This is a genomic window from Lactiplantibacillus daowaiensis, assembly GCF_005405085.1.
GTDB lineage: Bacteria > Bacillota > Bacilli > Lactobacillales > Lactobacillaceae > Lactiplantibacillus > Lactiplantibacillus daowaiensis.
The window spans coordinates 1-42,665 of the sequence record NZ_BJDJ01000024.1 but is presented as its reverse complement, the minus strand read 5'-3'; the positions used below and the strand labels follow the sequence as shown (position 1 = coordinate 42,665).

Annotated in this window: 48 protein-coding genes and 2 pseudogenes; 4 read left to right on the top strand and 46 right to left on the bottom strand. The window is 43.8% G+C overall.

Annotated features, from left to right (window positions below; all coding sequences use genetic code 11):
- Nucleotides 1-360: 360 nt before the first annotated feature.
- The 3 genes from FFM75_RS12555 to FFM75_RS12545 form a co-directional block, all read right to left on the bottom strand.
- Nucleotides 361-744, bottom strand: coding sequence for a hypothetical protein (locus FFM75_RS12555; RefSeq protein WP_137629508.1), 384 nt, complete (start codon nt 742-744; stop codon nt 361-363).
- Complete coding sequence (locus FFM75_RS12550) at nt 745-1,146, bottom strand: CvfD/Ygs/GSP13 family RNA-binding post-transcriptional regulator (protein WP_137629507.1); 402 nt, start codon at nt 1,144-1,146, stop codon at nt 745-747.
- A 125-nt stretch (nt 1,147-1,271) separates the two neighbouring features.
- A complete protein-coding gene (locus FFM75_RS12545) occupies nt 1,272-1,856 on the bottom strand; it encodes a peptidylprolyl isomerase (protein ID WP_137629506.1) in 585 nt (194 codons plus the stop codon).
- A 176-nt stretch (nt 1,857-2,032) separates the two neighbouring features.
- Between FFM75_RS12545 and FFM75_RS12540 the strand changes: the two genes are divergently transcribed.
- Entirely contained in the window at nt 2,033-2,692 is a 660-nt protein-coding gene (locus FFM75_RS12540) for a VTT domain-containing protein (protein WP_137629505.1), read from the top strand.
- A gap of 46 nt (nt 2,693-2,738) precedes the next feature.
- Here FFM75_RS12540 and FFM75_RS12535 read toward each other — a convergent pair whose 3' ends face one another.
- The 21 genes from FFM75_RS12535 to ccpA form a co-directional block, all read right to left on the bottom strand.
- Nucleotides 2,739-3,377 carry a TIGR01906 family membrane protein gene (locus FFM75_RS12535; protein WP_137629504.1) on the bottom strand — a complete coding sequence of 213 codons (639 nt, stop codon included), beginning with the start codon at nt 3,375-3,377 and terminating at the stop codon, nt 2,739-2,741.
- Complete coding sequence (locus FFM75_RS12530; RefSeq protein WP_137629503.1) at nt 3,361-4,152, bottom strand: TIGR01457 family HAD-type hydrolase; 792 nt, start codon at nt 4,150-4,152, stop codon at nt 3,361-3,363. Before FFM75_RS12530 ends, FFM75_RS12535 begins: the two co-directional genes overlap by 17 nt.
- 15 nt (nt 4,153-4,167) lie before the next feature.
- Complete coding sequence (locus FFM75_RS12525; protein WP_137629502.1) at nt 4,168-4,803, bottom strand: YutD family protein; 636 nt, start codon at nt 4,801-4,803, stop codon at nt 4,168-4,170.
- A 15-nt stretch (nt 4,804-4,818) separates the two neighbouring features.
- On the bottom strand, nt 4,819-6,207 hold the full coding sequence (locus FFM75_RS12520; RefSeq protein ID WP_137629501.1) for a bifunctional metallophosphatase/5'-nucleotidase: 1,389 nt from the start codon (nt 6,205-6,207) through the stop codon (nt 4,819-4,821).
- 68 nt (nt 6,208-6,275) lie between these two features.
- Nucleotides 6,276-6,884: a metallophosphoesterase gene (locus tag FFM75_RS12515; protein ID WP_137629500.1), complete on the bottom strand. Its 609-nt coding sequence runs from the start codon at nt 6,882-6,884 to the stop codon at nt 6,276-6,278.
- A gap of 121 nt (nt 6,885-7,005) precedes the next feature.
- Complete coding sequence (locus FFM75_RS12510) at nt 7,006-8,385, bottom strand: amino acid permease (RefSeq protein ID WP_137629510.1); 1,380 nt, start codon at nt 8,383-8,385, stop codon at nt 7,006-7,008.
- Between the two features lie 295 nt (nt 8,386-8,680).
- On the bottom strand, nt 8,681-9,880 hold the full coding sequence (locus FFM75_RS12505) for an acetate/propionate family kinase (RefSeq protein WP_137629499.1): 1,200 nt from the start codon (nt 9,878-9,880) through the stop codon (nt 8,681-8,683).
- A 12-nt stretch (nt 9,881-9,892) separates the two neighbouring features.
- Nucleotides 9,893-10,903, bottom strand: a complete 1,011-nt coding sequence (locus FFM75_RS12500) for a class I SAM-dependent methyltransferase (RefSeq protein WP_137629509.1) — start codon at nt 10,901-10,903, stop codon at nt 9,893-9,895.
- 56 nt (nt 10,904-10,959) lie between these two features.
- The gene (locus FFM75_RS12495; RefSeq protein WP_137629498.1) at nt 10,960-11,220 is read right to left on the bottom strand and encodes a hypothetical protein; all 261 of its coding nucleotides are present in this window, start codon (nt 11,218-11,220) and stop codon (nt 10,960-10,962) included.
- Complete coding sequence (locus tag FFM75_RS12490) at nt 11,217-11,636, bottom strand: type II secretion system protein (protein ID WP_171001507.1); 420 nt, start codon at nt 11,634-11,636, stop codon at nt 11,217-11,219. The genes FFM75_RS12495 and FFM75_RS12490 overlap by 4 nt, the downstream gene beginning before the upstream one ends.
- Nucleotides 11,626-11,817, bottom strand: a complete 192-nt coding sequence (locus tag FFM75_RS12485; protein WP_137629496.1) for a histidine kinase — start codon at nt 11,815-11,817, stop codon at nt 11,626-11,628. Before FFM75_RS12485 ends, FFM75_RS12490 begins: the two co-directional genes overlap by 11 nt.
- 13 nt (nt 11,818-11,830) lie before the next feature.
- A complete protein-coding gene (locus FFM75_RS12480) occupies nt 11,831-12,313 on the bottom strand; it encodes a type II secretion system protein (RefSeq protein ID WP_171001506.1) in 483 nt (160 codons plus the stop codon).
- Complete coding sequence (comGC, locus tag FFM75_RS12475) at nt 12,294-12,653, bottom strand: competence type IV pilus major pilin ComGC (protein ID WP_137629494.1); 360 nt, start codon at nt 12,651-12,653, stop codon at nt 12,294-12,296. The genes FFM75_RS12480 and comGC overlap by 20 nt, the downstream gene beginning before the upstream one ends.
- The gene (locus FFM75_RS12470) at nt 12,650-13,699 is read right to left on the bottom strand and encodes a type II secretion system F family protein (protein WP_223876679.1); all 1,050 of its coding nucleotides are present in this window, start codon (nt 13,697-13,699) and stop codon (nt 12,650-12,652) included. Before FFM75_RS12470 ends, comGC begins: the two co-directional genes overlap by 4 nt.
- Nucleotides 13,641-14,612, bottom strand: coding sequence for a competence type IV pilus ATPase ComGA (gene comGA, locus FFM75_RS12465; protein ID WP_137629493.1), 972 nt, complete (start codon nt 14,610-14,612; stop codon nt 13,641-13,643). Before comGA ends, FFM75_RS12470 begins: the two co-directional genes overlap by 59 nt.
- Before the next feature lie 122 nt (nt 14,613-14,734).
- Nucleotides 14,735-15,655: a ribokinase gene (rbsK, locus tag FFM75_RS12460; protein ID WP_137629492.1), complete on the bottom strand. Its 921-nt coding sequence runs from the start codon at nt 15,653-15,655 to the stop codon at nt 14,735-14,737.
- Nucleotides 15,656-15,819: 164 nt separating this feature from the next.
- Entirely contained in the window at nt 15,820-16,548 is a 729-nt protein-coding gene (locus tag FFM75_RS12455) for a YebC/PmpR family DNA-binding transcriptional regulator (RefSeq protein WP_137629491.1), read from the bottom strand.
- A gap of 211 nt (nt 16,549-16,759) precedes the next feature.
- A complete protein-coding gene (locus FFM75_RS12450; RefSeq protein WP_137629490.1) occupies nt 16,760-17,212 on the bottom strand; it encodes a hypothetical protein in 453 nt (150 codons plus the stop codon).
- Between the two features lie 16 nt (nt 17,213-17,228).
- The gene (locus tag FFM75_RS12445) at nt 17,229-17,549 is read right to left on the bottom strand and encodes a DsrE family protein (protein ID WP_137629489.1); all 321 of its coding nucleotides are present in this window, start codon (nt 17,547-17,549) and stop codon (nt 17,229-17,231) included.
- Nucleotides 17,542-18,414, bottom strand: coding sequence for a TIM barrel protein (locus FFM75_RS12440; RefSeq protein WP_137629488.1), 873 nt, complete (start codon nt 18,412-18,414; stop codon nt 17,542-17,544). Before FFM75_RS12440 ends, FFM75_RS12445 begins: the two co-directional genes overlap by 8 nt.
- Before the next feature lie 217 nt (nt 18,415-18,631).
- Nucleotides 18,632-19,642, bottom strand: coding sequence for a catabolite control protein A (ccpA, locus tag FFM75_RS12435; protein WP_137629487.1), 1,011 nt, complete (start codon nt 19,640-19,642; stop codon nt 18,632-18,634).
- A gap of 262 nt (nt 19,643-19,904) precedes the next feature.
- Here ccpA and FFM75_RS12430 point away from each other — a divergent pair, with 262 nt between their 5' ends.
- Nucleotides 19,905-21,011, top strand: a complete 1,107-nt coding sequence (locus FFM75_RS12430; RefSeq protein ID WP_137629486.1) for a M24 family metallopeptidase — start codon at nt 19,905-19,907, stop codon at nt 21,009-21,011.
- A 60-nt stretch (nt 21,012-21,071) separates the two neighbouring features.
- On the opposite strand, the gene FFM75_RS12425 is transcribed toward FFM75_RS12430, so the two are convergent.
- The 4 genes and pseudogenes from FFM75_RS12425 to FFM75_RS12410 all read right to left on the bottom strand — a co-directional run bounded on the left by FFM75_RS12425 (nt 21,072) and on the right by FFM75_RS12410 (nt 24,051).
- The gene (locus FFM75_RS12425; RefSeq protein WP_171001505.1) at nt 21,072-22,493 is read right to left on the bottom strand and encodes a serine hydrolase; all 1,422 of its coding nucleotides are present in this window, start codon (nt 22,491-22,493) and stop codon (nt 21,072-21,074) included.
- Between the two features lie 189 nt (nt 22,494-22,682).
- Nucleotides 22,683-22,991 (bottom strand): annotated as a pseudogene (locus tag FFM75_RS12420) (aldo/keto reductase).
- A gap of 103 nt (nt 22,992-23,094) precedes the next feature.
- Nucleotides 23,095-23,625 carry a YtxH domain-containing protein gene (locus FFM75_RS12415; protein ID WP_137629484.1) on the bottom strand — a complete coding sequence of 177 codons (531 nt, stop codon included), beginning with the start codon at nt 23,623-23,625 and terminating at the stop codon, nt 23,095-23,097.
- 3 nt (nt 23,626-23,628) lie between these two features.
- The gene (locus tag FFM75_RS12410; RefSeq protein WP_137629483.1) at nt 23,629-24,051 is read right to left on the bottom strand and encodes a DUF948 domain-containing protein; all 423 of its coding nucleotides are present in this window, start codon (nt 24,049-24,051) and stop codon (nt 23,629-23,631) included.
- A 180-nt stretch (nt 24,052-24,231) separates the two neighbouring features.
- On the opposite strand from FFM75_RS12410, the gene FFM75_RS12405 reads away from it, so the two are divergent.
- Nucleotides 24,232-25,119 carry a mechanosensitive ion channel family protein gene (locus FFM75_RS12405; protein ID WP_137629482.1) on the top strand — a complete coding sequence of 296 codons (888 nt, stop codon included), beginning with the start codon at nt 24,232-24,234 and terminating at the stop codon, nt 25,117-25,119.
- A 55-nt stretch (nt 25,120-25,174) separates the two neighbouring features.
- Here FFM75_RS12405 and FFM75_RS12400 read toward each other — a convergent pair whose 3' ends face one another.
- The 6 genes from FFM75_RS12400 to racE form a co-directional block, all read right to left on the bottom strand.
- Entirely contained in the window at nt 25,175-26,326 is a 1,152-nt protein-coding gene (locus FFM75_RS12400) for an N-acetyldiaminopimelate deacetylase (RefSeq protein ID WP_137629481.1), read from the bottom strand.
- Nucleotides 26,327-26,342: 16 nt separating this feature from the next.
- Entirely contained in the window at nt 26,343-27,053 is a 711-nt protein-coding gene (gene dapD, locus FFM75_RS12395; protein WP_137629480.1) for a 2,3,4,5-tetrahydropyridine-2,6-dicarboxylate N-acetyltransferase, read from the bottom strand.
- Between the two features lie 31 nt (nt 27,054-27,084).
- Nucleotides 27,085-27,564: a cyclic-di-AMP-binding protein CbpB gene (gene cbpB / locus FFM75_RS12390; protein ID WP_137629479.1), complete on the bottom strand. Its 480-nt coding sequence runs from the start codon at nt 27,562-27,564 to the stop codon at nt 27,085-27,087.
- Between the two features lie 95 nt (nt 27,565-27,659).
- Nucleotides 27,660-28,178 (bottom strand): metallophosphoesterase, encoded by a 519-nt coding sequence (locus FFM75_RS12385; RefSeq protein WP_137629478.1) that lies wholly within the window; start codon nt 28,176-28,178, stop codon nt 27,660-27,662.
- Complete coding sequence (locus tag FFM75_RS12380) at nt 28,178-28,783, bottom strand: XTP/dITP diphosphatase (RefSeq protein WP_137629477.1); 606 nt, start codon at nt 28,781-28,783, stop codon at nt 28,178-28,180. Before FFM75_RS12380 ends, FFM75_RS12385 begins: the two co-directional genes overlap by 1 nt.
- A complete protein-coding gene (racE, locus tag FFM75_RS12375) occupies nt 28,780-29,598 on the bottom strand; it encodes a glutamate racemase (protein ID WP_137629476.1) in 819 nt (272 codons plus the stop codon). The genes FFM75_RS12380 and racE overlap by 4 nt, the downstream gene beginning before the upstream one ends.
- Before the next feature lie 199 nt (nt 29,599-29,797).
- On the opposite strand from racE, the gene FFM75_RS12370 reads away from it, so the two are divergent.
- Nucleotides 29,798-30,316: a YslB family protein gene (locus FFM75_RS12370; RefSeq protein WP_137629475.1), complete on the top strand. Its 519-nt coding sequence runs from the start codon at nt 29,798-29,800 to the stop codon at nt 30,314-30,316.
- A gap of 37 nt (nt 30,317-30,353) precedes the next feature.
- On the opposite strand, the gene trxA is transcribed toward FFM75_RS12370, so the two are convergent.
- The 12 genes and pseudogenes from trxA to FFM75_RS12310 all read right to left on the bottom strand — a co-directional run.
- Nucleotides 30,354-30,671 carry a thioredoxin gene (trxA, locus tag FFM75_RS12365; RefSeq protein WP_137629474.1) on the bottom strand — a complete coding sequence of 106 codons (318 nt, stop codon included), beginning with the start codon at nt 30,669-30,671 and terminating at the stop codon, nt 30,354-30,356.
- Between the two features lie 132 nt (nt 30,672-30,803).
- A complete protein-coding gene (locus tag FFM75_RS12360; RefSeq protein WP_137629473.1) occupies nt 30,804-33,167 on the bottom strand; it encodes an endonuclease MutS2 in 2,364 nt (787 codons plus the stop codon).
- A 51-nt stretch (nt 33,168-33,218) separates the two neighbouring features.
- On the bottom strand, nt 33,219-33,470 hold the full coding sequence (zapA, locus tag FFM75_RS12355) for a cell division protein ZapA (RefSeq protein ID WP_137629472.1): 252 nt from the start codon (nt 33,468-33,470) through the stop codon (nt 33,219-33,221).
- A 263-nt stretch (nt 33,471-33,733) separates the two neighbouring features.
- Complete coding sequence (locus FFM75_RS12350) at nt 33,734-34,660, bottom strand: serine hydrolase (protein ID WP_137629471.1); 927 nt, start codon at nt 34,658-34,660, stop codon at nt 33,734-33,736.
- A gap of 200 nt (nt 34,661-34,860) precedes the next feature.
- Nucleotides 34,861-35,154: a DUF1292 domain-containing protein gene (locus tag FFM75_RS12345; RefSeq protein ID WP_137629470.1), complete on the bottom strand. Its 294-nt coding sequence runs from the start codon at nt 35,152-35,154 to the stop codon at nt 34,861-34,863.
- 12 nt (nt 35,155-35,166) lie between these two features.
- Nucleotides 35,167-35,601 carry a Holliday junction resolvase RuvX gene (ruvX, locus tag FFM75_RS12340; protein WP_137629469.1) on the bottom strand — a complete coding sequence of 145 codons (435 nt, stop codon included), beginning with the start codon at nt 35,599-35,601 and terminating at the stop codon, nt 35,167-35,169.
- Nucleotides 35,598-35,867: an IreB family regulatory phosphoprotein gene (locus FFM75_RS12335; protein ID WP_130845706.1), complete on the bottom strand. Its 270-nt coding sequence runs from the start codon at nt 35,865-35,867 to the stop codon at nt 35,598-35,600. The genes ruvX and FFM75_RS12335 overlap by 4 nt, the downstream gene beginning before the upstream one ends.
- A 115-nt stretch (nt 35,868-35,982) precedes the next feature.
- Nucleotides 35,983-38,625 carry an alanine--tRNA ligase gene (alaS, locus tag FFM75_RS12330; protein WP_137629468.1) on the bottom strand — a complete coding sequence of 881 codons (2,643 nt, stop codon included), beginning with the start codon at nt 38,623-38,625 and terminating at the stop codon, nt 35,983-35,985.
- Between the two features lie 292 nt (nt 38,626-38,917).
- On the bottom strand, nt 38,918-40,261 hold the full coding sequence (locus FFM75_RS12325) for a DEAD/DEAH box helicase (RefSeq protein ID WP_137629467.1): 1,344 nt from the start codon (nt 40,259-40,261) through the stop codon (nt 38,918-38,920).
- Between the two features lie 2 nt (nt 40,262-40,263).
- Complete coding sequence (locus FFM75_RS12320; protein WP_137629466.1) at nt 40,264-41,220, bottom strand: DHH family phosphoesterase; 957 nt, start codon at nt 41,218-41,220, stop codon at nt 40,264-40,266.
- 100 nt (nt 41,221-41,320) lie between these two features.
- A complete protein-coding gene (gene dinB / locus FFM75_RS12315) occupies nt 41,321-42,454 on the bottom strand; it encodes a DNA polymerase IV (protein ID WP_137629465.1) in 1,134 nt (377 codons plus the stop codon).
- 109 nt (nt 42,455-42,563) lie between these two features.
- A pseudogene (locus tag FFM75_RS12310) lies at nt 42,564-42,665 on the bottom strand (IS30 family transposase); the annotation flags it as partial.

Below are 42,665 nucleotides of genomic sequence, written 5' to 3'. Positions count from 1 at the left end.
ATTAAATTAGTAGACCCTACACATTTGATTCGTCGAAACTTTGTTCAGTTTTCAAAGGTCTAAATCGTTGGTTGATTGCCTCAACACAACTTAATCATCTTATCAAGTAATCAACATCTTGTCAACAACTTTTTAAAATATCTTTTTCATCAAGTCGTGCGTCGTATTTGCTCAACGCAACGTTTATTAGAATAACAAATCAATTTCAAGCTGTCAACTCTTTTTTCGAAGAAGTTGAATATTTATACAGCTGACTTCGTCATCCTAATATGTTGGTTAGTCACTGTGGTTAAGCTGTTTAGCAGCACCTCTCGCAGCGACAAGTAATATCTTACCAAGGATTAGTATGCAGGTCAAGGGTTATTTCGATAAATTTTCAAACATTGGTGTTGTATTAACATGGACCCGTTCAAAAAGCTGATGTAACTGGCTTGCTGGCACAAATGCCAACCCTGCCTTTTGACATAGTTCGCGTACACTATCATCAACCGCCATGTGATTGAATACAAATAACGACACCTTTTCTTGATCAACTTCTGCAATCACTGAGTCAAATAGTCGCAACTGTTCAACATCTAACCCCACTTGTCGTCGTAACTTATCTAATACTGTTGCTAATGGCGTGTGCCCAGCTAGTACAGGAAAACTATCAAAGTTATACTGCCCACTGTCTGCTGGCTTTACTAAAAAGCTGGCGCCAGTATCGTCGACGACCATAATAGTTCCGGCAACTTGTTTCTTCATCTAATGGCCCCCTTCTTGCAATCGACTAAGCGAATCATTGATCCAACCATCCATGTGATTGGCAATCGGATCAAATCCAGCATGAACATGCCGATTAGTCCAAAAGTGTTTATGCCGAAATGTTTTATAGATTTCTAAATCATTGGTTGTATGATGTGGTGCATGTTCGACACACCGTAATGACAAGCTAATCTTACCGGTATATTCGTCAATATCTAATACAACCACATCAACAGCTTGGCCAACTTGCAAATAGTCAGCAATACTCTTGACATAACCTTCATGGCACTCCGAAATATGAATCAAGCCTTGGTGATCAGCATCTAAAGTCACAAAGGCACCATAAGGTTGAATACCCGTGACCCGTCCATGGACTTGCATCCCAATACGATAATTACTCATGGTAACGTCCCTTCTTAAAAATAATAGTATTCGATAATTCTTTAATCCTAAATATTATAACCTGGATTGATAAGATTTCAAAACGTAAAAAAGCAGCTGCCGACTTGGCAACTGCTTGCGTAAAACTAATCTTCAATACTAATTGTTTCAATTACGACGTCTTTAACTGGTTTGTCTTGCATGCCGGTCTTGACTTTAGCAATCGTATCCACAATATCCATCCCATCACTAACAGCACCAAAAACAGTATGGCGGAAATCTAACCACGGCGTCCCACCTTCACCATATGCCGTAACAATTTCTTCAGGATAGCCAGCTTGGCGCATTTGGTCAGCCATGCCATCTTGTAAATGTTGGTTTTGAACAATAAAGAATTGACTACCATTCGTATTTGGACCAGCGTTAGCCATTGACAACGCCCCACGGATGTTGAAGACTTCTTTAGAGAATTCATCTTCGAATTGATTACCCCAAAGACTTTCGCCACCCATGCCAGTGCCGGTTGGATCGCCACCTTGAATCATAAAATCAGGAATAATTCGATGGAAGATAATACCATCGTAATAGCCCTTCTTTGCCAAACCGACAAAGTTTTCAACACTCTTTGGTGCTTGTTCTGGGAACAATTGAACGTTAATATCACCATAGTTTGTTTTAATCGTTGCTTTAGGTCCCTTTACTTGGGATAAATCTACTTGTGGGTAAGCCACGCGATCACCTTTTTCTTCATAGAATATCTCGATAATACAAGAGAATTTGGCAAAATACTAGTAAAATCCACCTATTCTTAAGGTTTCAGTTGCGATTTAGTGTGTATCATAGTATTCATAAGCATTATCTGGTATGCTGTATCAGTCAAAAAGTTAATATATAGTTGGAGGTTATTATGAGTTTTTTAGTTGATTTCGTGCTTCACATTGATCAACACTTAGTTACGATCGTTAATAGCTTTGGCATCTGGACGTACTTTATCTTGTTTGCCATTATCTTCGTGGAAACCGGGGCCGTAATTCTCCCCTTCTTACCTGGGGATTCACTACTCTTTGCGGCGTGTGCCTTAGCAGCCAATCCGAGTTACGGCTTACACATCTGGTCATTTGTCATTTTATTTCTAGTGGCAGCCCTTGCCGGTGACTCATTAAACTTCCTAATTGGTCACTCCTTAGGAGAAGCCTTAACTCGAACATCCTGGTTCGGGCGACTGATTAATCAAAAACAACTTGCTAAATCTGAAAAGTTCTTCGAAAAACATGGTGGTATTACGGTCACAATCGCCCGCTTTATGCCGATTATTCGGACTTTTGTGCCATTTGTGGCTGCTAGCAGTCGCATGGAATACCGACAATTCATTCGCTACAATGTCATCGGCTGTATTTTATGGGTCGTCCTTTGCTGCGGTGGCGGTTATTACTTTGGTAACATTCCATTCGTCAAAGAACACTTCTCAATGGTCGTTATTGGCATCATCTTAGTATCATTGATTCCAGCCGTCTTCTCAGCAGTTAAAGCGCGCTTCAGTCATCCGGCCGAAGAAGAAGAAAATTAACGCCATGTAAAAAAGCTCGCCATCGTTAATGATGACGAGCTTTTTTCTATAATGATTTCAATGCGCGCTTACCGATCATCAAGTAAGTCGCAAAAATCCATTCTAAAACTAGAATCGCTAACACAAAACATTGCAAGAAAAAGGTATCTGGTAACACGATAATAATCCGATCATACAGCGGGTCAAACAACCAATCGTCATTACGGAATAGTAGCTCATGGAAATAAATGAAAAATTGATCAAAATTAACCGCCATTACAGCCGCAATGATTGGGGGCACCCACAGCGCCGTTTGCATCGGCAATACAAAACGCCATAACTGCTGTTGCCGTTTTAGTCGTCGCCAAAAGTAGTACGTGGTGATACTCGTTAGGATAAAAACCGCATAATCTAGCATAAATAATCCCTTAACGTCGGCAAAATGAATCAATGCACTCGTCGAATCCGTGAAATCAGTCATTTTAAGTTTGCCGACCCAGGGGAAGTTCAAGTAAGCAAGCAATTGCAAGTAATTGGTCATTAAACGGCCGGTAGCGAGGTTTACTAAGGACCCGAGGTGTTGCAAGTGGGCATTCACCCAATACAGCCAGACTGCGTTAATCGTCACGATAATCGTGCCACTAAGCGCCCACAAGTATAGTCCTAGCCACAATAACCAGTCGCGTCCCTTATTTAGCCACGCCATCGTCTAAGTCCCATTCATCTAATGAATTGACTTCATTTGTTGGTTTAACCGCTTGTTTGGCCACTAATTCTGGCGTTGAAACCCCGGTATACACTAACAGTGAATCCATTTCAAAGTTAATTGCCGCTGAGATATCAGTCATATAGTTATCGCCAACCATGACACAGTCTTGTTTGTCTAAACCAATACGGTCGATAGCCTTTTGCATAATGATTGTCTCTGGTTTCCCAACGTACGTGGCTTTTTGTTGTGTGGCCCGTTCAACCATCGCAATAACCGAGCCAGCCCCTGGCACTAAGCCTCGTTCATTAGGTAAATTGGTATCAGCATTGGTTCCGATAAATTTGGCACCACGCTTAATGGCTAATGTTGCCAATTCAAACTTGTGGTAAGTGGCATCATAATCTAAGCCGACAATCACAAATCGAGGGGTCTTTTCATTAAAAGTAAAGCCCTTTTCAAGCATTGCGCCCTTTAACCCTAGTTCACCAATCACATACATCGTCTTTTCACCGTCACCGGCTAAGTCATTAACATAATCAGCGGTGGCTAGTGCGGCCGTATACACATTAGCAGGACTAACATGAATGTCATGGTTAGTCGCCAAATTTTCAGCCACATCTTCTGGTGACTTCGTCGTGTTGTTGGTCACTAGTAAAAAGTCGGTATTGCTGGCTTGAAGCCGTTCAATAAAGCGTTTAGCTGCCGGAATGCGTTCGCTCCCCTTGTAAACTGTCCCATCTAAATCAATTAAATAACCCTTATACTTACTCAAGTGTCAAATTCCTCTCTACTTCTGTCGAATTGTAAAATGCCGTTTACCGTTATTTTGCTTAGTCGTTCGTGCCTGATTACCACTACTTGCTTTAACGTTAGCCGGCTTTTGCTGCTTTTCGGTAAATGGTGCGGCTTTGTGCTTGGTCGTAAATGCCTTATGGTTAGACTTACGCCGCTGTTTGCTCCGGCTACTACTCCGATTACTACGGCCCCGTGATTGCTTATCACGTTTATTGTTCGTACTGCGGCGGTCATCTTTACGACTATGACTCGTCCGCTTAGGTTTGATGACGCGTTCATTTTTTAAAATAAAGTACGCGCAGCCAAAGTTACAATATTCGTATAAATAATCTTGGACGGCACCAATTGTTTGGGCACGTTGGGCGTCCTTAACATCATCACGATAAAAGCCTTTCAACCGAAGTTGTTCAAAGCCCCAATCACCAACGATGTAATCGTACTTATTCAATATCGGGCTAAAACGTTCAACAAACTTGTCCAAGTCAAAGCCATCGCGATATTCAAAGGCGATTTCAAAGGGGTGTTTGTTGACTTCAATATGGTTGCGGTCGAGGCGGACACCCTGATACAGGTTTTGTCGCCGTTCGGCTTGTTGTTCAGCCAATTCATTAATATGATCGCGGTTCAAACTGCCCCCTCCTTTCTAATTATCCAGCGGCCACTGGGTAGCTAAGTAGTCACCCACGACCGTCCGTAAAAATGCTTTAAATAAGATTTCCGTCTGTCCACCAATCGTTAACGTTGGGAAGAACGGAATAAATAAATGATGATCTAGTAACGCAATCTGATAGTGCTGCTGATAGTCCACTGGTTGGCCTAACACATCCAATGTATGGGTATGATGATGCCATTTCAAGCCTTGATACTGAATATAACCAAAGACTTGGCCACGAAAACCCATCCCGTGAATTTGATACTTGTTTAAAAATGGTCGGGCCAGTTCCATCTCATAGACTAAACGCCATAGCTCTTGACCGCTAAGCGTCACCCGAATCACATGCATCGCATGGGGCAACATCGTATGCAGGTCATTTAAGTTCACCGGGCCAGCGGGCAAATCCCGCATAAACAGGCCACCATTTAGCATGCCTAAGTCAGTTCCCGCATAACTAGTGATTGCTTGTAATCCGAGAGCCGTTAATTCACTACGATGATGCCAATGAGGTTTTAATTGACGTGGTGATTTGGCAATCACTTGTTGTGACAATAAGTGTTCACCATCCGCCTGCCATTGTGCAATCTCAGTTGCATCGGTCGGCATAACTGGTAACGAAGCCGTTGCGACCGTTTGCGCTTGACTCGCAATCACATGATGTTCAGCATTAATCGTCAAACTAATCTTCCCAACATACTCACCAAATTTTCCGGCCGCCGCAACTAACACGCCGTGGTCATTTTCACCATTGACTAGTAAATGATGCGTATGACTCCCAATAATGACATCAATCGCTGGATAATGCTTGGCTAACCAACGATCAACGTTAATTCCTAAGTGTGACATAATCACCAAGACATCGTATTGACCAGCATACTGTTGTAACAGTTGTGGTAATCGTGCTTTAACTGTCGCTGGGGTCCAACCATTTAACGGATAGGTCAAGATAAATGGTGCTGTAAAAGCGAATAATAAAATCCGAGTGCCAGTTGACGTCGTGATAATTTTAGCTGGCAATGCCCAGTCTGGTTGGTCCCCTGACTGCGTATCGACTAGATTATCTAACACAACATCAAAATTGGCCGCTTGATAGAGGCGGTCGAGTTCTTGATGCGTTAAGCCTAAGCCTTCATTGTTACCAATCGTCGCGGCATCATAACCAATTTGATTCAATAATTGCACATTAGCTTGCCCGCGAGTTGCCTCCGATAACGGATGAGCGCGGTCGACGGCATCGCCTAAATCCAGTGTCAACACTGAATGTCCAGCGGCCTGTTGCGTCGCTTGTTGTGTCAGTAAATACCGCCGAATACGTGGCCAATGTTCAAAATGCGAATGTAGATCATTCGTATGTAAAATCGTCACCTGTTCACTCATGCTGGTCGCCCCTCAATAATTATCTCCGTTAATCCTAAAGCATTCCATGAGACCGGTCAAGCACCGCTCTACTGACGCTTAGCAAAATCAATCGCTTTGCCTGCAACCATTTGCTCGATTTCAGCTAATGAGAACGGTGCCCCGAATGGCACTTGATGATCCAAATAGTCCGTCTCAGGGGTATCCACCCCAACATTGATATTTTCTTTAATATTAACCGCATAATGATGGATATGCCCATGTAAGTTAATAATTTGCTTCACAATCCCCATCATCATCGGATAATGCGTCATATAATACTGACGATGGTCATACTTGATCAAAACACCTACGTCGTGAAACTCAAACTTAGGCTGTCCATTTAATTGTGGATCATGTGCAGCCAAATATTTAAAGAAAGCCCGTGAGTCATGATTCCCTTTGATAAAGATAATTTTACCATGTAACTGCGTCAAAATCGCTAACACCCGTTCATAAGACACTTTGGCTGGTCGCGTAAAATACAGGGCCACATCACCCAAATGATAAACGGTATCTTGATCAGTCACCCGTGCATTCCAATGGTCAATAATCGTTTGATTCATGGTTGCCACGTCTGGAAATGGGCGCGGCGCAAAGTCATTCATCCCGAGTAAGTCTGCATGATAAAAATGGGTATCGGAAGTAAAATATTGCATAATCGTCCCTCGTTTTAAGAAATTTAACGTCACGATTAATTGTACCGCTTAACCTGACAAATAACAGCACCGCGGCTCTAACGAAAAAAGTCGACTACCAAGTTGGTAGTCGACTTACTGATTAACGTGCCCGATGCATCCGGTCATCAATCACTTTAATACTATATAAGATGATCAACCAAATAACCGAAGCAATCAAGGCAATCAAGGTTTCTGTCTTAAAGCATAAGACGATGGCGATAAAGCCTAAGAAAAGCAAGATCAAATAATCTGACAATGGGAAAAACGGCATCCGGAAACGTTTCGATGTATCCTTACCAATCTTACGCCGATAAGCCAAATGTGTGAGGACGATGGCGCCCCAAATAAAGATGAAACACGTTGTCGACACACTAGCAATTAGCGAAAAGACTTTCCCTGGCATCACGAAGTTTAACAACACCGCTAAACCAATAATCACTGCTGAAAAGTTCAACGCATTGCGTGGTACTTGACTTGGTGACAATTTGCCCATTGATTTGGCAAACTTGCCTGACTTACCATATGTCAAAGAAAATAACATACGCCCAGTACTGAAAAGTGCACTGTTACAAGACGATGCGGCCGCGGTCAACACCACGAAATTGATAATGGCTGCAGCGGAGGTAATCCCCAAGTTCGTAAAGACTTGGACAAACGGACTGTGGGCTGCTGAGAAGTACCGCCATGGATACATACACATTAAGAAGAACAATGAACCCACGTAAAACAAAATGATTCGAACGGGAATATTGTCAATCGCTTTAGGAATAACGGTCTTAGGATCTTCGGTTTCTGAGGCCGTCATCCCAACCATCTCAATCCCGATAAAACTAAACAATACCATCTGAAATGACAACACTAACCCTTTAATACCATGGGGCATAAAGCCACCATAACTCACTAAATTTGATAGACTGGCATGGCCGACCGGTGTTTTCACACTGAATACGACCATTCCAATCCCAACAGCAATCAAGGCAATAATTGCCGCAATTTTAATAATCGCAAACCAGAACTCAGTTTCCCCAAAAGCTGAGACGTTAACTGAATTTAACGCTAACAGTAAAATCAAGATAATGAAGCCTGGCACCCATTGTGGCAACTTGGGGAACCAGAACTGCATATATTCACCCGCAGCGGTAATTTCAGCCATCGCAATAGTGACCCAACAAACCCAATACGTCCAACCGGCAACAAAACCGGTCCGGTCACCTAAGTATTGGCGAATAAAATCAATATACGAATGCGTATTTAAGTCCGACAAGAGTAACTCGCCTAACGCTCGCATTAATAAGAAACACATCAATCCAGTAACGAGATACGCAATTAAGATTGATGGTCCTGCTAAGTGGATGGATTGACCGGCCCCTAAGAATAAGCCGGTCCCAATTGTGCCGCCAATCGCAATTAATTGCACATGACGACTTTTCAAGCCCCGTGATAGTTGTTCACCATCGGGCTGTTGACTTTCTTTCATAATATCAGCACTCCCCTTGCAAGTATTATACCGGTGACTTTCACGGCATTCAAAAGGATGCACTGACGGTTTTAGCAAAACTGGTCTATGCCAATAATAGCAAATCAACGTTAAGTTCAAGTAACGTAAGCGTTTTAAAGTGGGGGTTAGCAAGCCTTATTAGATTATTAACGTTTGGTTAATTAACGATTCAATTAACGTGAATCACATGAAGCTAAGACACATTAAGATGAATAGATTTCATGTGAACAACAAAAAAGCGCGCCTAGCAATCACTGCTAAGCCCGCTAAAACGTGGTTACGCCTGGTCAGGATGACCAACCCGCGCAACATCACGTGCAATCATTAATTCTTCATCTGTTGGAATCAAGACGAACCGAGTCGCTGCTTCAGCGGTACTCAGGTCCCGTTCAACCCCACTTACTTGGTTTTTATGTGGATCGATTGCGACCCCAAAGTAACCTAGTCGATCGGCAATCCGTTGACGCATCTTGGCATCTCGTTCGCCAATACCAGCCGTAATGACAATCGCATCGACACCTTGCATCTCAGCAACATAAGCACCGACATACTTCACAATACGATTAACAAAGATATCAATCGCCAATTGGGCTTGTGGATCAGTATCACAGCGCTCCTCAAGTTCTTTCATATCGGCGGAGCCACTAATTCCTAACAAGCCCGACTGCGTATTTAGAATCTTCAACATCTCATCTGGATCTTGAATCTTTAGCTTCTTCATTAAATAGGCAATCAATGATGGATCAACGTCACCAGAACGCGTCGCCATTGTAATCCCAGCTAACGGGGTAAAGCCCATCGAAGTATCCAAACTTTGACCGTTTTGGATTGCGGTGATCGAACTTCCAGCACCTAAATGTAGTGTGATTAACTTCATATCCGCTAGTGGCCGTCCAAGCAACTTGGCAGCACGGCCCGCGACATAACGGTGACTCGTCCCATGAGCCCCAAATTTACGGGCACCGTACTTTTCATAATAGTCATATGGCAATGAATATAAGTAGTTGGTCTTCGGCATACTCGTATGGAACGACGTATCAAAAACCGCCACCGCTGGCACATTGGGTAAAATCTTTTTAAAAGCGCGAATACCCACTGCATTCGCTGGATTATGCAACGGCGCATATTCAGCTAAGGCTTCGATTTGTTTTAAAACATCATCTGTAATCAAAACAGAATCTTTAAACAACTCACCACCAGCCACCACGCGATGGCCGACACCGGTGATTTCATCGTAGCTTTCAATAATATGCAACTTAATTAATTCATCTAAAATAATGTTGACGGCGGTTAAATGATCCGGTACTGCTTCACGTTCACGGTACTTATGATCTAACCCATAACGGATGTGCACCGGTGATTCGTCAAAGCCAATTCGTTCAACCGCACCACTTGCAATCACCGCTTCTTGTGGCATTTCAAATAGCTTGAACTTCAAAGTCGAACTCCCAGCATTAATTGCAATTGTCTTCCCCAATAGACTCACTCCTTAACGGGTAATATTTTGGCCGACCCAAGTATCAATCTGAGCCGTGAACGCTTCAAACGCCCGTGTATCTTCAAAGGATGGAAATTCACCCAACAAAACTTTGCCCGCTTGTTTCGCATGGTCGCCACGCTTTTGCAAGACGACAACTGATTTTTGTGACTTTTCGTCTAAGAACAAGTTGGCTGGTAAGTTAAGTAACCCTTGTAAATAGGCCGCAGAACTCATCCATTGCAAAAGGCCCTGGGCTTCTTGCGATTGGAAAATGTTAGTTGGCACTAAGAAGACACCCCAACCACCAGGTGCTAGTTGATCCATCGCCCGTTCCATCATTAAATGGTGGGTATAAGAATGCCCGTTGGTGGCTTTAGTCTTGAAAGCTTGAACTCGTTCGTCTAATGGGTAATACCCTACAGGTAAATCACCAATGGCAATTGTTGTCTTTGGCATGACCAATGGATCAATTGCGTCTTGATGGAATAGTTCGACTTTAGATTGTTGCATCTCCATGCTCATTGCCGCAATTGCGAGCTGGTTATCATCATTATCGACACCATAACCTTGAATGGCCGTTTGCCGTGTCGGTTGCAATTGATTAATAACTGTCGTCAATAAGTTCCCAGTACCGACCGCAATGTCTAAAATCGACAATTGGTCATCCGGGCCAACAAGCTTGGCTATCAAATAAGCCGTTAATAAACCGATTGAATCAGGCGTCATTTGATGGTTAGGATCAACCCGATCACTGTGGATCGCTTTTAATAACGCTAATTGAATGGCACGCCGAATCGTTTCAGCGTCTAATTGACTAAGATCGACTGTCGCATATAATGCTTGCAGCTTGGCCGCACTAGTCGCGTCTGGTTTACCAGCTTCGATCTGTACGGACTGACTGAGTAAGTTATCGCCGGTTTCAATTAATGCATCGACATATGAAACAGACAATTGTTGCATTAAGATTGTCACTGATTGGTCTAAAACTTTAAATAAAGTTTCAGTTGCTGATTGTGCCAGAATGCTCACCTCTTCAAAAAACTTTAGTACCTGTCAATCTTAACGATTTTCAGAAACTAATTCAAGCGGGAGCCCTGACGATGCGCGGAAACGCTATCTTTACCTCGTGATGAGTTGCTTGATTTCTTTGAATCTTGCCGATGAGACTTTGTGCTTTTTTGCACAGGCATGGCCGCTGGATGTTGATAGTCATAAATCAAAGCGTGATAAACTTGCTGGCGTTGAACGTAATTCAAATAACGATAAGTTTCAAAGGCACTGAAAATTAGGATGAAACTTAGGACCGATAATAAAATCGTGCCACGTCGTTTTTTCATTTGGTAACCGCCTTTTTTGGTAAGAGTAACCTTGACTTAAACCACTGATCTTTTAACGTCTTTACTGATAAATTCAAGTCTTTATCCAGATGATATTCAGCAATGTTATTCATTAACACAATATAACCACCTTGAAGACCAAATAATCTTAAATCGTGCTTTTTACTCACATTAAGGTAGAAGACCTTTCCTTTAGCATAAATATTAGTTACTGACTTTGTCGGTTCAACAACGAATTGATGCTCTGGATTCTCCAGTTCATGCAACATCAAATACCACTCAACTTCTGGAATAGGTTGCTTAGACCGTTTCAAAATACTCGTTTCACCTTGCAGGATCACGCTACCAACGATCAATAACACACTCAATGCCAAAACGACTTCAATCAACGTAAAACCAGGTCGCCTATGCCGCATGTTTACCGACCATTTTAGCTTTGAAAGTATGTTGTTTAAGTTGTTGCTGTTCATAGTGCTGCCTTGCAACTTGGATTTGTCGAATCGCCGCCCTCTCGTGGGTTTGCATAAAGACTTCAAAGCTCCCCCAGAAAACGACCGTCCCGACTAACAAAGTTAACGCGATCGTCGTTTCAGCCATAATAAAACCCGGCTTACTTTTTTGTAACAGTCGTATGATAAGCACCCCATCCCATTAATGTTGTGATTGTAATCGTCTCCTTTTTCAAAGTAGAAACGAAAATAGTCTTACTTGGACGCGGATGACCAGTCGGACTAATCGCGATCCTACCTCTAGTTGCAGTGGTCCTTTTATAATCAATTGTTTTCGGTACTGGTAAGGTTATTCTGATGTCTTCAGACTTATGCCATGGCTTTGCTCTAATAAAAGAGACCTTAGCTGGTTGGTTCCCAGTTGCCTGATCAAACATCACCCACCACGCTTCGTGCTTTGAACTGGCCTGATAAATACTCTGGTGCCATAGCACATTAAATTGTTCCCAAAACATTTTCTCATTGGTAATTTGTTGCTGTCTTGATGGAAATTGATACATACTGATTAATAACATACTACCCAGCAGTACCAAAACAACACTACTTTCTAGCAACGTAAAACCTTTACGCACGTTTTGAGCCAACGACCGCTTTCTCCGGAATCTTAATATCTTGTTTCTTAGCCTTCTCAATTTGTTTCTTGTTCAAATAGCCATCATGTTCCAATTTTTCAAAGGTAATTTGTTCTTTCCAATCACTATTTTTAATGTCATTGTCATTAGCATACATTTCTGCTTGGTTTTCAACTACTTGTGTTAAGGCTTCTTTTTGGCGCTTTCCAGCACTCTCACGCTGATTATTTAAATTAGGCACAATAATTAACATCAACAACGCAATGATCGCCAACACAATCACCATTTCAATCAGCGTAAATCCTTTACGCGGTGCGGCAGTGCGCTTTAACAGTCGTTTCATTTTTATCATTTTACTAATTCCCCCATTGAATGATACATCGGTAACAAAATACTCAGATACGTGCCGACAATCACAATTGCAATAATCATGAACATCAGCGGTTGAATCCAACTAATCAGGCGATTCAAATCGCGGACTAGTCGGTCATACTGCAAAGTAGCAAAATAAATCAATTCTTTACTGAGCTGAGACGTCGGACTCTGCTTACCGACTAAGACTGCCAACTCATTTGGTAATAAACGATCATCACGAATAATTTCAGGCAATGCTTGACCATTCATCAAAGCTTGTTCAACGGCAACCCCTTGTTGTTGAATTAACGACTGCACGTGAAAATGACGACTCACCTCACAAATCGCACGCAAGCCGAGCCCACCTGACAACAGCATGCCGGCATTTAATGCCAAGTAATAGCCACAATAAGTGCGTATTAACGCCCCAACAATCGGCCAACGAACTAAATATTGGTACCGTTCGCGAACTGGTAATCGTTTCAATTGCCCGCCAACTAGCAACCCACCTAGCCCGATAATGGTCGCTAAGCTACCTAAGATCAGTTGCCAAGACATCGATTGCGCAGGGGCCGTCAAAGCTTGGTCAAAGTTAGGTAAAATCGCTGTTTTGACCATTACTAAGGTGCCAACTAGTAAGACCAGTAAAACCATTGGATACTGTAACAACCGACGTATCTGTTGTTGCTGCGTCGCTTTGGTTCGCATGAGCTGACCAGCTTGAATTAACGTCGTCGTTAGTTCACCATGTTCTTCAGCAATTAACAATTGATAGTACAAATCAATCGCCACATAATCTTGTAAAGCCGCCGCTAAACTGGCCCCATTGGCTAAGCTTGTAATCACCGGGGCCAATAATTTAAATTGGCGGCCCTGAACATCGACCACAAACCGCATCGCCGCTTGCAATGAAAAACCGTTATTAATTAGATCCGCTAAAGTTTCAAATAAAAACGCCTGTTGTTTAATCGTGAGTCGCTGGGTCTCATTGGAGACTAGCGGCCACGCGCGCACTAAGGCGGCCCAATAAGCTTTGGGATTCAATTAATTCACTCCATTCTGTCGTCATTAACTGCCCCGTTGGGGTAACCAACTCAGCGGGATCAGTCACGATATCAAATAATGTCGCTTGGCTAGCATCTGTCAACGTCACCAGCCGCTGATAACTGACAGCCGCCAACGCTTGTTGCAACGTCAACGCATCCACGCCTAATTGTTGTAGGCGGGGGCTAACGCCATACACGCCACGGGCATGGATGGTGCTGAGAACTAGATGACCGCTTAGCGCCGCTTGAACGGCAATTTGGGCGGTCTCGGCATCACGAATCTCACCAATAATGAAGATTTCAGGATGATGTCGTAACCCAACTTTTAGTAAATCTGCGTAGGTCATCTGAGCCGTTGGATTAACTTGCAGTTGCAAAAACCGTGGTTCATAAATTTCAACTGGATCTTCAATCGTCATGACCACTTTTTGTCCACCAAATTGCCGTACTAAGTCATACATCGTCGTCGTTTTACCTGATCCCATTGGCCCCGAGAACAAGACTAGTCCACTACCTTGTAAGGCTTGGGCCAATCTAGTCCGCTGTTGTGGGATCAAGTATTGCAATTTAGTCGGATTATCTTGATACAGCAACCGTAACACGAGTGATTCACGTCCTAAAAAGTCGCCCACACTAGAGATACGCACGTTTAACGTTTCAGCTTGCATGTTCAACGTCATCGCCCCTAGTTGCGGTCGGCGATGATCACTAATCGCCATATTACTGCGATACTTAATGTGATTGATCAGCTGCTGACCAATCGTCGTCGAAACAGTTTGTATCGTCGTCAATTGTCCGGCACTTTGCATCATGATTTGATAGTCAGTCGTTGCTGGCAACCAATAAATATCACTTGCCTGCGCCTCAATGGCTGCCTGAATAATCGTTTGTAACTGTTGTTCAACTGTCACGAGTTCCTATTCCCCCCTTTCAACCAGCAGCTCCGCAGCCAACTAAAATTTGGACTAAAAAAGCACCACCTTTAAAAAAATAAATTAAAGGTGGTGCACACATATTCTAAATTAAATTGCGTCTAGGCGCGCTCAGCCGCGATAATTTCAGCCTTAGTTGGAATCGATGGTTGGGCCCCTAATTGTTGTACTGCTAATGATGACGCCCGATTAGCTAGCCGCACTGCTTCAGCTAAATTGCTAAAGTCTGGGTGCAACACAGAACTCAACGCCCCAATAAAGGTGTCACCAGCCGCAGTCGTATCAACCGCGTTTACTTTATAAGCTGGCACAAAGCCATGGTCAGTTTCGCGCATCCAAAAAGCACCCTTACTACCAACCGTAATGATGATGGTGCTAATGCCTTGTGCTTGTAATTTTTCAGCCGCCTTAATCATGGAATGTTCATCTGTAATATGAACACCCGTTAAAGTTTCCGTTTCCGTTTCGTTTGGCACGATTAAATCAGTTAATGCTAATAAATCCGCTGGCACTGCCGCAGTTGCAGGCGCTGGGTTTAAAATCGTCCGTTTGCCAGCAGCATGTGCCAGTTCAAAGCCGTGGGTCGTCGCTGCAATTGGGGTTTCAAATTGCGCAATCAAAAAATCGCTCGCCGCAATCGCGCTTTGTGCTGCGTCAACATCGGCAGCTGTGACTTGTTGATTCGTACCACCATCAATTAAGATCCGGTTTTCACTACTACTATCTAGCAAAATAAATGCTGACCCGGTCGCCGCTTGATCACTATGGGCAACAAACTGGTCATCAACTTGGCTGTCAGTTAATTGCTTTACCATGAAGTCGCCTTCTTGGTCTTGACCAACTTTGCCAATAAATGCCGTCTGGGCACCAGCCCGAGCTGCTGCGATGGCTTGATTGGCACCCTTACCACCACCAGCAATACTTTTACCGGTTAGCGGCAAGGTTTCGCCCGGTTTTGGAAACCGTTTGAACCGCAAAATCGTATCAACATTTAAACTTCCTAATACGGTTACTTTATTCATTCATTATCCGTCCCTTCGCACGATTACTGCCCTAATTTTAGCAAACCCCCGCATCAGACACCAGCTAGAACACGATTTATTAGTAATAATTAACTTAGATAATAAAAAAACGATTACCATCACACCCCAAATGGGCGTCACAGTAATCGTTCATAACCGCTTTATTAGTCTGGGAAGTTAGCAGCTTCGTATACTTCAGATACGTCGTCGTTATCTTCTAATTCTTCAAGCATGTGTTGTAACTTTTCAACCTTGTCAGCTGGAACATCGGTCAAGTTTTCAGGAATCATGGTTAATTCAGCAGTTGCCAAAGTATACCCTTTTTCTTGTAACGCATCCCGAACTTCAGCTAATTGCTTAGGATCAGTATAGATTTCGAATGCTTCGTCGCTAGCTTGTAAATCATCGCCACCAGCATCCAAAACATCCATTAACATCGTATCTTCGTCCGTATCTAAATCTTCACGAGCAATCACGATGTAACCCTTCCGTTCAAACATGTAACTAACCGCACCAGTTGCAGCTAAAGCGCCGCCATGATGCGTGAAGGCTGAACGAACTGCAGCAGCAGTCCGGTTCTTGTTGTCAGTCAATGCGTGAACCAGAACGGCGATACCACCAGGGCCGTAGCCTTCGTAGGTAACTTCTTCGTAGTTTTCCGCACCGGAGCCACTACCTTTATCAACCGCCCGTTTAATATTGTCTTTAGGCATGTTGGCAGCTTTGGCCTTATCCATGATTAAGCGCAAGTTCGCGTTAGAATCTGGATCAGGACCCCCAGCTTTTACAGCCATATAAAGTTCACGAGAGATTTTTTGGAAAATCTTCCCACGTTTAGCATCTTGGGCGTTTTTACGTCCTTGAATGTTATGCCATTTTGAATGTCCTGACATTGTGACTCCTCTTTTCTTTTATTTATTCGATTTATGATTAAACATACGGTTAGTATCTTACCAAATAAACCAGCTAAATTCAAGGTTTGGAACCGGAAACACGATTTAAGCCGCGTCATTTCACCTGGATAGTGTATACAGTACCCGATAATTACGCCATAGGCTTCTTTATGCTGAACGCTATCTTCAAAGACTGTCGATTACAACCTACCTATAATTGAATGACGTGATCTAATACTGACCGGGCTTGAATCTTAGCCTGTAATTGTTGTGGCACGGTTTTGGCTGTATAGCCACCGTTTGCCAAGTAATCGGTCGTTTCCGTTTTTCCCCACAACTCGGCTAATTCATCATGGGCTACAATGACCCAATCACGATCTGGTTGTTTGCTATCCATGGGGAAAGCCATATACAAGTGCTTACCGGCATACTTTTTAGAGACGGTAATTCTTGCTTTTAACTGTACTTTGATCATTTGATTGCCTTCAAAATCAGTCAACAAAAAATCAGCGCCAGCCGAATCATATGCCAATGGGACCATCACTAAACCAAAGTCGATCAAGGCCGCTTGTAACTTAACTTGATTATAGATTTCAGTTTTTTTGTTATCATTTTCGCAAACTAATTCACGTGAGCGCTGTTGAAACTTAATTTGAGCTGTCATTTGACGATCCCTTCATTTACGGTTTCAAATAATTAAACCCTTGTGCTTCTAATTCGACAATCCGCACAACGCCAGCTGGGACGACTTTAACACCAGCCACTAAGTCCGTTGCAACCAGTTGATGACTCATCAAAGCATTGTGACACGCATCGATTTCGACTTGCGGGTTATCAGTGATAAATGTGGCCCAGTCAGCCGAAGTCAAGGTCGTCACTGCTGGACCATTGACAACGATAATCACCTTACTAGTTGGCAATGCCGCCAATAAGTTACGGACGTTGCCCATCGCCATGGCGACTTTGGCAACCTCGTCAATGTGGACCACAACTTTAGGCATCAGCACTACCTCGACTTTCAATTAACTTTGTTTCTAAGCTCCGCAAGTAATGATAGCTTTGCAACATATTGGCACAAGTACTATCAGACTCATCTGGCACTTCATAAATCATACTGGCTGCCGGATTTAACTCGCCTAATACCCGTTGCCAATCAATTAGACCTTCACCTAATGGCAAACTATCATGTTTTTGGCCCAATGAGTCCACCAAATGATAATGTTGAATCAACGGCTTTAGCCGTTTCAACGCTAGCATCGTCAAGTTCATATCACCATGTAAGCCAATGAAGACATGACTTAAATCACAGACTAATGGTAAATGATGTTGGATGATTTGTTCGTCTAATTGTGGGTCGCCATACATAAAACTTGGGGTAATCCCATTTTCAATCATGACATGGCCATTCCCTTGACGCACGATTTCATCTAACCGGGCAAAGACAGTGGCTCGCGCTTCAGCTAACGATGGATATTCCTTTATCAAGCTCGCACTCTCACCGCCGCCATAGCCGCCATGAATCAAAACACGTACATCTAGATCCGTTGCCAGTTGTAACAAGCGATTCGTGGAATCTTGTAGAAAGTCATAAGCTTCGCGTTCACGATTGGGGTCTAATAATTGATCGAGATGCGTGCCATGATAACTCATCGGATGGTGAATCACGATATCGGTCGTGACATTTTCATCAACAAAATTAATCGCACTTTTTAAATGTTTAAACGCATCGGGTTTAAAATCTGCCGCACTTGTAAAAAATTCAAAAGTTGTCGGCCGATACTGCAGCCGATTCATTAATTGACTAGGTTCGGCGGCAGCCTTCAAGCCTAGTTGCACAATGCCGGGGCGTTTTGGTAATGCTGGCATAGAATCATCCTTTCGTGGGTTCTTGGGCGGCGCGTTGGTTTTCTGAAACGTGTTCGGCAAGCCTGGGACTTCCGCTTAGCTACGCTAGCCAACCAGTCGGCAACCCACCGACTAATTGACTAGCTAGGCTAATGCTCAGTCCCACCCCGGCTTACCTCACACTCTACAAAAAAGGCCCAGAACCGAAGTTCTAAGCCTAGTATAACGCTAATTATATTTATTCTGCAGATTTAGTCGACGCCCGCCGAACAATCCCATATGGTAATGTCACGGTCTTTTCGTCTAACTCTTTATCATTCATTAACTTAGTTAACATACGCATCGCTACGGCACCAATATCATATAATGGTTGCGTAATCGAAGTGATTGCGGGCCGCGTAATTTGGGTCACAATCGTATCATTACTAGTAATGACTTCTAAGTCGTCTGGAATACTGATTCCAGATTCAACACTGGCATTGATAATCCCAGCTGCCATTTCGTCGTCACCAACGAATACTGCCGTCGCACCACTATCAGCAATCACCGGTTGTAACTTCGTCCCGGCATCGTATGAATAACCAGCTTCATAAACCAAGCTATCATCATAAGGTAACTTCGCTTTGTTTAAAGCGCGTTTGTAGCCGGCCAACCGGTATTCGGCATTGATTGATTGTGACAATGGTCCTAAGGCAATCGCAATCTTTTCATGGCCGCGTTTGATTAAGGCTGTCACTGCTTCTTCAACTGCTGCAGCATAATCAATGTTGACACTAGGTGTATCACCTTGTGGGTCAACCGTCCCAGCTAAGACAACTGGTGCCTTTGCCCGCTTAAATTCAGCCCGTAATTTATCATCAATATGGTTCCCCATGAAGATGATCCCATCAACTTGCTTAGCCATCAACGTATTTAAAACGTTGACTTCTTGTTCGCCAGCATCGTCGGAATTGGTCAAAATGATGTTATATTTGTACATCATCGCAATATCATCAATCCCACGTGCTAATGAAGCAAAGTAGATGTTCGTCACATCGGGAATAATGACCCCAACAGTCGTTGAGCGCTTACTTGCTAAGCCTCGCGCGACAGCATTTGGTCGATAGTCTAACCGTTCGATAACTGCCAAGACCTTTTTGCGAGTCGCTGGCTTAACGTTAGGATTCCCATTAACGACCCGTGAGACTGTGGCCATTGAAACCGCCGCTTCACGCGCCACGTCATAAATCGTTACTGTTTGTTTTTCCATATGAAATAGCCCTTTCTTACTTGGTATCATTTGTTTTCATTCGTTTTCATGCAACATCAACCAATATAGCAAAATAACGGCTGCGTTGCAACCAATGATGGATATTGAAATCGCTTTCATGAAAATAATACCGTATTTGTTTCAAAAATTCAAGATTTTACACAGCGATAATCGCCTTTTTCAGTGAATTATTCCCAGCTTTTCGCCCCTAACAGCGCTATACTGATAATATATCTAAATATTTTATAAGGAGTGTTTTGCAATGGATTACACCAAACTGCAACAAGTCCGTCAATGGACGGTCGATAATCACGTTGACGTGACTTACGTTAGCGACTTCCACACGATTTCTTACTTAACCGGGTTCGGGAGTGACCCCATCGAACGCACCTTAGCGCTCTTCGTCTTTGCGGACGCGGAACCATTCCTATTCGCTCCCGCGTTGGAAGTTGAAGCCATTAAAGGGACCGGCTGGCCTTATCCGGTTTATGGTTACTTAGACCATGAAGATCCTTATGCGTTGATTGCCCAACACATTAATGACCAATTAACCGATCCTAAGGTTTGGGCCCTTGAAGAAGGTAACTTAACTTTAGATCGTTTCCAAGCGGTTCAAAAACAATTTCCAGCGGCGCACTTTGACAAAAACTTGTCGCCAATGATCCAACAATTACGCTTAGTGAAAACACCTGATGAATTAGAAAAACTAAACGTTGCTGGTAAATGGGCTGACTTCGCCTTTGAACAAGGATTTGCCGCCGTTAAAGCTGGCCGGACTGAACAACAAGTCGCCGCTGAACTCCAGTACGCCCTCATGCAAAAAGGTGTGATGGAAATGAGCTTTGGCACCTTGATTCAAGCTGGTGCCCATGCAGCTGAACCACATGGTGCCACTAACCAAACACAAATCAAACCTAACGAATTGGTCTTGTTTGATTTAGGGGTCATGTGGAAAGGCTATGCTTCTGATGCCTCACGGACGATTGCTTATGGACAACCAACTGACAAACAAAAAGAAATTTATGATGTTTGTCTTGAAGCGCAATTAACAGCCCAAGCCGCTGTTAAGCCCGGGATGGCCGCTGAAGACGTCGATAAGTTAGCCCGCGACGTCATCACTAAGGCCGGTTATGGCGAATACTTCATTCACCGTTTAGGTCATGGCTTAGGTCAAACCGACCACGAATTCCCATCAATCATGGAAGGTAATCACATGCCATTAGTTGAAGGCATGTGCTTCTCCATTGAACCTGGGATTTATATTCCAGGCGTCGCTGGGGTTCGAATTGAAGATTGTGGGGTCGTTACTAAAGCTGGCTTCAAGCCATTCACGCATACGTCAAAAGACTTAAAGATTTTAGATCTCTAAATTTAACTAAAAATAACGCTGTGAGCAATCAATTGATTGCCCGCAGCGTTTTAATTTTAGTTAATATACAATTTTTTGGACTTGCTTCGCAATTTTAGCAATTCGTGGGAACCCAGAAAAGCCGCTTTGGCCGTGACCTTTTGTCATAACAACTAACACATAACGGTGACCATTTGGCATAGTGACAATGGCCGCATCACTATTATGATCATACAAGAACCCCACTTTATCTTGAACGGTCGTGCCAGCCAATGCTTGCGCTGTCCCAGTTGGAATACCACGCCGATAAAGTTGACGTCCCATCAAACTCAAGATATACGCCCGATCTCGTTTATTCGTGAAGGCTTTTTTACCATTCTGCAAATCTAACAAGACTTGCTTCAAACTATTAGCCGTCGTGGACGCATTCCGATTTGCACGGAACACCCCACCATAATACCCTTGTGAAGCCAACCAGCGATTGATATTAGTAGCCCCATAACGATGCAAGATGCTTTCTGGATAATCATTGGCACTATTGACGATCATGCGTTGCATCCCCGCCCGATTAGCCGCCGTCCAGCTAAACCGCTTTTGTTGTTTCAAATGCATCAAATAAGCTGCAATATATAACTTATACGTACTAGCCGACGTTGTCACTTGATTGCCGCGCGCATGGACCGCTAATTTACCATCCGCATACACGGCCGCATTATTGGCTTTAGCCGCTTTACTCCCCGCCTTTGGGGCTAAATTATAAAAGGATACCATGCAAGTACTATCTTTTGTCACGCCAGTTAAATAAGACCGTAACCGTTTTTTGATGGCTTGTTGCTTTTTAGCCACGGCAACATAAGTGCCGCCCTTTAGGTATTTATGCCAGACCCAACCTTTAGTGCCATTGGTACTCTTGACATAAAAATACAGATATTTCGTGCCATGGCGATAATAATAGCGTTGTTTTGTAGCTCGATACGTTTGCTTTTTACTTAGCGACCGGCCATTGCTCAACTGCATCGCCGCACGGGTGCCACTTAATTGATAAACTTTACCAGTTTTGGCTGTGACATAATTTTTGGCCTTTTTCGTCACGGGCGCACCCGTTTGGTAATTGTGCCCGGGCTTAGCGGCTGCTTGATCAAGCCAACCTTCAACCCCATCTTTCGCATTTTTCACTTGGTAATAGCGGGTCGTCGTGCCAGTTGGCATCGTGATATCAGTTTGGCCCGTTACGATCCAAGTTGTTTTAGCATACGCCTTTAATGCCTGACTGGGGGTGATCGTCACTTGTTGTTCAGTCCCCGCTAAGGTCACCAACTGCCCCGTTGTGCCAGTGTAGTATGGCTGTGCTTTGATGGGAACTGTGGCCGTTCGTGTCGTTGGCACTGCTGTTGAGGTGCTTGCATTTGTAACAGTAGCCGCAGTCACCGACAGCGTCCCAATCATGCTAACACCAGCTAAACCAACGATACTCCCCAGTAACACCCGTTGTCTCGTTCGCATATAAATACCCCTTTTCATTAACTAACGCCTCCAAATGGCGGGCTCCTGACCGCCTTACGTTAATTAAAGTTTAGCTGAGTCCCTTAACAAAGTAAACGTTTACTTTCCTAGCCATAAGCGTTTTTTAATACACGTGATTCGATAAAAAAAGACTAGGCTAGCTGGCCTAATCTTCTTGAACTGCTTCAATTATGGCAAATCATTACCGGCTGCAAAATAAACGTCGTACCATTCTTGTTTCGTCAAAACGACATCTACTCCCGCAATACTTTCATTCAAGTGTACTGGATTCATCTAGCCTAGAATAACTTGCATTTGTGCTGGATGACGTAAGATCCAAGCTGTTGCAATGGCATTTTTAGTGACACCATACTTATCAGCCAAAGCTTGCAGCTGATCATCACGTTTGACAAACGGTGTTAAGCCCGCTTTATCGTAATAGCGCAAGGTGTAACTTGAAATCCCAGTTTTCTTAGCAACCGTTCCGATTGAGTACATCATAAATTCATCCCCGATTAAGTTTTCCAAATTTTCATCACTAAAAAACGACTACCCATTGCCTATCACAATGACTAGTCGTTGCTTGTTATTACACTAACACTTACGCTTCTGGTTGATCATCTTCAGCACTATCAGCGGTACTGGTTGCATCGCTAGCTGCACTGGTTTCATCATTATCAGCTTCAGCGGCACTGTCAACGTCAGCATCAGTTTCGCTGTCCGCACTCGTGTCAGTCCCAAAAGCTTCCGCACTATCGATCACGATATCATCATTAACATTATCGTCATCAGCTTCAACTTTAGCTAATTCGGAACGTAAGCTATCGGTTGCTTCATCCAAGCTTGACCCAAAGCTTGCGCCACCTTCATCTTTAGCCGCTTGATATTGATCGGCAAAGTCAGCCACTTTATCTTTGGCAAATTCGAATTGCTTGCCAGCTTCTTCTTTGAAATCTTCAGCCGCATCGTTAGCGTAAAAGGCATAATCAATCGCCCGATCTTTAAAATCGGCTAAGCCTTGTTGTGCTTTTGCTTTTAATTCAGCTTTCTTGTCATCGTCCATCTTCATGGAAACCCGCGCAATTGCGACCCCACCTAAAGCTAATCCAAATAAAAATGCTTTTTTTGACATACGCTAGTCCTCCTCGTCTTCGTTAGTCTTCTTGTTCCGGCGATCCCGGTAGACATCAAACGCAGCTTTACCAACCTTAGTGGCACTGGCAAACCGGTTCTTCTTTTCGTTGTTCTTACCAACCTTGGCAGTTAATTCCCGCGTGGCGGCATTTAAATCCGAAACACTTTGACCTAAATCACCCATCGCTTGGAACGCTGGATCAATTGAGGCAACCTTACCATTGACATCCTTAAGTAGTTCATTGGCATTCGCCATAATTTTTTCAGTTTCGTGTGATAAGGCATCCACGTCATTCGTGATGGAACTTAAACTTCGGTTAACTTCCCCCATCGTTTTCGTCATCCGGACTAAGAAAATCCCGATGAAACAAACTAATAGTAAAAATGCGATGGCGGCAATGATCCCCGCAATATGTGCAATCATCTTAAAATTCCTCCTTCAACTGCCTATAACATTAGAACAAGCATAGCATTGTCTAAAAAATACTGCAATGAAAAAAGTGCTTACATCCCACTGAGATGCCTATTAGGGTCCGTTCAGCTATTGGTTATCGGTAATTCTTCTGCTAAACTAGAATTCAGTAACTAAAACGAGGGTGAAATTATGGCTTTTCCATTTATTTTAGGTGTCACCACACCTAAACAAGTTTCCGTTTGGATGAAACTAGCCGCTAAAATTGATTGGCAACAGATGCTCATTAATTTCGGTGGTAAAATTCTTGAAATTATCTTTTTTTGTCTATTATTTTGGGTGATTGATCGTTTAGGCAAACGGCTATTAAAACACGTCTTCTTGACCAATGCTGATACGAGTGTGACTGCCTCCAATCGTATTTCAACGATTTTCACACTATCATTAAATATCTTCCATTATACCGTGATGTTTTTTGGCATCTACGCGGTCTTGTCCGTTTTAGGCGTACCGGTAGGCACTTTAATCGCCAGTGCTGGGATTTTTAGTGTTGCTTTAGGTTTAGGGGCCCAGGGCTTTGTGAGTGATATCGTGACCGGGTTCTTCATTTTACTTGAAGATCAAATCGATGTCGGCGACTATGTCAAAATCGATGAAGTTGAAGGTACCGTTTCGGCGATTGGCTTACGAACGACGCAAGTCACTAGTCCCGATGGCAGCCTAAACTTCATTCCCAATCGCAAGATTATGGTCATCAGTAATAAATCACGCAATGATATGCGGGTTTTGATCGACTTAGTGATTACGACCAGTACCCCAGTTGATAAACTAACAACTGCTGTCAAGCAAGCTAATCATGACTTAGTTCCCCAATATCCTGATATTATCGGAGATCCCGATATTCAAGGGGTTACGACCCAACCAGATGGCACCTTGGTCTTTCGCGTACAATTTTACGTCAAGAATGGGATGCAAGCGACGATTCAACGTGATTTTCTAGCCGACTACTTAACCGCTGCTAAGCAAGCCGGCATCAACTTACCGTCACCAACGTTAAACTTTCAATCAACTGCCAAATAACGCAGAAAAGCCAGTGTCGTCAAATTGACGGCACTGGCTTTTAGGTTTTTTATCATTATTTTTGTAAGGCATTCCGATGCGTTAAGAACCCCGTCATCGCATTAACCGCAGCCATAATTGCACTGGTATGCGGTACCATGTGTTCAGAATGCAAGGAATAAGGGCTATCCACCCCGAGCCAAAACATCGTCCCCGGAATTTGGTGAATCAAATAACCGAAGTCTTCACCGGTCATGGCTGGCCGAGTTTCAATAAATTTCACATCATCAGCAGCTTGCATGTAATCAATGAAGTCTGCAGTGATGACATCATTATTTTCAACCGGATAATACCCACCCTGATGCAAATCCAAGTCGATATTGCAATCATAGGCCAAAGCAATCCCTTCCACAATCGTCCGCACCCGGCGTTGAATGTGTAAGTTCATGTCTTGCGTTAACGCCCGAATCGTCCCGTCAATCTGAGCTTCCCCAGCAATCACGTTACCAATCGTGCCGGCCGTAAAGTGACCTAGCGTGACAACCCCACTTTGAATCGGATCCACATTACGGGATACGATTGTTTGTAGTTGTTGGACTAACGCTGAACCAGCAACGACCATATCATTGGCATTATGTGGAAAGGCCGCATGACCACTCTTACCGGTTAGATGCGCATGAATTTCACACGTGCCGGCAAACAAGGTTCCCATGCGACAACCGATCGCACCAGCAGGCAAATCTGGATTATCATGAAACGCAAAGATTTCATCTGGCATCCACTCATCCAGTGCACCACTTTCATAGAGGCGCATCCCACCCGAAGCATTTTCTTCGGCTGGTTGGAAGATAAAGACCATATCAGTTGCTGGTTGATTTTCAGCAAAATAACTTAAAATCCCCAATGCGACCGACATATGAATATCATGTCCACACGCATGCATTTTACCGGGATGTTTAGACGCAAATGGCAACCCGGTCGCTTCAGTGACCGGTAAGCCATCAATATCAGTCCGATAACCGATCCGATAATCATGCTTATGCCCACTAACCTTGACTAAAATCGCCGTTGGCACCGCGGCAACCTTTTTAACGGTCAAAAAGGTTTGCGGCATCTGACTGATCAAGTCTAATAAGTAAGCTTGCGTTTCATGTTCTTCTAAACCTAATTCAGGAATTTGATGTAAATGTTGATAAATTGGAATTAAATCCGCTTCTTGTAACGCCATCAACGAACCCTCCTGATTAGAGTTGACGTAAGGCTGACATTAATTCGGTCTTATCTTTAGTCTTTTCGTCAATATCTTTAAGCTTGCGTGCAGGAGTCCCGCCGACAACGGTGTAAGGTGCAACATCATCTAAGACCACTGCACCAGCACCAACAACGGCACCTTTACCCACATGCACGCCTTCAACGATCACTGCATTAGCACCAACTAACACGTCATCGTCAATCCGCACTGGATCAGCCGAAGGTGGTTCAACTACGCCAGCTAACACTGCACCAGCACCAATGTGGCAATTCTTACCAACTAAGGCCCGGCCACCAAGGACCGCACCCATATCGATCATCGAACCACTACCAATTTCAGCACCAATATTAATCACAGCACCCATCATGATAACAGCGTTGTCACCAATCAAAACTTGATCACGAATAAATGCACCAGGTTCAATCCGCGCATTGTATTGCTTCAAATCCGTCATAGGAACAGCCGAATTACGGGCATCATTTTCTAATTCTGAATCTTCAATCTTATCAGCATTTGCCTTTAAGAATGGTTCAACATCGGCCCAGTCACCGAATAAAACGCCAGCATTGCCGCTAAAGAACGTTTTGATTTCAGCTGGTACGTCTAATTGGTCAAGTTGACCTTTCACGTAAACCTTCACTGGGGTTTTTTTCTTCGCATTACCAATATAGTTAATAATTGATTGTGCATCTAATTTTGCCATAAGACACCCTCCACATAAGTTATTTAGCTTGTTAGCTATTGGAAAAATCCTTCTCAATCATATCATATTGTTTCCCAATTTCGTGCGTTAGGAAGTTAAAACTCTTCATAAACTCGCGCCTGGTAATGATTCCTTTGAAGATCCCGTCAGCATCAACGACTGGGACAAACGGATTGTCAATCATTAAATGTAACGTGGCTTCAACATCATCGACTTGTTGCACCGTCTTGATATTGGTCTCCATCACCTCGCTGACCCGACATTCCATTAAGATCTCAGTGTTTAATTGATCAAACCCCAACATTTTTTCAGTAATCAATGGTAAAGAAACCAAGCCTTCAAAATGGCCAGCATGATCGAGCACCGGAATTTTTGAATATTTAATCTTCGTGAGCACTAAAAACGCATGGTACAAATTGTTATCAGTTTGGACGTTAGCAACAATATCGGCCGGAATTAAATAATGGTCCGCATTGCGCAACAGTAAGTCTTCAACTGGTTTTATCAGCATCGCCCAAAATCCCCTCCTCGTTCAAACATCATTAACCCTATTCTACCTGAAAGCGGTGTTAATCGGGGTCGTTTTGCTCAAGGTTTGCGGATTCTTTAGTTTTCAAAGTGAAATTTCAATTCGGGAACGGGCTGCTGTTGCCGATCGTAATATTGCACATCGACGGTTTGACCATCCGTTTCAACAATCGCATACGTTCCACCGATGCGTGTAAATTCACCTCGGGGATAGCTGATACTTCCCGGATTTAAGATTAGTGTGCCGGCATGCCGTTCAACACCCAATTGATGGGTATGACCAAAGAAGGCTAATTGGGCCCCATGTTGTTGCGCATTTGCTAATAAATGGTCTAAAGACAAATTGACCCCAACCAGATGACCGTGTGTCATATAGACCTTAACACCAGCAACCGTTTTAACGACTTCATCTGGCAAGCGGTCATCAAAATCCATGTTACCTTGAACAACGGCCATATTTTTAAAGACGTCATCATCAACTTGAAGTTCTGAGTCACCACAATGGAAAAAGGCATCGACTTTACCTTGATAAGCAGCCAATAAATCGACTAAAATCTGTCGGTCACCATGACTGTCACTTACGACTAAACACTTCATTACGCTTCCCACCATTCTTCAAATTTTGGCATTAATTGCCGTAACGCTGCGCCTCGATGGCTAATTGAATTCTTCTGTTCATCCGTTAATTGTGCCAATGACTTTTGGAATTGATCTGACCAAAACAAGGGGTCATAACCAAACCCATTCTCACCCCGTGGGGCAATCAAAATGCGTCCGTTTAACTCACCATCGACCACTAACTTCTGACCATTTGGTTTTAATGCCACCAAAGTAGTATGGAATGTCGCCGTCCGCTTGGCTTCAGGGACACCCCCTAAGTTGGCCAATAGCTTCGCATTGTTCGCCGCATCATTATGGTCACCAGCATAGCGGGCCGATAAAACACCAGGATCACCATGTAACGCATCGACCATTAAGCCGGAATCATCCGCAATCGCTGGCAAGCCAGTTGCTTTGACGACTGTTTCGGCCTTAGTCGTCGCATTTTCTTCAAACGTGATGCCATTTTCAACAATATCTGGGATATCAGGAAAATCAGCCAACGTCTTAATCGTAATGTCATACGTTTCAAACATCTCGGCAAATTCCCGTGCCTTGCCTGGATTGTTCGTTGCAATAATTAATGTTTGTGGTTTTGTCATGCCAATTCACCGCCTAATGTAATATGAGTCGCTTCAAAAGCTGGTTGATCGAGCCAATCACGGGCAATCGTTGCAAACGCCGTGGCCGAGCCCGTCGTACTAAACTGATCTGGATAACGCTTTGTGGCACTCGTATTAGCAATATCCATATAATCCAACATAAATGAGACGCCATTGACCGTTTCAGCGCCGGAATCAATCAAGGTCACATTCGGCCCGACCACGTTTTGGATCAACGGCCGCAGCAACGGATAATGTGTACAACCGAGGACTAACGTATCGATTCCAGTTGTTTTCAATGGTTGTAAAGATTCGGCCACCACCCGTTTAGCAACGGTTGACCGATATTCATTGGACTCTACTAGCGGGACAAACTTTGGACAAGCGAGTGAAAAGACTTCAGCATCAGGATACTTCGCTAAAATAGCGTCACGATAAGCATTACTTTTAATCGTGCCTTCCGTGGCAATGACCCCGATACGATGATTTTTAGACGCCTTAATCGCCGCTCTTGAACCCGGTGAAATCACCCCAATCACTGGGATCTTCAACTTTTGACGTAAGTCTGGTAGTGCCGCTGCCGTCGCCGTATTACAAGCAATTACTAACATCTTAATGTCTTGTTTCAATAAATAGTTCGCCATTTGCCAACTAAAATCACGTACTTGCGCACTGGGTCGCGGTCCATATGGCAACCGTGCTTGGTCACCAATAAACGTCACTGTCTCGCGCGGGAGTTGCTTAATGGCTTGCTTGACCACCGTTAAGCCACCCACCCCAGAATCCATGAAACCAATTGCATGTTCATCTGACATATTTAACCGCTCCGTTCACTTAATTCTGAATCTTAATTATCGCCTTTTTTGAAACTGATTTCAAGCGACGGGAAATAGTAGAAAATTAGTTAAATTTTGGTTCAAATGGGAAAAAGTTCCGCAGTAGCGCCGAAACAAGGTATAATAATGAGTATTAAGCGGCAGTGACGCTGCGATTATACATTGGAAAGGAACTATCATGACGAACGCCTTTTATTCTCAATTTGCAGCTAATGCGGTCAAATCTTCCGTTTTAAGCGTTGAAATCTTACGCGATGCTTTACTACCTAACCTATTAGGTGATGATAGTAGTGGTATCCTCTACTGGGCCGGTAAAGACTTGGCTCGCCAATTCCCCGTCGCGAGTAATGCCGATCTAGTCACCTTCTTTGAACAAGCTGGCTGGGGACATCTCGAAGTTACGAGTGAAAGCAATGATTTGTTAACTTACGAACTAAACGGTGAACCAGTTGCGCGTCGAAATGCCGCGATCAAACAACCAGACTATATGTTGGAAACAGGCTTTTTAGCAGAACAAGCTGCACAACGCTTCAATTGTGTCAGTGAGGCTAAAATTACCGCGACGAAGCGCTTAAAAATCCAAATGGCTGTCACCGTTGACCATAAACAAGCGCTAACGAACCACGACCCTGAAACACCAATTGAAATCATACGACCACAAGTTGATGTGGATGATGAACCTGAACCTAATGCTTAAAAAAAGCGACCCCAATTGGGATCGCTTTTCGTTTACCTTAATCAGCTAAATATTGATCTAAGGTCTTTTTGATTTGTTCTTTTGAATGGTAGCCTACCAAAGTATCAACCACTTCACCGTCTTTTTTAACTAATAAAGTTGGGATACTCATAATGCCAAAACTGCTGGCAGTTTCAGGGTTGGCATCAACATCCATCTTATTAAACGTCACTTGGTCACCCATTTCACCGTCTAATTGTTCAACGACTGGTGATTGCATCCGACAAGGACCACACCATGTTGCCCAAAAATCAGTCAAGGTGACACCCTTGGCAGTATCGCTTTCAAACGTCTTATCAGTAGTTGCTACGACCATATTGATCGGCCTCCTTAATTTTTAAACCATTTACTAATAGTAAGTATATCAGGTTATTGCTAAAGCACAACTTTTTAGTTTGCCTACAATTTAATTCTACCGAACGCCACTGCTGTCGTAAACTGAAAAGCGCTATTTAAATTCAACTTCCGTTGCACCATTGCCACCATGGTTCGGTGCCGCAAAGTGGAACGACTTCACTTGCCGATTGGTCTTCAAGTAATCGGTAATGCCTTGTCGTAGCGCCCCAGTCCCTTTTCCGTGCACAATTGTAACGGATGGGTAGCCCGCTAATAACGCCGCATCAACGTAACGGTCCACTTGAGTCATGGCATCTTCATACCGCACGCCACGTAAATCTAGGTTTGGGGAAACATGACTGGCATTAGCACTTTGAACCGTTGCCCGCGCGCGCTTCGGCTCAGCTTCCGGTTGGGTGCGTTCCATATCAGCTTCGTCGATTTTCATCTTTAAAATGCCCAATTGCACTTCCCAAGCGTGGTTCCCCATCTTCTGGACCAAGACACCACGTTGTCCATAAGACTTCACTAAGACATCATCGCCTTCATGGAAGTCCTGCTTCGCTTTGGCTCGGCGCAAAACCCGGTTCTTTTTAAGCTTAGGTTGCTGTTCCAACGCGTTTAAGGCACCCTTGGCGTCAATTAATTCATTTTCTTTAACATTAGCCCCCGTTGCCAATTGTTTCTTGCGTAAGTCACTAATGATTGCATCAGCCTTCGTCTTACTCTTTTCAACAATCGCATTAGCTTGGACTTGCGCATCTTCAATTAATTGATCTTTCCGTTGTTGGTACGCATTGAATTCACTCTTCAATTGTTTATGCAGCTTTTCAGAATCATCTAACTCCGCTGTTAAATGCAATTGCGCATCTTCAACTTGTTTACGTTTAGCAACTAAGTCGGCAATCATTGCATTCAAATCTTGACTATCTGTATCTGTCAACGACCACGCTTGATCAACGATCGACTGTGGAATTCCCAAACGTTGGGCAATGTCTAAGGCATTACTCCGACCAGGGATGCCAACTAGCAACCGATACGTCGGCTTCAAAGTGGCTTCATCAAATTCCATGCTGGCATTAATCGTGTCTGGTCGATTAAAGCCGTACGCTTTAAGTTCTGGATAATGCGTCGTGGCCACCACTTGGGTGCCTTGCGCACCAATTGCATCTAAAATCGCAATCGCTAAGGCGGCCCCTTCTTGTGGGTCAGTCCCAGCACCCAATTCATCGACCAACACTAAACTATGGTCATCGATTTGTTTTAAGAAACTTTCGATGTTTTCCATATGTGACGAGAACGTACTCAAATTTTGTTCGATTGATTGTTCATCACCGATATCAGCAAAAATTTCATTATAAATACCAATACGACTACCTTCGTCAACCGGAATAAATAGCCCGGATTGCCCCATCAATTGCAGTAATCCCAGCGTTTTTAACGTGATGGTCTTCCCACCAGTGTTCGGCCCAGTAATCACAATCGCTTGATAATCAGTCCCCAGCGTAATATCGTTCGCGACGACTTTTTTAGGATCAATCAATGGATGCCGCGCTTGCCGTAAAAAGACTTCATTTTGCGTTGAAACGGCTGGCTCCGTGCCTTTCATGTCATGCGCATAACGGGCTTTGGCATTAACAAAATCAAAGTGCCCTAAGATCGCAGCATTTTGCAAAATCTCATCGCGATAAGGCGCAATTAGATTTGACAGTTCTTCTAAGATCCGTTGTTCTTCTTGTTTTTCAGCCACTTGATTTTGCCGTAACCGGTCATTCAAAGCCATGACAGCTTGTGGTTCAATAAATAACGTTTGCCCACTGGCACTTTGGTCATGCACGATACCACCAAAGCGGCCCCGATTTTCGGCTTTTACCGGAATAACATAGCGATCGTTACGAATCGTAATGATGGGATCACTTAAATACTTGGCTTCTCTACCACGGGTATAGCGCTCCATCCGTGACCGAATCTCGCCTTCCGTCTTGCTGATGTGGTTTCGAATGCTACTTAATTCTGGTGAAGCATCATCCGTAATGTGACCATCACCTTCAATGGCCGTTGTTAATTGTTTCGTAACAGCTGGCAAGGTCACTAACGTTTGCACTTCATCAAATAAATGGCGAATGTCATTTTCAGGTGCTTCTTCTAAAAGTTCTTCAAAGAACCGCGTAATCGCTCGGGTCGTCCGTAAGACCCGGCCGACTTGACCCAATTCGCTCCCATTTAAAGTCGCCCCAATTTCAAGCCGCTTCATATGCGGTGTAATATCTGCGAGGCGTGCAATTGGAATTCCACCCTTGAGCCGATACACTTCAGCACCGTCATTGGTTTCATCCAAGGCAAATTGGACCTTTTTAACATCGGCCATTGGTTGTAATTCTGCTAATTCTTTTTGACCAGCGGCTGACACTAAGTATGGTGCCAGTTGCTGTTTCACTTGTTGATATTCTAATGTCGTTAAGACTTTGGGATTCAAAGCTAAACCTCCCCTAATTGGCTGGAACTGCTAGTGCAAAAAAAATGATGCTTAAGCTTCAGCATCATTGGCTTGCATCTTTAAAAGTTCCGCTTGTTTATCCACTTGATCTGAAATCGCGTTAAACGCCAGCAATATTGCAATTTGTTCGCTGGTTAAGTTTGGCGATAATTTTTTTAATGCCGTAATTTGATCGTTCATCATTTTAGTCACAGTTTGCATGTGACGATCGGAGGCACTCCCGATAATGGTATAGTCGTGCCCATCGATTTCCGCTTTAAAGCGGCGTTTGCTGGCTGCCATGATCCGTTCAGCTCCTTTTCGATAACAGTTAATATTTTAGCATGTTGACAGGGTTTATGCGACTTTTGGGGACTAATTGCCTAAAAGCCATTAAAATCGATGCTTTGCTGCAAAAACAACACATTGAAAAAGTTCGGCGTTCAACTTAATGATAGTGCCCACTAAAAAAGTCATGGCAACTGATACCCTAATCATAATGACTAAAATATCAGTTTCGCCATGACCACTACTAACGACCTAAACCTAATGTCGTTACCCGTAAATTATTTGGCTAATTCACGATTCGTTGCTTGGGCAATCTTATTAACTAGCGTAATCCCACTAGCTTCATCGGTGTTATTATTCGTATAAATCGACATTAAATAACCCTGTTTACCCGTCTTTTCAACCACCCGACCAACACTATTAACCGCCCAATGACCGTTATCATCGGCATCCAGCCAACCATTCTTCAATTGATAACTAGCAGCACCTTTTGAAACACCCCAGGCTTGATCAGTTGCGATATTATTCATTAACTTCTGCGCATAAGCCCGCGACGCTTTTGACAAATAATGATTAGGTGTAAAAATAACTTTCAATAATTGCAATTGATCCGTCGCTATTGTCGTCGTTAGGCCCCAGTAAACTGGTGCCGCGTGACTATGCGTCATACCGAGACTTTGATACAGGCTTGTCAACGCTGCGCTCCCGCCAAGGCGATGGAACAACAAAAAATCAGCCGCATCATTATCGCTTTGTTCGATCATCTGGGTCGCTTCAGCTTCATCGTTAGCTGATAAACTTAAGACCCCTTGATCACGTTGATGCAGTAATTGCACTAAGATCCCAACTTTGACCGTACTAGCACCGACATAAGTCGTCGTGGCCGTTCGATTTGAATACTGATACGTGTGCTTGGTACTAGGGTCATAGACCGCCACTGCGACTTTAGACTTCGTGGCAGCAGTCGTTGTTTGCCACTGCCGTTCAAGTCTAGTCTTGAGTGGCACAACTTTAGGCTTAGTCACTTTTTTAGTCGGTTTAGTCGATACCGCTGTTTTAGTGACCTTGGGTTTTACCGTCTGACTAGCGTGGCTTAAGGTGTTATTCCACCACCATAAGCCCCCGCCACCAACGACACAAACAATGGCAACGCCGATAACCCAGCGCGCACCACGTCGTAAGCGACGTTGTCTTTTAAATCTCACGAACTACACCTCTTGACACCCGTTCCCCCAATTGAATCGTGTGATTCTTTACTAAGGCGCTTCCTTTTTCATTCTCTAATTAGCTTAGCATAAATAATAAATAATTTGTTATTTTTATTAGTTAATTTATTTAAACGGGCGCACAAAAAAAGCGTGATTAATCATTACTGATTAACCACGCTCATTCACAAGTTCAAAGCTTATTGCATCCCACCATCATCGGCTAGGAAAGTATTCAAAACTTGTTCAACCATATCCCATTCTTCATCGGATTCGATTAATTTCAATTCACCGTTGTCACCATCATCTGGATCAAAGATGTAGGCTTGGATGTCTACTTCTTCATCAGCTGGTGCATCGGCTGGATAAATTAAAATGTATGAATGACCGAAGTCTTCAGAATCGAACGTGAATAAAATGTTAAATAAGGTTTCGTTGCCGTCTTCATCAACTAAGGTGATAACGTCATCTTTACTGTTTTTGTTTTGACTCATGTCAGTTCCTCGCTATTCTTGTGTAAGTTTCCCATGGCGATCCAAGTAGTTTTGCAAGATCAAGCTTGCCGCTAACTTATCGATCACTTTTTTACGTTTCTTTCGGGACGTATTTGCTTCTTCAACTAACATCCGTTCGGCCTCAACCGTCGTCAGACGTTCATCTTCAAAGTCAATGGGTAAGTGGAACCGTTCCGTCAGCATCTCACCGTAACGTTGTGCGGCTTCTGCTCGTGGTCCCAAGGTATTGTTCATATTCTTAGGTAAACCTAGGACAAACCCGCCTGCATCGAGTTCTTTAATTAACTCGGCGACCCGGTCCAAACCAAAGACTTCCTCATCTTCATTGATCCGAATAATTTCAACACCTTGAGCGGTCCAACCAAAGGCGTCACTAATCGCAACACCGACTGTTCTGGAACCAACATCCAACCCCATTAACTTCATGCATTAACATCCTTATCTGCCTTCAAGTAAGACTTGACAAGCTCTTCGATAATTTCATCACGTTGGTGCTTACGAATTAAATTGCGAGCATCCTTTAAACGCGGGATATAAGCCGGATCACCAGATAGTAAGTAACCCACAATCTGGTTAATCGGGTTGTAGCCCTTTTCTTGTAACGCTTCATAGACGGTCGTCAAAGTGTCGTGCACATCCTTAACGTTATCATTATCGAAGTCAAAATACATGGTTTTGTCTAACGTACTCATAATAAAGCACCTCCCGCTAGTTTCCGCTTCTAGTCTATTCTACTAAATGCTTATATGAAGTACAATCAATCCATTCTGATGTAACACATTCGTAATAAAGCTAGCTGGGTCTTAATTACTGTTCACTCAACCAAGTATGGGCCGCTTTCAAAGCAGCTGGTAACCCGGCTGGCTTCTTCCCACCGGCTTGCGCTAAGGTTGGACGACCACCACCGCCACCACCAACTTGTGGGGCAATGGCTTTGATCAAGTCACCAGCTTTTAAGCCGACTTTGACTTTATCATCACTAACAGCAACCAATAAGTTTACTTTTTCGCCAACAACCGCACCTAAAACTAAGACATCTGAGTAAGCCTTAGTCTTCCAAGTATCGGCTAATTGCCGTAATTGATCCATCCCTGAAACTTGCACCGCTTGAGCAATTAACGTTGTCCCATTAATGTCATCAACTTGTTCAAAGACTGCGTCAGCTTGTTGATTAGCCAACTTGCTTTCTAAGCTAGCCGCTTTTTGTTGCGCCGCTTTTAAGTCAGCTTGTAATTGACTCACCCGTTCAGTTGTATCAGCCAATTTTGGTGCCTTGACTTGTGCCGCAATCGTCTTCAACCAAGTTTCTTCATTGGATAAGAGTTCAAAGGCTTCCTTCGATGTGACTGCTTCGATCCGCCGAACACCGGCACCGACCCCAGCTTCAGAAACAATCTTGAACAAGCCAAGTTCGCTACTGTTCTTAACGTGTGTCCCACCATCAAATTCAATCGAGTAATCTCCAATTGACACGACCCGCACGATTTTACCATACTTTTGCGTGAAGACCGCAATGGCACCCATCTTATGACCCGTTTCCTGGTCAGTTTGAATCGCACTAACGGGTAAGGCAGCCCAAATCTTATCGTTAACGATTTGTTCAACTTTAGCCAATTCTGCATCGGTCACTTGACCAAAGTGGGTAAAGTCAAACCGCAAGTAGCCAGGTTCCACTAATGAACCGGCTTGTTGGGTATGCTCGCCTAAAACGTCGCGTAACGCTTGGTCTAACAAGTGAGTCGCGGTATGATTCTTTTCAACTTTCGCATGGAATGCTAAGTCGACATTCAACGTATAAGTGGCATCTTTATGCATTGGCTTTAAGACTTCGACCGTATGCAGATGTTGCTTATTAGGGGCATTTTGGACGTCCGTTACTTTAGCCACAGTTTGACCATCAGCATCTAAAATCACCCCACGGTCAGCCACTTGACCACCCATTTCAGCGTAAAATGGCGTCTTGCTGAAGATCATTTCAGCAGTACCACTCGTCACTTCGTCGACTAATTGTTCATCAACGATAATGTCTTTCAAGTCGCCATGGACATCCGTTAATTCATCATAGCCCACGTAGTCACTTGGTGTTTTGATATCAATCAGCAAACTACGTTGTACACCCATTGATTTTGCACTACTCCGTGCATTCCGGGCCCGATCACGTTGCGCCTTCATTTCAACTTCAAAACCAGCTTCGTCGACATTTAAGCCTTCATCACCAGCATATTCTTTAGTCAACTCAAATGGGAAGCCGTACGTATCGTATAACTTGAAGGCGTCCACACCAGGCAACGTATCTTGACCAGCTTTTTTCGTATCAGCAATCAATTGGTTCAATAAGCTTAAGCCATCGTTCAAGGTTTCATTGAAGCGACTTTCTTCAGAGCTCACGATTTTTTCAATGTAATCCGCATTCTTCAACACATCTGGATAATGCGATTGCATGATTTCGCCCACAATTGGCACTAATTGGTCTAAGAAAGCTTCTTTCAAGCCTAACTTTTGACCATGTAAGATTGCCCGGCGAATCAACCGGCGAATCACATAGCCCCGGCCTTCATTTGAAGGTAAGGCGCCATCACTGATGGCAAACGTGATTGCCCGTGCATGGTCGGCGATTACTTTAAATGAGACATCATCTTGAGCATTGTCACCATAATGTTTGCCGTCACTAAGGGCTTCGGTCTTACGAATAATTGGCAAGAATAAATCAGTTTCAAAGTTAGTTGGCGCATCTTGGAAAATTGACACGACCCGTTCTAAGCCCATCCCCGTATCAATGTTTTTACGTGGTAATGGTTCATACGTGTCTTCGGGCGTATGGTTAAATTGTGAGAACACAATATTCCAAACTTCCAAATACCGTTCATTTTCGCCACCAGGATAGTTTTCAGGATCGTCATCAGCTAAATTGTTGAATGCTTCACCACGATCGTAAAAAATTTCCGAATCGGGACCAGAAGGCCCTTGACCGATATCCCAGAAGTTATCTTCAACTTTGACGATATGATCGGGCTTAACCCCAGTTTCTTCCCAGAACTTAGCAGCATCAGTATCTTTAGGATAAACCGTCATATAAAGCTTTTCTGGATCCCAACCAAACCACTTAGGTGACGTTAATAATTCCCAGGCCCAACTGATGGCTTCTTTTTTGAAATAATCACCAACCGAGAAGTTCCCAAGCATTTCAAATAACGTATGGTGCCGAGCAGTCCGACCGACATTTTCAATATCGTTGGTCCGAATACTCTTTTGTGAGCTTGTCATCCGTGGATTATCGGGTACAACTGACCCATCAAAATACTTCTTCATGGTGGCAACCCCAGAGTTGATCCATAACAACGTTGGATCATCATGTGGGACTAACGATGCACTTGGCACAATGGTATGACCTTTTTCATGGAAAAAGTCTAAATACATTTGCCGAATTTCACTACTGCTTAATTTCTTCATTTAAACTTGGCACCCTTTCTCGTTATTCCAATTTTTAGGCAAAAAAACACCGTTGCTAGTAAAGACGCTGTTAACGCGGTACCACTTTACTTGCAACGATGTGTTCGTTTACCTCTTGAGCTCATTAACGCTGAGACACGGACTGGTTAGCCAGTCATTGGTTATTCGGTAGCACTCGATTGACACCGCACTTTTTCCAGCAACCAAAGCGTTTCTAAACAGATATGTCCAATCGAATATGTCCTTACTCTGCAAAGTATAGAAAACTTGCGGCAGCTTGTCAACTAAGTGCCTAGGATTTCCGGTCTTTCCGGGCCTTACGTGCAGCAGCCCGTTGTTCAATCCGGCGATCCATCCGCGCTTTATCCGCAATCTTCGTCCGAATACGCCGTTTGTAACCTGGTTTGATCTTCTTTTTGGACTTTTTAACATAGCCAATCAACGTTGGATCAAGTTTGTCTTGATGGTGACCCCGGTTAGCCCGGCGGTTCCGGTCGTAAGAGTCAACGATTTCGCCATCGCGAATCGCCTTTGGCTTGAACTTAATCCCCATCGCTTCAACGGCACTGACTTTTTCTTCTTCCCCAGGACTGTAAAGGGTGATCGCCGTTCCTGGCATCCCATTACGGCCAGTCCGGCCAACCCGATGGATGAAGAATTCCAAGTCATTTGGAATGTCATCATTGATAACATGTGAGACGCCTTCAATATCAATCCCTCGTGCAGCTAAATCAGTGGCTACGACGAATTGATACTTCAAGTTTTGGACATCACGCATGACCCGTTTCCGTTCACGTGGTTGAATATCCCCATGAATCATGGCCACGGTTAGCCCTTGTTGTTTCAAGTAGCGGGCAATTTCTTGAACCCGTTCCTTCGTATTAGCGAAGACCAAGACCAAATAAGGTTCGCCAATCGTTAATAGCCGATAAATAATGCTATTGCGATCATGACTCTTGGTTGAGATCAACCAGTTATCAATGGTTGGACTAATCACTGATTCAACTGGGATTTCTTCCATCACGGGATTATTCATGTATTTCTTCAAAAATGGCGTTAACTTTTGTGGCATCGTTGCCGAGAAGACTAACATTTGTAACTCAGCTGGCATCCGTCCAGCGATTTGGTCAACCACATTTAAGAACCCTAAATCAAGCGTCATATCCGCTTCATCGACCACTAACTTCGTTGCCGTATGCACGTCTAGCGCTTGTGATCGAATCAAATCTAAGATTCGACCTGGCGTCCCAATAATTAATTGGGGTTGATGGCGATTTAACTTGTTAATTTGTTCTTGCTTATCAGTCCCACCAACGTATAACCCAATGTGTAATGCTTTGGGACTATGCTGGATCAACTGTTTCGCTGCTTTTTGAATTTGGTAAGCCAATTCACGACTTGGCGTTGTAATGACGACTTGTACACGGCGTTCATCAGCATTCAACTGATTAATAATCGGCAACAAGAACGTATGCGTCTTCCCACTCCCAGTTGCTGATTGGCCAATCACACTGCGACCAGCTGCAATCACGGGGATCAATTTTTCTTGAACAGCGGTTGGTTTGCGGAAGTTGATTTCGGTCAACGCCTGCATTAAGAATGGTTGTAACTTAAAATCATTAAAACTTGCGGTCATCTTTAAACCTCTTTCTGATAGTCACGGTCAACTTGGTCGAGCTCACGAACGACCGTTTCAATTTCGGCTTGGTCTTTGGCCTTGGCCCCACTAGCTAAGGGGTGGCCACCACCGCCATGTAACTTAGCCACACCATTGATCGATGGGCCTTTAGAACGTAGCCGAATTCGGTAGTCGCCTTCTTTTTGTTGGACGAAAATGGCCCACGATTGCACGGTATCAATGCGACCAGGTAGTGGTACGACCCCAGCGGTACTAGCATCACCAATTTCAAACGAGTCCATGATGTCATTCGTCAAAATAACATAAGCGGCACCAGAATCTAATTGTGTCAAATGTTCGTAAACATATGCCGATAACCGGGCAACGGGTAAGGTAATCGTATCTTCAATACGGTTAACCGCCGTTGCATCGGCGCCAGCTTCCATCAAAGCCGCCGCTGCACGCATGGTACTTGGCTTAGTCGCATCATATAAGAACCGCCCAGTATCGCCGACGATCCCGGCATACAATAACCGCGCGGCATTTGGCGTTAAGGTCAATTCATCCTTACTAGCGGCATAAAATTGGTAAACTAATTCACTCGTACTAGAAGCATCGACATCCACCCATTGTGGATCACCAAAAGCATCATCATTTGGATGATGATCGATTTTAACGAGTTGCTTACCAGTATTGTAGAACTCCCCATCGACCCGTGGTTGATTGGCCGTATCTAAGACCAACACTAAGGCATCTTGATAATCAGCTTCTGTGACGGTATCCATTTGGCCTAGCCAGTCAAAACCATGATATTGTTTTCCCGGAGCGAGGACCCGCTTGTCCGGAAAACTAGTCTTGATAATATCAGCTAACCCCAATTGGCTCCCAATCGCATCGGGATCAGGACGTTGGTGCCGATGAATAATAATTGTTTTTGCTTGTTTAATTAAAGTTAGAATTTCTGTTTGGACGGTCATAATAGTCCTTCCTGTGTGTTCAAGATTTGCTGATGGCTTAAAACTGCCATAGTACTTTAGTATACCGAACAATAGCGCCAGCGCCAAATTAATTCGTCGGTTAAGTTTCCCCCGGATATAACGGCAAGGTCAGATTTTCAAATGCTAACGGGGCCAAGCCGGTTAACGTAATCCCTAACAACCGAATCCCTGAATCAAAATGTTGATCGACGACTTCTTCAAAAATTTCTTCGGCATACTGTTCAAATGTCGCCGCATCATTTGGCAAGAACTCAGTAAACGTCTGGCGTTTGGTAATCGTTACAAAGTCGCCATAGCGTAATTTTAAGACCAACGTTTTGCCATGCCGTTGATGTGATTGCATCGTTTCACTGACCAGTTGCGCTAACTGTTTTAAATGCGCATTAACTTCAGTCGTGGTTTGTAGAAACGGCCCAAAGGTGCGTTCTTTACCGATCGACTTTCGTTCGCGCAAGTATTCGACTGGGCGGTCATCACTGCCCCGCACCCGCCGATACAAAATATAGCCTAATTTACCAAAATGCTGCATCAAATCCATTTCGGTTTGTTGATATAAGTCTTGCCCGGTCATAATGCCGAGGTCATGCATCTTCGGTACGGTCTTCTTCCCGACCCCACGAAACTTTTCAATCGGTTCTCGCCATAAAAAAGCTTCCGCATCTTGTGGCAACACAATCGTGACACCCGCTGGCTTGCGGTAATCAGAGGCCAACTTGGCGATAAACTTGTTATACGAGATACCAGTCGAACACGTCAATTGTGTCTTTTGCCAAATTTCTTGTTGCAGTTGGTGCGCCAATTGTACCGCACTATGGATATGGGGCTTATTGTCAGTGATATCTAAATAAGCTTCATCAAACGCAATCGGTTCAATCTTATCCGTATATTCATGAAAAATCTCATGAATCTGCGCTGAAACTTGCCGATATAACGGAAAGTCAGGCGTCTTAAACACAGCCTTCGGACAAAGCTCTAACGCCTTTTGGGCTGGCATCGCTGAATGTACCCCGTATTGACGCGCCACATAATTAGCCGTCGTGACGACCCCACGCCCGCCAGTTTGGCGGGGGTCATGGGCCACCACTAACGGTTGGGTTTTGTAGGCCGGATGTTCACGTTCTTCGATTGACGCATAAAAGGCATCCATATCAACGTGGATAATCTTTCGACTAGTATCAATGTTAATTGGCGCTTCAATAATCGATTGTGCCATCCTGGTCACCTACTTTCAAAATTCATGCTATTGATACATTATACACGAACATACGTTTTGCCGGCAACTTTAACGCATAAAAAATAAGCTTACATGGTAGATTGCAAATTTAATCCGAATTTTTGGACAAATTGGTCAGCATAACCTGATACGGTGTTTGCCAGTCGAGTATTTTAAGCGGTCGCTGGTTAATTTGGAGTAACGTCGTCGT

Coding starts and splice junctions, on each gene's coding strand:
- FFM75_RS12540 (WP_137629505.1), top strand. CDS start 2,033: ATGAGTTTTTTAGTTGATTTCGTGCTTCACATTGATCAACACTTAGTT.
- racE (WP_137629476.1), bottom strand. CDS start 29,598: ATGTCAGATGAACATGCAATTGGTTTCATGGATTCTGGGGTGGGTGGC.
- FFM75_RS12450 (WP_137629490.1), bottom strand. CDS start 17,212: ATGACAGCTCAAATTAAGTTTCAACAGCGCTCACGTGAATTAGTTTGC.
- FFM75_RS12445 (WP_137629489.1), bottom strand. CDS start 17,549: ATGCCTAAAGTTGTGGTCCACATTGACGAGGTTGCCAAAGTCGCCATG.
- trxA (WP_137629474.1), bottom strand. CDS start 30,671: ATGGTCGTAGCAACTACTGATAAGACGTTTGAAAGCGATACTGCCAAG.
- FFM75_RS12385 (WP_137629478.1), bottom strand. CDS start 28,178: ATGAAGTGTTTAGTCGTAAGTGACAGTCATGGTGACCGACAGATTTTA.
- FFM75_RS12325 (WP_137629467.1), bottom strand. CDS start 40,261: ATGACCGCAAGTTTTAATGATTTTAAGTTACAACCATTCTTAATGCAG.
- FFM75_RS12550 (WP_137629507.1), bottom strand. CDS start 1,146: ATGAGTAATTATCGTATTGGGATGCAAGTCCATGGACGGGTCACGGGT.
- alaS (WP_137629468.1), bottom strand. CDS start 38,625: ATGAAGAAATTAAGCAGTAGTGAAATTCGGCAAATGTATTTAGACTTT.
- FFM75_RS12415 (WP_137629484.1), bottom strand. CDS start 23,625: ATGTCAAAAAAAGCATTTTTATTTGGATTAGCTTTAGGTGGGGTCGCA.
- FFM75_RS12400 (WP_137629481.1), bottom strand. CDS start 26,326: ATGGCGTTACAAGAAGCGGATTTAATTCCAATTTATCAACATTTACAT.
- FFM75_RS12490 (WP_171001507.1), bottom strand. CDS start 11,636: ATGCGGCATAGGCGACCTGGTTTTACGTTGATTGAAGTCGTTTTGGCA.
- dapD (WP_137629480.1), bottom strand. CDS start 27,053: ATGGCAAAATTAGATGCACAATCAATTATTAACTATATTGGTAATGCG.
- FFM75_RS12380 (WP_137629477.1), bottom strand. CDS start 28,783: ATGACAAAACCACAAACATTAATTATTGCAACGAACAATCCAGGCAAG.
- FFM75_RS12335 (WP_130845706.1), bottom strand. CDS start 35,867: ATGAGTACGTTAGACAAAACCATGTATTTTGACTTCGATAATGATAAC.
- FFM75_RS12495 (WP_137629498.1), bottom strand. CDS start 11,220: ATGAAAAAACGACGTGGCACGATTTTATTATCGGTCCTAAGTTTCATC.
- FFM75_RS12410 (WP_137629483.1), bottom strand. CDS start 24,051: ATGATTGCACATATTGCGGGGATCATTGCCGCCATCGCATTTTTACTA.
- FFM75_RS12535 (WP_137629504.1), bottom strand. CDS start 3,377: ATGGCGTGGCTAAATAAGGGACGCGACTGGTTATTGTGGCTAGGACTA.
- zapA (WP_137629472.1), bottom strand. CDS start 33,470: ATGGCAGCCAGCAAACGCCGCTTTAAAGCGGAAATCGATGGGCACGAC.
- rbsK (WP_137629492.1), bottom strand. CDS start 15,655: ATGAATAAAGTAACCGTATTAGGAAGTTTAAATGTTGATACGATTTTG.
- ccpA (WP_137629487.1), bottom strand. CDS start 19,642: ATGGAAAAACAAACAGTAACGATTTATGACGTGGCGCGTGAAGCGGCG.
- FFM75_RS12345 (WP_137629470.1), bottom strand. CDS start 35,154: ATGAGTCAAAACAAAAACAGTAAAGATGACGTTATCACCTTAGTTGAT.
- FFM75_RS12440 (WP_137629488.1), bottom strand. CDS start 18,414: ATGCCAGCATTACCAAAACGCCCCGGCATTGTGCAACTAGGCTTGAAG.
- FFM75_RS12430 (WP_137629486.1), top strand. CDS start 19,905: ATGGATTACACCAAACTGCAACAAGTCCGTCAATGGACGGTCGATAAT.
- FFM75_RS12320 (WP_137629466.1), bottom strand. CDS start 41,220: ATGACCGTCCAAACAGAAATTCTAACTTTAATTAAACAAGCAAAAACA.
- FFM75_RS12455 (WP_137629491.1), bottom strand. CDS start 16,548: ATGTCAGGACATTCAAAATGGCATAACATTCAAGGACGTAAAAACGCC.
- dinB (WP_137629465.1), bottom strand. CDS start 42,454: ATGGCACAATCGATTATTGAAGCGCCAATTAACATTGATACTAGTCGA.
- cbpB (WP_137629479.1), bottom strand. CDS start 27,564: ATGCTGATAAAACCAGTTGAAGACTTACTGTTGCGCAATGCGGACCAT.
- FFM75_RS12370 (WP_137629475.1), top strand. CDS start 29,798: ATGACGAACGCCTTTTATTCTCAATTTGCAGCTAATGCGGTCAAATCT.
- comGC (WP_137629494.1), bottom strand. CDS start 12,653: ATGATAAAAATGAAACGACTGTTAAAGCGCACTGCCGCACCGCGTAAA.
- FFM75_RS12520 (WP_137629501.1), bottom strand. CDS start 6,207: ATGAGTGAACAGGTGACGATTTTACATACGAATGATCTACATTCGCAT.
- FFM75_RS12555 (WP_137629508.1), bottom strand. CDS start 744: ATGAAGAAACAAGTTGCCGGAACTATTATGGTCGTCGACGATACTGGC.
- FFM75_RS12405 (WP_137629482.1), top strand. CDS start 24,232: ATGGCTTTTCCATTTATTTTAGGTGTCACCACACCTAAACAAGTTTCC.
- FFM75_RS12515 (WP_137629500.1), bottom strand. CDS start 6,884: ATGCAATATTTTACTTCCGATACCCATTTTTATCATGCAGACTTACTC.
- FFM75_RS12485 (WP_137629496.1), bottom strand. CDS start 11,817: ATGGCTGAAACGACGATCGCGTTAACTTTGTTAGTCGGGACGGTCGTT.
- ruvX (WP_137629469.1), bottom strand. CDS start 35,601: ATGAAGTTAATGGGGTTGGATGTTGGTTCCAGAACAGTCGGTGTTGCG.
- FFM75_RS12425 (WP_171001505.1), bottom strand. CDS start 22,493: ATGCGAACGAGACAACGGGTGTTACTGGGGAGTATCGTTGGTTTAGCT.